Origin of the sequence: Brachybacterium sp. GCM10030268, from assembly GCF_042666305.1 — a bacterium.
Classification (GTDB): Bacteria; Actinomycetota; Actinomycetes; order Actinomycetales; family Dermabacteraceae; genus Brachybacterium.
In genome coordinates, this window is record NZ_JBHTCW010000003.1 from 139807 (window position 1) to 197477 (window position 57671).

Sequence of the window (57671 nt, forward strand, 5' to 3'; positions counted from 1 at the left end):
CTCGGTCAGCGCCGCCCTGCCGCTCTCTCTGACCACCACCCTCGTCGTCGTCATCTCCGGGCTGGCGCGTCAGCGGGTGCCGTTGCCATATAGCGATCGGCACCCGCTGAGCCGCCAGTAGTCGGCGACGACGGCGGGGTCGGAGCATCCCGGCGAGTGCGAGCCGTGGGACCCGGCGACGACGAGGCCGAGTGCGCGAGCCGTGGGACCCGGCGACGACGAGGTGACTGTGGGGCCGGGTGAGGCGTTGAGCGGACCGGGGCGTGAGGTGGGAGGTTCCGGCAACGGGTGCTGAGTGCGCCGGGCGGTGAGGCCCGTGACCAGCCACCTGGGCGTGCCGGGCCGAGGAGCGTGCCCGAGGGTCACGAATGCGCAACGACGCCCCTTCGGTAGCGACCGCCTCGGCGCTGCGCGTGATCATCGTCGTGACGGGCCTTGATGGGTGAGCGTGACCGCTCGAGGGATCAAATGAGCAAAAGTGCTCAAACTGTTACGCAATGTATGACGTTCACACGGTGGCTTCGTGGCTAGTGTTCGCTACGAGCACTGTCGCTTGCCCGAGGAGGAGCATGAGCACCGACGTATCGACATCGGTAGCCCCACCGCAGGATGCCGCGCCCCGACCGTCTCTCGGGCACCGCATCTACCACTCATTCATCCTGCGCCGCCTGCTGCGGTCGCTGTTCGTGATCTGGGTGGTGGCCTCCGGGGTGTTCCTGATGGTCCGCCTGCTGCCGGGCAACCCGGTGGACGTCTACATCAATCAGCAGATCGCGCTGTACGGGAAGTCGTACGACCAGGCTGCCTCCGAGGCCGCCACCTTCTTCCGGTTCGATCCGTCCACGCCGCTGTGGCGCCAGTACATCGACTACATGGCGGGCGTGCTCCGCGGCGACCTCGGCACGTCGATCGCGACCCCCGGCGTCACGGTCACCGAGAAGATCGCGACCTACCTCCCGTGGACCCTGTACAGCGTGGGAATGGCCCTGCTCATCTCGATCACCATCGGGCTCCTGCTCGGCATGATCATGGCCTACCGCCGCGGGGGCGTCATCGACCACGCCGTCTCCGTCATCGGCAGCGGCCTGCACGCCATCCCCAACTACCTGCTGGCGATCCTCATCGTGGTGGTTGGCGCCGTCCAGCTCGGCGTCATCGACTACACCCGGATGCGCGGGAACGTCTCGCCCGGCGTCGACCCCGAGTTCTCGCTGCGGTTCCTCTCGGACATCGGATACCACGCCACGCTCCCGATGATCACCTACATCCTCACCACGGTGGGCACCTGGGCGCTGATCATGAAGTCCTCGACCACCCAGGTCCTGGGCGAGGACTACGTGACCGTCGCCAAGGCGCGCGGTCTGCGGGAGTCCCGCATCCAAGGCAACTACGTCGGCCGCAACGCCCTGCTGCCGCTGATCGCCCAGATCGCCACCCAGGCCGGCTTCGTCGTCGGCGGCGCCATCTTCGTGGAGCAGACGTTCTCCTACGAGGGCGTCGGCCTGCTGCTGTTCGAGTCGATCAACACCCGCGACTACCCGACCATCCAAGGAGTTCTGCTGGTGGTGACCATCACCGTCGTGCTCGCGAACCTGGCGGCCGACCTGATCAACGCCGCCCTCGACCCGCGGATCCGACTGGGCGAAGGAGGTGCGGCATGAGCGCCGAGGCACCGCCGACGGCTCCCGGGCCCGCCGTCCCGGCCCCCACCGAGGGCACGACCGCGGCGAAGGGCACCAATCCGCTGCGCCGTCTGTTCAGCGAACTCACCCGCAGCACCTCCGGCTTCGTCGGACTGTGCCTGGTGCTGCTGATCCTCGCGATCTCCCTGATCGGTCCTCTCGTCATGGGCACCTCCGTGCCGGGCGACGCGGCCCGCGCCTGGGAAGGCCCCAGCGCCCAGCACTGGCTGGGCCTGGAGGGCAACGGCAAGGACACCGTCCACCTCGTGATCATCGGCGGACGCACCGTGCTGATGGTCGGCTTCCTGGCCGCCGCCATCACCACCGTGATCGCCGTGGCCATCGGCTCCCTGGCCGGCTACTTCGGTGGCCGCTTCGACGCCGCCATGCTGCAGCTGACCGACATCGTCATGACGATTCCCCAGATCGTGCTGCTCGCGGTGGTCGGAGCGTTCTACAAGCTCGACTCGCCCCTCCTGCTGGGAGTCATCATCGGCGTGCTGACCTGGCCGGTGCTGATGCGGTCGATCCGCGCCCAGGTGCTCTCCCTCAAGGAGCGCGAGTTCGTCGAGGCCGCGCAGCTGCTGGACGTGGGATGGCTGCGCATCGTGTTCGGCGAGATCGTGCCCAACATGGCCAGCTACATCCTCATCAACTTCATCATCGCCGTGACCAACGCGATCTACGCGATGGTCGGCCTGTACCTGCTGGGCCTGGCCCCGCAGCGCGGGACCAACTGGGGAATCATGATCAACGACGCGTGGACCAAGGGCGCGATGTTCAACCCCGATGCGATGCCGTACATCGTCGCGCCGGTGACGATGATCGTCCTCCTCCAGCTCGGGCTGATCCTGCTGACCCGCACCTTGGAAGAGATCCTGAACCCACGACTGAGGGACCGCTGATGACTGCCTCCACGACGTCCGAGACCAGCCGGCCCGCCTCCACCGAGGACGCTCCCGTGCTGTCCGCGCGCGATCTCCAGGTCGCCTACCGCACCGGCAAGGACACCGCCGTGCGCGCCCTGCGCGGGGTGAGCTTCGACCTCTACCCGGAATCCTCGCTGGCGCTGGTCGGCGAATCCGGCTGCGGCAAGACCACCCTGGGGCTGGCTCTGCTGCGCCTGCTGCCCACCCTCGGCGAGATCACCGGCGGCACCGTGACCTACACCGGGGATGACGGCGTCCGGCAGGACGTCACCGCCATGTCGACCTCCCAGCTGCGCCGCTGGCGGTGGTCGGAGGCGGCCATGGTGTTCCAGGGCGCGCAGAACGCCTTCAACCCTGTGCTGACCATCGGACAGCAGATGGCCGACACCCTCATCGACCATGCCCACGGTCGCATCTCGCGGCGCGAGATCATCGAACGCTCCAGCGAGGCACTGCGCTCGGTGCGGCTGGAGCCGAAACGGGTCCTCGGCAGCTATCCGCACGAGATGTCGGGCGGGATGAAGCAGCGTGCGCTGATCGCGACCGGTCTGCTGCTGCGCCCGCGGCTGCTGGTGCTGGACGAACCGACCACGGCACTGGACATCCTCACCCAGCGCACCGTGATCGACCTGCTCGCGGAGCTGCGCGAGGAGTTCAAGTTCGCGATGATCTTCATCTCCCACGATCTCGCACTCGCCGCGGAGCTCGCGGATCGGGTGATCACGATGTACGCCGGCAAGGTCATCGAGACCGGCTCCACCCGGGACATCTTCTCGGCGCCCAAGCACCCGTACACCTCGAAGCTCATCAACGCAGTCCCGCCCGTCGTCGGCGACCTGCCGGAGCTGGCCTCCATCCCCGGCGCTCCGCCGTCCCTGGCCACACTGCCACCCGGCTGCGCCTTCGCGCCCCGGTGCGAACTGGCCACCGACGAGTGCCTGCCGGTCGAGCCCGAGCTGATCACCCTGACCCAGCGCCCCCGCGACATGACCCACGCGGCGGCCTGCATCCACCACGACCAGGTCAACCACGAACGGAAGGTGATCGCCCGTGCTTGAGGCCGCCCACGACCCGGCGACGAGCCACGATGCGCCGTCGCCCTCCACACCGCTGATCGAGTTGGACCACGCCTCCCAGGTCTTCCACGTCAAAGGCAAGGATCTGCCCGCCGTCTCGGACGTCTCCCTCAGCGTCGGTTCCGGCGAGGTGCTGTGCCTGGTGGGCGAATCCGGCAGCGGCAAGACGACCACTGCCCGCCTGGCCGCGGGCCTCGCCTCTCCGACCTCCGGCTCGGTGCGCTTCGAGGGCAAGGACCTGGCCGAGATGACCCGCGCCGAACGCCGTGAGTACCGGCGTGCGGTCCAGTACATCCACCAGGATCCCTACGCCTCGCTGAACCCGATCCGTTCCATCCGCAGCACCCTTGCGGTCCCGCTGCGGCGCCACGGCCTGGCCCGCAGCGCCGCCGAGGTCGACCAGCAGGTGGACGAGCTGCTCACGCGGGTCGACCTCACCCCACCGGAGAGCTACCGCGCGAAGTTCCCCCACCAGATGTCCGGCGGGCAGCGCCAGCGCGTCTCCGTCGCTCGCGGACTCACCCTCTCGCCGCGACTGCTGATCGCCGACGAGTCCACCTCGATGCTCGACGTCTCCATCCGGGTGAGCCTGCTGAACATGCTCACCCGCCTGCGGAAGGAGGAGGGCGTCGGCTTCATCTACATCACCCACGACCTGGCCCTGGCGAAGTACTTCGCCTGGGAGGGGCGCACCGCGGTGATGTACCTCGGCAAGATCGTCGAGGCCGGCCCGACCCCGCAGGTGATCAACAATCCTCAGCATCCCTACACCCGGGCGCTGCTCGAGGCCGTCCCCGAGCCGGACCCGGAGCTGAGCAAGCAGAAGAAGGCCGGGGGAGGGCTGCTCAGCGCCGACCTCCCGAGCCTGTCCGACCTGCCCAGCGGGTGCACCTTCCACCCTCGCTGCCCGCTGGCCGAGGACCGCTGCCGGGAGATCCGCCCGGTGCTGCTGCCCTCGCCGCAGGCCCCTGCGCAGGACGTCGCCTGCACCGTGCTCACCGACCCGGCCGGGGCAGCTGATCCGGCTAGTCCGACGCCGGGGCCCCGCGCCCCGGCACCCACCGGCGGGGGAGGTGCCTCGCCATGATCGACACCGCGGCCCGAGCCCTGCTGTCCCTGGGCTGCTTCGTGGCCGTCGGCTCGGCCCTCATGATCCCCGGTACCAGCGCCGGGACCGCCGAACGGATCGTCAGCATCATCGCGCTCCTGCTCGGCATCGGCATCGTCATCGCCTCGGTGGCGGCGCAGCGCATCAGCACCCGACGACGACATCGCGAGGACGCGATGTCCGACCCCACCGACGACTCCGTCGTCACACACAAGGAGGAGACATGAGCACTACCTGGAGCAGGCGTGATGTCCTGAAGGCGGTCGGCCTGACCTCGGTCGCCGGAGCCGGGGTCGCCGCGTGCGCGCCGGCCGAGCCCGAGGGCGGTGGTGAGGGCGGCAGCGGCGGCGGGGCGTTCCACGGCGCGTGGCCGTACAAGCAGCCTCCCGAGGGGCACTTCAACTTCGCCGGCATCCCGTACGCGGCCGTGCCCACCTCCATCCTCGGGGACGGGCTCTACCGGGACCTGCTGGTCCCGCCGCCCGCACTGTGGCTGTGGGACGAAGAGAAGTGGGAATACCTGATCGCGGACTCCCACACCCTCGACACCGATGCCGGAACCCTGACCGTGACGCTCAAGGACGGACTGACCTGGAGCGACGGCGAGCCGTTGACCTCCCAGGACTACCTCACCACGTTCTACGTCCAGTTCATCCAGCGCTCCCCGGCCTGGGACTTCATCAAGGGCATGGAAGCGCCGGACGACACCACGTTCGTGGTCAACTTCGAGAACCCGCCGGCGGTGCTCGAGCGCTACATCCTCAAGAGCAACATCCTCTCGACCGCGCAGTACGGCGAGTGGGCCGATCGCGCCAAGGCGATCGTCGATGCCGGCGGCACGATGGACGAGGGCGACGGCGAGGCCCTGGGCACCGAGTTCCAGAGCTTCAAGCCCGAGAACGTGATCGTCTCGGGCCCGTACGACTTCGACTACGACACCATCACCAACACCCAGCTCACCCTGGTGCGCAACGACTCCGGGTACGGCGCGGACAAGGTCACCTTCGACAACATCGTGATCTACAACGGGGAGACCACCGAGATCACCTCGCTGGTCCAGTCCGGGGACATCGATTACGCCACCCACGGGTTCGCCCCTGCCTCGGAGGAGCCCTTCGAAGCCGCCGGGTACACGATCCTGCGGCCCCCGGTGTATTCCGGCCCGGCCCTGTACCTCAACCAGGATCAGTTCCCGGAGTTCGCCGACGTGCGCACCCGCCGCGCCTTCGCCTATCTCATCGACCGGGAGGTCAACGGTCAGGTCGCCCTGGCCGATTCCGGCAAGGCCGTGGTCAACATGGTCGGTTTCTCCGACAACTTCGTGGAGCAGTGGCTGACCGAGGACGTCAAGGGCAAGCTCGATACGTACGAGCAGGACCTGGACAAGGCCACCGCGCTGCTCGAGGAGGCCGGCTGGACCAAGGAGGGCGATGCATGGATGACGCCCGAGGGCAACCCTGCCCAGTACGAGATCCAGTTCCCCCAGACGTACGCGGACTGGTCCGCCTCGGGAACCAACATCGCCGAGCAGCTCACGGAGTTCGGCATCCAGGTGACCGCTCGCGGGTTGGACGACAAGCAGGCGCCCATCGACATCGACAAGGGCGACTTCCAGATGGCCATCCAGGCCTGGGGCTCCTCCACGCACCCCCATCCCTACTTCTCGTACGTGACGGACCTGTTCCTGCACAACATCCCGATCGCCAAGAACCAGGGCGGCAAGGGGTACGCGTTCCCGCTGCAGGACGTCGAGACGTCCGCGGGCACCGTCGACCTGGAGGCCCTGGTGACCACCTCGGGCGAGGGCCTGGACGTGGAGGAGCAGAAGCAGAACGTCTCCACCGTGGCGCTCGCGTTCAACGAGCTGCTGCCGATCATCCCGATCTTCGAGCGGTACGGGAACAACCCGGCCCTGGAGGGCGTGCGCGTCCAGGGCTTCCCGGCGACGGACGATCCGATCCTGGCCAACGCCCCGTATGCGGACAACTTCGTGGTGCTGGAGATGTTCCGCGGCACGATCGAGCCGGTCGCGGAGTGACCGGACGAGGGTGACCGCACGAGGTGATCGCGCGAGGGTGACTGAACGAGCGTGATCGCGCCGTGGATGGTCCGCTCCGGGCGCCCCTGAGCGGTAGGGCGCGCGCAAGATCCGTGACCTGGTTGAAATGTCTCGCTCATTTCCACCAGGTCGCGGATCTCGGCGCATGACGCGGGCGCCGGCGCAGGGCGCGCGGAGGTCGGCGCGCGAAGGTCGGTGCGTGACGGGCGGCGCCGACGCAGGGCGCCGAGGAAGGGCGCGTGACGGAGGTCAGTGCTGCGGCTGCATGTTCTCGAGCGTGCTGAGGATGTCGTCGGCGATCTCCGAGGTCGAGCGCTTGCCGAACAGGGATTCCTCGGCGAGATTGGCGTACTCGTCGCCGAAGCCCACACCGGTTGCGGGAGTCACCGCAGGAGGCTTGACCACCTCTTCCTGCATCTTCTGAGCGAAGTCGAGAGAGACCAGCTCGTTCTCGCTCAGCAGGGGCCGCACCGTCTCCTGCAGCTCCGGGAAGGCCGGGATCCCGCGCTCGATCTTCAGGACCTCGGCCGCCGCGTCATCGGCGAGCAGGAAGCTGGTCAGGTCGGCCGCCTGCGCGGTGTCCCCGGTGGACTTGCCGATGGACCAGTACATCGATGCCTTGTTGACCATGCGGGATTCTCCGCTGGTGCGGGCCGGCATGCGCAGCAGCTGCAGCGGGGAGCCGGAGGACTCCTGGAACGTGAGGATCTGCGAGCTCGGAACCTGCATGAAGGCGCAGCGGTTGGTCGCGAAGCGTCCCTGCTCGAGGCTTGCGGAGTCGTCCTCCATCTGCGCTGAGGCGCCTGGCGCGGCGCTGGTGGTAGCCAGACTGCGGCTGAACTCGAGCAGGTCGACGATCGTGTCCTTGGTGACCAGCTCCTCGTCCTCGCGCGGGAACAGCTGCTGGTTGTCGGACTGGCGGGCCCAGGCGGCGAGGTCGGCGGAGCCGAGCCCGAAGGAGCTGGTGCCGAACACGTCCTCGCCGGTGGACTTCCCCCACTCCGAGATCTGCTGGCACAGCTCGAGGAAGTCGTCCCAGGTCCACGTGGTGTCGTCCGGGGCGTCGATGCCGGCCTGCTCGAGCACGGTCGGGTTCATGCCGGTGGCGAAGAGGTTGAAGCCGTTCGGTGCGCCCACCAGAGTGCCATCGGCCAGGCGGCCCGTCTCCAGGATGGCGTCGTCCATCGCGGAGAGATCCAGGGAGTCCGAGACGGTCTCGAGATCGAGCAACGAACCCTCGGTGCCGTAGGAGTCGATGTAGGCCTCATCCATCTGCACCACGTCGGGCATCGTGCCGCCGGCGGTCTGGGTGGCCAGTTTGTCCCAGTAGCTCGACCACTCGCTGTACTCCGGCGAGACTTCCACCTCCGTGTTCTCGGCGGTGTACATGTCCAGCACCTCGCGGGTGAGGTCGTTGCGAAGGTCGCCACCCCACCAGTAGATCCGCATCCCGTTCGCGGAGGACCCGGCGTTGGGGCCGCAGGCGGCGAGGGCGGGCGCCGCGCCGGCAGCAGCCAGCAGGGCCAGGGTGTGGCGTCGGGTGAGCATGTCGTTCTCCTGCACATCGATGGGTCGGAGTGACCCGGCAGGAGACGACGTGAGCAGCTTCGCCCACGGGCCCCGCGGGGCCTGTCCTGCCGAGAACGCATGATGCTTCCTGATCGCCCCACGCGGATCAAACGCTTTCCGAGTGTTGCTGCGACGCGCGCGCGTCACGCCAGGGTGCGGGGCTCCCCGGTGCCGGTGATCTGCCGGGCGGTGCCGTCGGGCAGCTCGACCTGCGCGTCGATGCCGGCGGGCACGGTCGCCGTGCAGGTGAAGCCGCCCTCCGCCGTGGACCATTCGACCTCGATCCGGCCGACGGCGGAGTCGTAGGCGCCCTTCGCCCAGTCGATGCCGGGCCCCGGTGTGGGCTTCAGCAGGATCGTGCGGTATCCGGGCTCGGCCGGCCGGATACCGAGGACGACCTGATAGATCCAGTCGGCGACCGCGCCCAGGGCATAGTGGTTGAAGCTGGTCATCTCGCCGGGATTGATGGAGCCGTCCGGCAGCATCGAATCCCAGCGCTCCCAGATCGTGGTGGCGCCCATCGAGACCGGATACAGCCAGGAAGGGTTCTCCTCCTCGAGCAGCAGCCGGTACGCGTCCTCGACATGCCCGGTCTCGGAGAGTGCCCAGGTCACGAACGGGGTGCCGGCGAAGCCGGTGGAGACCTTGTAGCCGGCCTCGCGCACCAGCTCGGCGAGCCGCTGACCGGCTGCGGCTCGGGTGGGTTCGTCGAGCAGGTCGAAGACGATGGCCAGCGAATACACGGTCGCGCAGTCGGAGCGGATGCGACCGTCGGCCTCGACGTAGGCGTCGGTGAACGCGGAGAGCGTGCTCTCTGCGAGGTCCTGCCAGCGCCGGGCATCATCGTCCTCGCCGAGCAGCCGTGCGGTCTCCGCCGCGAAACGGGCCGAGCGCACGAGGCAGGCGGTGGCGACCACGCCCTTGTCGGCCTTCGCATCGGCCGGCGCGTCCGGCGGGGCATCGGGATCGAGCCAGTCACCGAACTGGAAGCCGGTGTCCCACAGGCCGCTGGGGGAGAGGGCGCGCTCGACGGACTCGAGATGCAGCACCATGCCGGGGTAGTGCTCGCGCAGCCGGTCGAGATCTCCGTAGGCGTTCCACAGCGCCTGCGGGACCCAGACGGCGGCATCGCCCCAGATGGCCGTGGGAACTTCCCGCGGCTCACCCTCGGCGAAGGGGTCCTTGCCACCCTTGCGGAGCTTGAGGATGTCAGGGACGACGAACGGGACGAAGTTCAGCGGAGGAAGGTCGGTCTCCGCACGCACGTCCAGCAACCAGTTGTGCAGGAAGTCGGAGACATCGAACTGGTAGGCAGCCGTCGCCGCGTAGGCGGCGATGTCACCGGTCCAGCCCAGGCGCTCATCGCGCTGTGGGCAGTCGGTGGGAACGGCCAGGAAGTTTCCGCGCTGGCTCCAGACGGAGTTGTGCACCAGCTGGTTCACGCCGGCGTGCGAGCACTCGAACCACCCGGTGCGGGGTATATCGGAGTGGACCACGACGGCTTCGACGTCCTCCGGGCGCAAGTCGCCGGGCCAGCCGGTGATCTCCGCGTAGCGGAATCCGTGGAATGTGAAGGTCGGCTCGAACGACTCCCCGTCCGGGTCACCGGAGAGGATGACGCGATCGGTCGCAGCGGCAGTGCGCAGCGGCCGCACCCCGAGTTCATCATTTTCCAGAACTTCGGCGTGACGCATGGTGATCTCGGTGCCGGAGGGCCCGGTCACGGTGAAGCGGAGCCATCCGACCAGGTTCTGGCCGAAGTCGAGGAGCGTCTTGCCCGAGGGGGACGTCCAGATCTTCTCCGGCGCTCGGGCCTCGTGCCGGACGATCAACGGCGATTGCTGTTCGATCAGGGTGGAACGGTCGAGTTCAGCGATTCGTACCGGGGTCGGTTCGCCTGCGTGAAAACGGCGGTCCTCGTACTGCCCGTCGTAGATCGTGGCGAATTCGATCGTGGAACCTGTCGCCGTCCACGTCTCGTCGGTTCTGATCTCCTGTGTGCTGCCGTCAGTGAAGGTGACGACCAGGGCACCGAGGAACGCGTTCTCGGTGCCATAGTTCGCTGCGGCGTCCCCGAATCCGAAGTCACCGTTCCACCAGCCGCGAGCGAGCAGCGTGGAGACGTGCACATCGGCGGAACCGCCACGGATCAGCTCCGTGACATCGAAGCGCTGCACCTGGAGTCGTGATTCGTAGACGGTCCATCCGGGGTTCAGCACGGAGTTTGTGACAGGGGTGCCGTTAATCGCGACCTCGTAGACACCCTGCGCCGTCGCAAGCAGCTCGGCCATGGCGACCGACGACGCTGCGTTCGTCAGCCGTGCCGTGGTGGCCAGTCGCGGGACGCGCCCGGTGGGCGCTGACGCGGCGATGGGCTGTGACCGGTCGAGGGTCGTCAGCGGTGCGGAGGACAGCGGTGTCATGGTTTCCCCTTCATACGGGTGCGGATACTTCGTCCGGGTGCGGACAGTGTGTACGGGGCACGAGTTCGGGATGCTTCTATCCCCGTGCTGCGGCCGGGCGAGCGGCGACTCTGCGCGTCGTAGCGGCCGAGTGGGGCTGCGGCGAGTCGTCCCATGATGAAACGACTCAATCAACCTAGCACTCCTCGGGTCGGCGTACAAGGCTCAGTTGCTCGCCACAGGTGGGCGCGCCTCGCGTCCCGCCGACAAATGGCGGGAGTGTCACCGCGTACGGGCGAGATGACCAGAGGCGCAGAGCTTTTCGCTGGTCAGCGCATCTCAGGAAAGCTCGACATCTCCACGAGAGACCCCGAGAAACGGGCAAGCGCTTGCTTCGGCGATCGGAACGGAGCCCCCATGGCGCGCGACGTCACGACGTGATCTCGGGCCATTGACACGCGGCGTGGGCCCCTCTATCGTGTCCGACACTTGGAGCGTTTCAATCGCTCACGGGTGCTCCACTGACCACGGTGGAGGTGAGTTACATACAACGAGGTAGGTGTAACCCCCATGGCAATTACACGACGTACTTTTCTCGCAGGGACCGGAGCGGCCACTTCCGTCATCGCGGTGACGGGGTGCGGAAGCGGTGGAGGAGACGGCGGAACAGTGACGTTCCTCGTCGACAACAACCCGAACAACATCGCTGCGGCGGAGTCGCTCGTCGCGGCCTTCAATGATTCGCAGACGGACTACGAGTTCACTGTGGAGACTCGTCCGGGCGGGACGGAGGGTGACAATCTGGTCAAGACCCGGTTGAGCACGCAGGACATGCCGGATGCGTTCTCGTACAACTCCGGCTCGTTGTTCCAGGCGATCCGGCCGACACAGAATCTCCTCGATCTCTCGGACCAGTCCTGGGTAGGGCGACTCGCGGAGAGCTATCCGGCTGCGGTGACCGCCGAGGACAAGGTGTACGGCGCTCCGCACGGCGGGTCGAACTCCGGTGGCATCTGGTACCACAAGCCCACCTACGAGGAGCTGGGCCTCGAGGTGCCGCTCACCTGGGATGACTTCATTGCGAACGCCGAGGCGGCCAAATCGGCGGGAAAGCACGGCGTGATCCAGAGCTATGGGGAGACGTACACGTCGCAGTTCCTGGTGCTGGCGGACTATCATAATGTTGCCGCGGTCAATCCGGACTTCGCTGATCAGTACACCGCCAACGAGGTAGGCTTCGCCGACGATCCGACGGCTTTCAAGGCCTTCGAGCATGTCGAGCAGGTGACCCAAGAGGGCTTGGTGAATGAAGATTATGTCTCCGCCACCCTCGAGCAGGCTCTGGCGTACCTGGCGACAGGCGAAGGAGTGCACTATCCATTCTTCGCGAGCGGCATCTCTGAGATCGAGGCCAATCATCCGGACCACATAGAGGACGTCGGCTTTTTCGCGCTTCCGGGCGATGACGCCGAGAAGAATGGTCTGACCGTGTGGTTGCCGAACGGTCTCTATGTCCCGGCCTTCGCGGAGAATCCGGATGCCGCAAAGGCGTTCATCGAGTTCGCGACCACCGCCGAGGGCCTCGCCGCCATGGCGGAGGGAGCCCAGCCGACGGGTCCGTACATGGTCGACGACGTGCCGTTGCCCGATGACGTGCCGTCGGCGATCGCCGATCTCCAGACGTATTTCGATACAGAGGGGGCGACCACCCCTGCCTTGGAGTTCGTCTCGCCGATCAAGGGCCCGAATCTGGAGAATATCCTTATCGAACTCGGCACCGGCTCCATCGATGCAAAGACCGCGGCCCAGCGATACGACGACGATGTGGAGAAGCAGGCCCAGCAGCTCGGACTCGAAGGGTGGTGAGCACGTGGCTGTCGCAGCACTTCGAAGCCCCACGGACGGTGTCTCGCAGGAGCGTGTCGGGAGGAGGAAAAGCAATTACCTCGCTGCCGCGTACCCCTTGTGGTATTACCTGCCGGCTGGCCTACTATTCTTGGTGTTCTTCGTCGTCCCCACCCTCGCGTCTTTCTTTTTCAGTCTGACGAGATGGACTCTCTTCGACTGGGAGTTCATTGGCTTCGAGAACTTTCGGCAGTTCCTGTCCGAACCCCAGCTCATCGGATCTCTGCGGAACACGGTGGTCTTCGCCTTTGTGACGAGTGGTGCCAAGGTGGTGCTCGGGATGGCTCTCGGGCTGCTTCTCACCTCGCAGATTCGCGCACGGGGGTTGCTGCGTTCCATGGTGTTCTTCCCGGTTCTGGTCTCGACCATCGGGGTCGGGGTCATGTTCACCACGATGATGCATCCCAGCGATGGGCTCATAAATTCCGCGCTGAGCCTGATCGGGGTCGAAGGCCCCAAGTGGCTGGCAAACCCCCAGCTTGCATTGATCTCCGTCGCGCTGGTGGATATCTGGAAAGGAGTCGGCCTCGCCACTGTCATCTATATGGCAGGTGTGGTGGCTGTTCCCACGGAATACTATGAGGCTGCTAAAGTCGATGGTTCGGGTTCGTGGACCGCCTTCCGTTACGTCACGCTGCCGTTGATTCGTCCGGCAACGTTCACCGTCATCACGCTGTCTCTAATCGGCGGGCTTCGCAGCTTCGATCTCATCTGGGCGATGACTGGCGGCGGGCCGGGGTTCGCCTCCGATGTGATCGCCTCGGTGATCTACAAGCAGTACCAGGCGGGTTTCTACGGTCTGTCGACTGCAGGCAACGTCATCCTGTTCCTCGTGGTCATGGTGATCGTGCTTCCACTCAACCACTTCATGCGGAAGGCGGAGATCGACCAATGAGAACCCGTGTCCGAATCAACGTGGTCAGTGCGCTCACACTCGTTCTATTCGTGCTTGTGTTCGTGGTCCCATTCGCCTTGGTGGTAAATAACGCCGTGAAGGACCGGCAAGAGTCCTCCCGACTGGATCTGTCCATGCCGACATCGTTCCACTTCGTGGAGAATCTGCGCGAAGTGTTCCAGGCACGTGACTACATGCTTGTGACGGCCATGGTGAACAGCACGATTCTGACGGTCACGAGCGTGGCAGGCATGGTGGTCGTGGCAGCAATGGTCGGGTTCGTGCTGCAGCGACGTCGGAGCCGGCTCAATGGCGTGGTGAACGCCGCTGTTCTGATGGGGCTCATCGTGCCGCCCGCGGTGGTTCCTACTATCTGGGTGCTGCAGTCGATCGGGTTGTTCAAGACGTTGCCGGGCCTTATCCTGGTCGAGATCACCTTTGGCATATCGTTCTGCGTGCTCCTGTTCCGCGCTTTCATGTCCACGGTCCCGAGGGAGCTCGACGAGGCCGCGATCATCGATGGCTGCGGCCCTCTCAGGCTCTTCTTCAGGGTCATTCTCCCTCTTCTCAAGCCGACCGTCGTCACGGTGATAGTCGTGCAGTCGGTCGCGGTATTCAATGATTTCGTGCATCCCCTTTATTTCCTCCCGGGCGAAGAGAATGCAACGGTGCAGCTAACCCTGTACAACTTCATGAGCCAATACTCTACGCAATGGAATCTGCTCTTCATGAATATTTTGCTCATCACGATTCCGCCGTTAATCGTGTTTCTGTTCTTCAATCGACAGATTGTTGCAGGGATGACGTCCGGGGCCGTGAAGGGGTGACGTCCGCACTGCTCGACGCTCCGAGCCTCCGCGGCTTGCCTCGAGGCAGGTCGTCTTGAGACCTGGGCCGAGCTTCCGTACCCCCCATGATCGAGGGAGAGCATCCATGCCCACCCGCCGTACTGCGCTTGACCCGACCTCGCTCGCCGGCCTCGCATCCTGCGGTGCGAACGCCGCGGACGCGGGAGCAGGCGGCTCCGACGAGGGTGGCCTGCGTTTCGCCTGGTGGGGCAACACCGAGCGCGACGAGTTCGCCAAGCAGGCGATCCAGGCGTACACCGAGGTCGCGCCCGAGGTGAGCGTCCCGCGTGCGCGGTCGGTGACTTGATCTCCCGTTACATGGAAGACGTGCTGTTCAGGCGCGAGCCCACCGCCGCGGTGCAGGCAGTGGCCTACGAAGCACCGGCACTGCTTGAGTGATCGCAGCGCGGTAAGGTCGCGGAGTCGCTGGTCTGTGAGGTGAGGAGTGTGGGGGAATGGTCGGTAGTCGTCCGGTCAGCATGAAGGACGTCGCCCGACACGCGAACGTCTCGGTGGGAACGGTGTCCAATGTCCTCAATCGCCCGGACATCGTCTCCCCGGACCGCCGGGAGCGCGTAGAACAGGCAATCAGTGAGCTCGGATACGTCCGCAACGACGCCGCCCGTCAGCTCAAGCTTGGCCGCTCCCATACCGTCGGCGCCATCGTCCTGGACTCCGGCAACCCGTTCTACGCTCAGCTGGTGGGCGGTATCGAAGCGGCTGGTGAGAGCTCCTCTCTTGCGGTGATCTCCGGCAGCACGAACAACCGTGAGCAGCGCGAGAGGCTGTATCTCTCGCTGTTCGAGGAGCAGCGCGTGCGAGGCATCCTGCTCGCCTCCACCGGCGGCACACGGGACGTCATCGAGGGGATCCGGGGTCGCGGCACGCCCGTCGTGCTCGTCGAGAGTGAACGCGAGGCCGGGGGAGGGTCCTCACTGAGCGTCGACGACATCGCCGGCGGCGAGATCGCTGCACGCCATCTCCTCTCGCGAGGCCGGCGTCGGATCGCGGTGGTCAGTGCTCGTCAGGACCTGCGCCAGGTCGCGGATCGCCTCCGAGGTGCCCGCCGCGCCGCCGCCGACGCCGGGCTCGAGATCGAAGTGCTTGACGCGGAGGATCTCACCGTCCTCGCCGGTCGCCACGTCGGGGAGCGAATCGTCGGCCGCCCTCGGCCCGAACGGCCCGACGCGATCTTCTGCGTGAACGACCTGCTCGCCGTCGGCGTGCTGCAGGCCTTCGCGTTCCGCCATCAGGTCGCGGTGCCGGAGGAGATCGCGCTGGTGGGCTACGACGACATCGCCTTCGCAAGCAGCACCGTCGTGCCGCTGACCTCCGTCTCCCAGCCCTCGGACCTCATGGGGCGCACCGCACTCGCGCTGCTGGAGGAGGAGATCGCCAACCCCGAGTCTCCGCCGCGGCATGTCAGCTTCACGCCGGAGTTGGTCGAACGGGAGTCCACGGCAGTCTGAGCAGATCATCGCGAGAGCGGCTGGGACCGCGAGGTCGGCTCCCCCTCGCGGACCCAGAAGTGCCAGGGTACGACCGCGATTCCGTCGGCCCTCCGGTACGCCGTACGGCCCGTCGTGAGGAACGCAGCGCACTTCCGTACAGATTCGCAGACTTCTGCCGTACAACTTCGCAACGCTCTACCGTACAGATTCGCAGGCACTCACCGTACAGTTTCGAGGCGGTTCACCGTACAGGTTCGCAAAACTGTCCGGTCAGCGTCGCACCCGGTACGGAACCGACACCGCTCAGGACGGTGCGAATCTGCTCAGCTCGGCCCCGGCGCGAATGCGCGCGCGCATCGCCTCCGCGCTGTCCTCGATCGCGCCGAGAGCCGCCGCTTGGACGGCAATGTTCCCCAGGGCGGTGGCCTCCACGGGGCCGGCCACCACCTCGACGCCCAGGGCGTCGGCCGTCAGCTGATTCAGCAGGGCGCCCTGACTGCCGCCACCGACGACGTGGACTCTCGCCGGCGTCCCCGTCCCGGCCAGCTCACAGGCCGTGGTCACGGCGTCGCGGTAGGCGATGGCCAGGGAGTCGAGAAGGCAGCGCACGATCTCGGCACTCGTCCGCGGGACGTCGTGCTCGCCGTGTGCTGCCGGTCCCGGGCGTGCGGCCCGGGCCACCCGGTCGGCCATCGCCCCGGGCGGCAGGAACTGGGAATCGGTGGCGTCGATGACGAATCGTCCGCCGGGCTCGGCGGCGGCCGCCTCCAGAAGCTCCTCGAGCTCGGTCTGGCGGCCCTCCTCGGACCACTGGCGCATGCACTCCGAGACCAGCCACAGGCCCATGACGTTCTGCAGGAAGCGGGTCGTGCCGCCGACGCCGCCCTCGTTGGTGAAGCCGGCCCGTCGGGCGGCCTCGGTGGGGATCGGTTCGCGCAGCTCCAGCCCCACCAGAGACCAGGTGCCCGAGGAGATGTAGGCGATGGGGCCGTCGGTCGTGGACTCGACGCTCGTTGCGGAGGGAACCGCAAGCACCGCCGAGGCGGTGTCGTGCGAGCCGACGGCGGTCACCGCCACCCCGTCCAGACCCAGTTCGGCGGCTATTTCCTCCCGCACCTCCCCGATGCGCTCACCCGGCTCGATCAGCGGGGCGAAGATCGCAAGATCCACCCCGACCGCTGCCAACAGTTCGGGGGAGAAGGTGCGCCCGCGCACGTCGAACAGCCCCGTGGTGGAGGCGTTGGTGACCTCCGTGCGCCGCTGCCCCGTCAGCAGGAAGGCGAAGTAGTCCGGCAGCATCAGGGCGTGGGAGCCCTCGGGCAGGTCCCGCAGGCGCTCGTCGGCGGCGAACTGGTAGATCGTGTTGAACGGCTGCTGGGCGATGCCGGTGATCTCGAACTGCCGCTCGCGGCTGACGCGTTCGGCGACCTCGTCGGCCACCCCGTCGGTGCGGGAGTCGCGATAGGAGATCGCGTTCCCGATCCGGGACCCGTCGGGCCCGACGAGCACGTAGTCCACCGCCCAGGAGTCGATGCCGATCGAGGCCAGCTCCAGCCCGCGCTCGCGCGCGAGAGCGGCCGCCTCGCGCAGACCGCCCTGGATCTGGGCCCACAGCTCGTCGATGTCCCAGGTGAGGTGACCGTCCTGGTCACGCAGCTCGTGGGCGAAGCGCCGTGCCTCGGTCAGCTCGATGCCCGCGGCGGAGACCACGCCGAGCATCACCCGGGCGGACGTCGCGCCGAGATCGACCGCGGCGATCGCCACGGGTGGCACCGCCGCGGCCTGCGCGGAGCCCTGCACCTCCTCGTGCACCATGCCGTCCCGTCCCCTCAGCGCAGGAACGCTGCGGCGACGCCGGCGTCGACCGGGACGTGCAGGCCCGTGGTGTGCGAGAGATCCCCGGCCGTCAACGCGTACACGGCGTTCGCGACGTTCTCCGGCAGCACCTCCCGCTTCAGCAGGGTGCGCTGGGCATAGAACTCGCCGAGCTTCTCCTCCTCGACGCCGTAGACCTTCGCCCGCGAGGCGCCCCAGCCGCCGGCGAAGATGCCCGAGCCGCGCACCACGCCGTCGGGGTTGATGCCGTTGACGCGGATCTGGTCCCCGCCCAGCTCCGCGGCGAGCAGTCGCACCTGGTGCGCCTGATCGGCCTTGGTGGCGGAGTAGGCGATGTTGTTGGGCCCGGCGAACACGGAGTTCTTCGAGGAGATGTAGATGATGTCCCCGCCCATGGCCTGGTCGATCATCACCCTCGCGGTCTCGCGGGAGACCAGGAAGGAGCCGCGGGCCATCACGTCGTGCTGGAGGTCCCAGTCCTTCGCGGTGGTCTCCAGCAGCGGCTTGGACAGCGAGAGTCCGGCGTTGTTGACGATCAGGTCGAGCCCGCCGAAGGGCAGCACGGCCTCGCGGACCATCTCGACCACGGCCTGCTCATCGGAGACGTCGGCCTTCAGAGCCACCGCCACATCCGGCCCGCCGAGCTCCTCGGCGACCGCTTCGGCGTTCTCGAGGTTCAGATCGGCGATCACGACGCACGCGCCCTCGGCGACCAGCCGGGTGGCGGTGGCCTTGCCGATGCCGGAGCCGCCGCCGGTGACCAGGGCGACGCGGGTGGCCAGGGGCTTGGGCGTCGGACGGCGCTGCAGCTTCGCCTCCTCGAGAGCCCAGTACTCGATGCGGAACTTCTCGGACTCGTCGATGGGGGAGTAGGTCGAGATCGCCTCCGCCCCACGCATCACATTGATCGCATTGACGTAGAACTCGCCGGCCACGCGGGCGGTCTGCTTGTCCTTGCCGAAGGAGAACATGCCCACCCCGGGGACCAGCACGATCGCCGGGTCCGCGCCGCGCATGGCGGGGGAGTCCGCGTCGGCGTGGCGCTGGTAGTAGTCGGTGTAGTCGGCGCGGTAGGCCTCGTGCAGTTCCCGCAGCCGGGCGACGGCGTCCTCGATCGGGGCATCGGCCGGGAGGTCCAGGACCAGGGGCTTGACCTTGGTGCGCAGGAAGTGGTCGGGGCAGGAGGTGCCCAGCTCCGCCAGCGGCGCCAGTTTCTCGCTTGCCAGGAACTCGTGGACGGAGTCGGTGTCCGTCCAGTGCCCGACCATGGGAGCGTCCGTCGAGGCCAGCCCGCGGACGACGGGGAACAGAGCCGAGGCCTTCGCCCGACGCTCGGCCTCGGGCAGAGCCGCCCGGGCGGGGTCGTGGGCGCCGAACGGCTCTGCGGCGCCGGTGGCCTCGATGAACTCGGTGGCCTCGCGGATGATCCGCAGCGAGTTCTGCTGAGCCTGCTCGGACGTCTCGCCCCAGGCGGTGATGCCGTGACCTCCCAGGATGCAGCCGATCGCCTGCGGGTTCTGCCTCTTGATCGCGGCGATGTCCAGGCCCAGCTGGAAACCGGGGCGGCGCCAGGGCACCCACACCACGGCCTCGCCGAAGCACTCGCGGGTCAGTCTCTCCCCGTCGGCCGCCGTCGCCAGGGCGATCCCGGCATCGGGGTGGAGATGATCGACATGGGGCGCGTCGACCAGGGCGTGCATCGCGGTGTCGATCGACGGGGCGGCACCGCCCTTGCCGTGCAGGCAGTAGTCGAAGGCCGCGACCATCTCGTCCTCGCGCTCCACGCCCGGGTACACGTCCTGCAGGGCCCGCACGCGGTCCAGTCGCAGCACCGCCAGGCCCTTCTCGGTCAGGGTGCCGAGATCGCCGCCGGAGCCCTTGACCCACAGCAGCTCGATCTCCTCGGCGGTGACGGGGTCGACGTCGGTGCCCTTGGCCGAGGTGTTGCCACCGGCGTAGTTGGTGTTGCGCGGATCCGCGCCCAGCTCGTTCGAGCGGGCGATCAGGGCGCCGACGGTCTCGGTGGCCGTGCCACCGGCGGTACGGCCCGTGCCGCCCGCGGCGCCGGCAGTGGTGCTGTGCTCGTTCATACTCAGGCTCCCCATCCCATCTGGTTCCCGCCGACGCGCTCGGCGGCGACCTTCTCCTCGTAGCCGCTGGAGCGGAACGCGGTGAACGGGTCCGTCGGCAGTCCCTGCTCCTCGCGCAGCGCCGCCAGCGCCGGGCGCACATCGGTCCAGAACGCGTCCATCAGGATCCCGTGCGCCTCGAGCACGTCGTGGCGCTGCTGCGCGTCATCGAGCGTCTCGCGATCCACCAGCAGCGCCTTGGCCAGGGTCTCCTGCACGTTCAGGACGGAGCGGATCTGGCCCTGGATCTTCGACTCCAGGTTGTGGCACTGGTCCAGCATGAAGTTCACGCCCGATGCGGGTCGGTGGGCATCCTGCTGGACGATCTCGAACAGGATCCGGAACAGCTGGAACGGGTCCGCGGAGCCGACGATGAGGTCGTCGTCGGCGTAGTTGCGCGAGTTGAAGTCGAAGGCGCCCAGCCGGTTCTGGCGCAGCAGCTGGGCGACGATGAACTCGATGTTGGTGCCGGGGGCGTGGTGGCCGGTATCGAGCACCACCATGGCCTGCTCGCCGAGGGCGAGGCAGTGCAGCAGGCTGGTGCCCCAGTCAGGAACGTCCGTGTGGTAGAAGGCCGGCTCGAAGAACTTGTACTCGAGCACCATGCGCTCGCCGTCGTGGAGAGCCGCGTAGATCTCCCTCAGGGACTCGGCGAGGTGGTCCTGGCGGCGGCGGATCGAGTCCTGACCGGCGTAGTTGGTGCCGTCGGCCAGCCAGATCTTCAGCTCGTGCGACCCGGTGGCGCGCATGACCTCGAGGCATTCGAGATGATGATCGATCGCGCGGCGTCGCACGGCGGCATCGGTGTGGGTGAGCGAGCCGAACTTGTACTCGTCGTCCTGGAAGGTGTTGGAGTTGATCATCCCGATCCGCACGCCCTGCTCCTCGGCGAAGGAACGCAGCGCTGCGAAGTCCTCCACCTTGTCCCAGGGGTAGTGCAGGGAGACCCGCGGTGCGGCACCGGTGTACGCATGGGTCTGGGCGGCGTCGGCGATCTTCTCGAACGGGTCCCGGGGAGTGCCCGGAGTGCCGAACACCTTGAAACGGGTTCCGGAGTTGCCGTAGCCCCAGCTGGGCACCTCGATGGTGAATTCGCGCAGGTCGCGCGCGACGTTCTCGGGTAAGGCGGGCAGGGGAGCGGGGGCCATGAGGAGCTCCTTCGTGGTCGGGCTTCGTGGGTCGTCGACGCTGACGGGCCGGATCCTGTGCGTCCGGAGACGTCGTGCCGAGCAGGGTGACTGCACGGTATCCGTCGCCCGGCGCGGGTTGAAACGACTCAACAACCGTAGCACGGGGGTCTCGGAATGCGCCAGAGCGCGGACGCTGCCGAGATCACGCGGCGTGGGCCGAGAACTGCAGCTCCAGTTCGCTCTCCTCGGGGCCGGGCTCCTCATCGCTCACGGGTTCGACCAGCACCTGCACCGTGATCCCCAGCTCCGTCGTGGTCCCTGGGGGAACCGGTCCGGAGATCACCGTCCACGTCCCCGGCGGTGACAGCGTCAGCGCGTTGGTCGCCTCCGCCGTGGGAAACATGGCGGCGGGCTCAGCGTCGTCCGCCGAGACCACGGGAGTCAGCTCCGCAGAGTTCTGCACGCTCGCTCTCTGCTGCTCCTCTGCCGGCGTCGTGAACTCGATGACCGCGGGGATCTCGAGGTCCAGTGTGCTGACCTGCCAGACCTGTCCCTCCGGCGCCCACCCGAGGCCACCCACCCAGGGCAGTTCGTCGGGGCCGGCGAGGGTGCACGACGTCGGATCGCCGTGGGAGGCCCACCCCGACGGCAGGACCTCCGCGTCGCACTCCCCGGACGGAGTGGATCCGGAGGTGGGGAGGGCGGCGAACGTGCCGGCGTCGGTGACACCGTCCGGTGTGATGACCTGATCCTCTCCATCGAAGCTGACGGTCATCACCGGTTCCACCGGCCCGCGGTCCACGGCCAGGAGGAATCCGACCCTGGTCAGCTGCATCCGTCCGTCGTCCCAGAACAGATCGGCGATCTCCGGCCCGAGATCATAGGCCTGGTCACCGACGGCCACGGTGACCTGCGGCGGGGGCATCTGCGAGTCCGGCAGGCGCATCGCACGGAGTCCGTCGGGCACGACGGTCTCCAGTTCGACCGGCAGGTAATGGCCGCCGCGCGGGGCCTTGGGGAAGGGGGCCTCGTCCATGGTCAGGACCGGCGTCTCGCGGGTCGGTTCGCCGAACCGCACCGTGAGCCCGCCGGTGGGGTAGACGACGTCGATGGGGTCGCCGAGTTCCTCGTCCAGCGAGAGGCCGCGGACGATGATCTCGCCCGGCTCGCTGCGCGGAGCGGTGTCCCAGGGGCGCGCCACCCCGGTCCACACGCCGGCGACCACGAGCAGCACGGCGAGGGTCAGGCCGCCGGCGAGGCGGACCGGCCGCGACGAGCGGGACGACGTGGCGGCATCGATCTCGGATGTCGCCGCAGCGGTGTCCTCGCGCGCATTCTGCTCGTCATCGCTCATCCAGTCATTCTGTGGTGCTGAGGAGTTCTCGGCCATGGGGAGAAGTCCCCTCACCCGTCAGGGCGGCGATCCGGTGGGAGGCGGAGGACCCTCGAAGGGTGGCGAATCCGCGTGTACTCTCGGCCTCACAGCGCACCGACGGCTCGTGAGCCCGACGCTCGCGATCGGTGCACGGGGAGAGGCGGCGGGGCCATGTCAGATCGCACTGCTGTGCCGGTGATCAGCGTGATCATCCCGGTGTTCAACGGGGAGGCGACGATAGATGCGCAGCTCGATGCGCTCGCCGCCCAGCCCTTCGACCTGCCCTGGGAATTGCTGATCGCCGACAACGGGTCCCGCGACCGGACGCGGGAAGTGGTGCTCGCGCGGCGCGCGAGGTTCCCGGCGCCGCTGCGGGTTCTCGACGCCGGGGCGCGGAAGGGGGTCGCCCACCCGCGCAACGCCGGCGTGCTCGCCGCCCGTGGCGCAGCGGTCGCGTTCTGCGATGCCGATGACGTGGTCGGGCCCAACTGGCTGGCCGGGGCCCACCGCGGGCTGCAGGAGCACGACGTGGTCGGCGGGCCGATCCGACGACTCACCGAACCCTTCGACCCGGACTCCGAACTGCTCGGATTCGACTCCGTCTCCGACGGGGAGATGGTGGGCAGCAACATCGCGATCCGGCGCGACATCTACCTGGCGGCCGGTGGGTTCGAGGAGGCCTGGCGCCGTTACGGACGCGAGGACTACGAGTTCGGAGTGCGGCTGCGCTCCCACGGTGCCCGGTTCGGCCGTGACCCCGACATGCTGAACTACTACCGCCTCGTCGAGGATCAGTGGAAGTTCACCCGCAAGATCTACGCCAGCGGCCGGTCGGACGTCGACGTGTGGCGTCGGCATCCGGAGGTCTTCCCTGGGCGGCTGGGGCGCGGAGCCGTGCTGCGCGAGTCCCTCTCCCTGCCGTGGAACCTGCTGCGGGCAGGACGCTCCGGTGGCCACCGCCGGATGGCCCGCACGGTCGTCGACCTCGCCGCTCACGCCCGGGAACTGCTGCCGCCCCAGAGGCCCATGCCGCCACCGGTGCTGATCGAGGAGACGACCCCGCCTCGCGAGATCGACGGCGATGCTCAGCCCTTCCGGGCATCGCGCCAGTGAAGCGCGCGCCGGTGTGCCGCCGGTGAGAGCTTCACCAGCGCCCAGGACCCGGCCTCGGCGCGGTGGCCGCCCCGCAGGAGTGCGAGAAGACCGCCGAGCGTGATGCGGCTGCGCGCCCAGTCCGTCACCTCGCGCCGCAGCGCGGAATCCTGTTGCTGCCGGGCCGCCTTGTGCAGGATGTGGGTGACGTTGTGGCGCTCGAGCTCCTGGTACAGCTCCTCGGCCTCCGCCGCGGGGAAGGTCTGCTGCAGCGTGGGGCGGACGATGGCCGGTACTCCGACCAGGTCCCACACCGACTCGCTCAGTCCCCCCGAGGTGGAGTCCGGGCTGATCGTGTACCGGTACAGCGGCTCGGACAGGTAGGCCACGGTGCGGGCGCGGGCGAACAGCCGGGCGACGAGCACGAAATCCGAGTAGGTCTCGCCGTCCGGGGCCCGGAGGGGTTCCGGGTCGCCGTGGCCCGGCCGGGTCCCGTTGCGCTCGGTCCGGCCGAGGGCGGTGCGCCACAGCATGTGCTGACTGCCCACGATCCGGTTGTGGATGAGGGCGGCCAGCGCCTCGGTCCCCGTCGAAAGTCCCGCCGGCGGGTCGAAGGGCAGCGGCCCCAGCTCCTTGCCGCCGCGCACCGCCATCAGCGGAAGCATCACCACGTCGGCCTCCGCGTCCTCGCCCTCGGCCAGGAGCGCCTCGAGGTAGCTCGGCTCCACGATGTCGTCGGCGTCGACGAACGTGATCCACTCGCCCCGGGCACGGTCGAGAGCGTGATTGGTGACCCGGGCGTAGCCTCCGTTGGCCGGCCGGCGATCCACGACGATCCGCGGGTCATCGGGAAGCTCGGAGGCGTCGGGCACCGGATCCCGACGCGACCCGTCGTCGATCAGGAGGATCTCGATCTCCTCCACGCTCTGGGCGAGGACGGACTCCAGCGTGGGCCGCAGCTGGGACCCCGCCTCGTAGCAGGCGATGACCACGGTGGCTCGGGGTGTGGTGCTCATGCGCGATCACCGCTCGCGAGATGGCGGGGGCCGGAGATTCCAGCGCCGGAGAGCATTCGGCATGGCCGCGGCGCGCTGAGGAGGTCCATGGGCGTCAGTGTCGCACCCCGGTGGTGGGTGCGCTGGGCGTTCGGGAAGCGGGAGCGGATCTCAGGGGGCCGGGATGAAACCCTCCGCACGCACCGCCCAATGCGGCGGAAACCCGGGATGCGGGCGCTGCGGGCCGTCGTCCCAGCCCCCGGCCATGAGGGCGACGGCAGCGAGCAGGCCACCGTTGCCGGGCAGGTACAGCGGCAGCGAGTCCGACTGCCGGTTGTGCCCGTTGACCAGCACCTGGTTCTTCGTGGTCCGGGTGAGGAGGAAGTCCACGGCATCGTCGGGCATTCCCAGGCGGGCCGCGGTCATGGCGAGCACGGGGTAGTCCCAGCCCCAGGTGCTGCCCAGATCCCATCGCGCCAGCACATCCTGGAGCGTCGCCCGCATGACGTGCGGATCCACTCGCGACGTCTCCGGCAGCACGCCGAGCGCGCAGAGCATCGAGGGGTGGTCCTCGTAGATCGTCCACGGGTCGCCCTCGATCGCCGGATACAGTCCGTCGCGGACCACCGGCGCGATGATGCCGTCTCGGACCTCGATCCAGGCCCGCGGCACCTCCACGCCGAGCCGGGCGTTCCAGGCGCAGGCGACGTCGAGCGCCCAGTGCCAGTAGACGAGCTCGAACGCCGGGTTGCGCACGGCGCGGCGCACATCGGCGTAGCTCTCCTGCGCGGGGATGAGCGGGGAGGGGAGCTCGTAGCCGCGCTCGGTGCGCTCCGGATAGGAGGCCATGAAGTCGGCCGTCTCCGTGACGATCTCGTGGAGCTCGGTGAGCACGTCCGGCACTCCGCCGGCCCGGCGCAGGAGCTCGGCCAGGTAGATCGGGTGGGGCTGCTGCCAGATCAGGAAGGGGCCGATCCCGCTGGGCGTCTCCTCCCCCTCCGGGCCGACCTGCTTCGGCCATCGTGCCCCGTCGTATCCCTGCAGGGCGGCCATCTCGCGGGCTCGAGGCAGGATCGAGCGGTACCACCCCATGCTCCGGTGCAGCAGCTCCGGCCTGCCCCACATCGGGAAGTGCGCGGCGTGCCACCAGTGCATCTCCAGGTGCGACTTCCCGCGCCACGAGTTGCACACCAGACCGGTCTCCTGCGGCGGCATCCGCCCGGAGCAGTTGACCGCGGTCAGGTACTGGGACAGCACCACTCGCCGTTCGAGCTCGTGGGCGCGAGGGTCATCGACATCTCCCAGGTCGAGCGCTGCTCCCGAATCCCAGAACGTGCGCCAGTGCGCGGTGCTGCGGCGGCGGACGGTCTCGACATCCGGCAGCGGCTGGGTCGGCGCGGAGGCGCCGGGGGTGAACTCCACGACGATCTCGGCGACCGGGCCCGGCGTCGTGAGGCGGAATTCGTGGTCATCGGCGGCGTCGAGACGGGCGCCGGACTCGGGACGGGCGTGCTCCCCTCCGGTGTTCTCGGGGCGCCCGTCCTGGCCGCGTTCGTCGTGAGGCTCGTCGGCCCGGAGCCTGGCCTGATACGTGGTCGCGTCGAGCTCACGAGCCAGCACCCAGTCATCCTGGCCCACCGGGGTGCAGGTGGTGCGGTGCCGCTCCGGGGCGGTCCAGTCCTGGGCGTTGTGCCAGTCCTGGCTCCCGTAGCTGAAGGCGAGGCCGACGGCGAGGCGGTTCCCGAGGCCCGCGGACCGGATCCGCAGCGCCAGCAGGTCGCGGTGAGGATCGCAGAGTGTCTCCACCTCCACGGGGATACCGGCGATCTCCACCAGACTGTGGATGCTCCCGGTCAGCAGGGATAGCTGCTGACGGACCGTGCGGACGTCAGCGTCGTGGAGAGGCTTGCCGTCCAGCAGGAACCCGATCCTGCCCAGATCGAGCCGATGCGGATTCCCGCGCAGCAACCGGTCCCGGTCGCTCTCCCCGTCGTGGTGCCCGCCCTGCAGGTCCACGTACGGAACGGATCCGTGCGGGGCGTCATAGGCGGTCAGAGCATCGCGCCACGAGTACCTCGCGGCCTCGGGCATGCTGTGCCACCCCCAGGTCGACTGCGTGCCCAGCAACGTCCCCGGTGGGCCCGACGATTCGCGCGGCGCCACGGGGTACGCCCCGGGGAGGGACTGCAGCCCGGTCACATCGACCGTGACGGCGAAGTCGCCGTTCCCGACGGTCAGCGGTGCGGCGGGGTCGAGCTCGGTGAGCACGACGTCGTGGCGGCCGACGACGGCGCGACGGTCGATCGGCCGGGCAGGGCCGGTGGACGACGGGTTGCTCGGCTGCATGCCTGGACCATACGTCAGAGGAAAGCGGTTGACACTCCGCATGGAACGATTCAGAATTCATGGGCCTGCGACGAAGGAGTCTTGATGCCCGCTGCTGCGGAACCGGTCCGACCCGACCTCGACACCCTGCTGACCACCACGGACGCCCGCAGCCCCTCCCGCTGCTGCTTCCTGCTCCACGTGCGCCCCGAGCGGCTGGCCGAGTACGTCGAGGTCCACCAGCGGGTGTGGGAGGAGATGCGCGAGGCTCTCACCGCGGCCGGGTGGCGCAACTACTCCCTGTTCCTGCGGCCGGAGGACGGCATGGTCGTCGGATACTTCGAGGCCGACGACGTCGACGCCGCCCAGGACGCCATCGCCCGCACCGACGTGGCCGCCCGCTGGGAGGAGACGATGAGGGAGTACTTCGCCCCCGGCGGCGGCGACAAGCAGGTCCTCCCGCAGTACTTCTACCTGCCCTGACGCCTGTCGCAGGCGCCGCGGCGACCACCCGCGACCCCCTGGGATCCCGGCCCGAAGACCCGGGCTCCCGCCCCGAGCACTCGAAGGAGAGACATGCCGGATGACGACCGAGCCGCGACGGACGTCGCCGGGCCCCGGCCCGGAACCGTCCACGGCTGGAAGGCGACGATCGCCGTGGCGATGTCGAACTACATCGAAGCCGGTTCCATCATCGCCCTGGCCACCAGCCTCACCCTGTGGCAGGAGTTCTTCGGCTTCTCCGACTGGACCGTCGGCCTGGTCGCCGCGCTGTCGGCCAACGCGTTCGGCGCCGCGATCGGTGCCGCGATCGGTGGTCCGCTCGGTGACCGCTACGGCCGGAAGTTCATCTACACCTATGACCTGGTGCTCTACATGGTCGGCACCCTGCTGGTCGTGTTCGCCACCCAGGCATGGATGCTCGTGGTGGGCGTGGTCCTGACCGGCATCGCCGTCGGCGCCGGGGTCCCCGTCGCCTGGACCTACATCGCCGAGCAGGCGCCCCGGCTGCGGCGCGCACGGCACGTGGGCACCGCCCAGCTCGCCTGGTCGCTGGGCCCTGCGGTGGTGTTCGCGATCGCCACCGCGCTGGTCCCCCTCGGTGTGCTCGGAACCCGGATCGTCTTCGCCCACCTCTTCGTGATCGCCCTGGTCACCTGGTGGGTGCGGCGCGGCCTGGCGGAATCGACGATCTGGACGGCGCAGAAGGACGATCGCGACGCGGCCACCTCGCGGGGCGAGACCGTGCGGCACCGGGGGCTGCGCGAGCTCCTCTCCCACCCCCGCAACGTCAAGGCGCTGCTGTTCCTCATCGGCGTCTACACCCTGTGGAACACCGTGGCCGGCCAGATGGGCATCTTCATGCCCCGGGTGTATCAGACGGCCGGCGTCGAGAACCCCGCGAACCAGAACCTGCTGCAGGTGCTGCTGTGGACCATGACGGTCGTGGCCACCTACTTCGGGTTCATGCTGCTGGGGGACAGGATCGACCGGCGCCTGCTGTACGGCATCGGCGCCGCGCTGGGGATCATCGCCTGGGTTCTGCTGGTCTTCACCCACGTCACGATGCCTTTGCTGATCATGTTCGCCGTGATCTGGGGCGTCTCCGCCGGCATCGGCGCCCAGGCGTTCTATGCCCTGTGGACGGCCGAGATGTTCGCGACGCCCTACCGCGCCAGCGCCCAGGGCGTGCTGTTCTTCATCGCCCGCATCGCCGTGGGACTGCTGAGCTACTTCTTCCCGACGCTGCTGGCGCTGCAGGGCGTGGCATTCGTCGGCACGATCATGATCGTGCTGCTGGTCGGCTCGCTGCTGATCGGGGTGATCGGGGCGCCGGACACGCGCGGCAAGAGCCTCGAGCAGATCGAGGAAGAACGCTACGGAGCGCGGGTCCAGCCATGAGAATGCCCAGTGAGGCGCGGGCCGCGCAGCGTCCCGCCGAGAGGAGACAGCGACTGTGAACACCACGTCGACGCAGGTCATCAACCGCAACGGAGCCTGGTGCTGGTTCCAGGACGAACGCGCCCTGGTCGATGCCGAGAAGGGGGTCCTGGTCGTCGGCTCGGTCGCCTCCGGCGGCGGCGAGCACGGCCACCGGCGCAAGGGAGACGTGGATCTGACAGTCGTGGACCTGGCCTCCGGGCGGGCCGACGTCGTCACTCTGCACCCCGGCCTGGAGGCCGATGACCACAACGCCCCCGCGCTGTTCCACCGGCCCGACGGTCGCTGGCTCGCCGTCTACACCCGGCACAAGAGCGACCCCTTCACCCGCTGGCGGGTGAGCGCCCCGGGCGACCCCACCACGTGGGGTGAGGAGCGGACCTTCGACTGGAGCGAGCACACCGCGGGCGGCGGCGTCACGTACTCCAACTTGCGCGAGGTCGACGGCCGCCTGTACTGCTTCGCCCGGGCCGTGAACGACGATCCCTGCGCCCTGGTCTCCACCGACCACGGAGAGAGCTGGCAGTACGCGGGCCGGCTCGTCGGCCGCCCCAAGATCGGCTACGTCAACGGCTACGCCCGCTACGCGGACGGCCAGCGCGGCCTGCACCTCCTGGTCACCGACCACCACCCGCGCGACCACGACAACTCGATCTACCACGGCTATCTCTCCGGCGGCCGGCTCCACGACAGCCGGGGCCGCGCGCTGGAGTCCCCGCTGCTGAGCGAGCCCGCACCGGATCAGGCGCTGCTGACCACGGTCCTGGAGGCCGGCACCGAGCTCGGCGGCGCACGCCTCGGCCACGCGTGGACCACAGACCTCCGCGAGGCCGACGGGACGCTCGCGGCCGTGATGACGGCCCGCGCCGACCACGTGGCAGCGCCCGACGGCTCGGATCTCGGCCGCAACGTCGAGGTCCCCGACCTGCGGTTCGTCTACGCCCGCCTCGGGGCCGACGGGACCTGGGGCACCTCGCCGCTGGCCAAGGCAGGCCCCGGACTGCTGCCTCACGAGCAGGACTACACCGGCCTGGCCGCGATCGATCCCTACGACGTCGATACCGTCGTCATCTCCACGCCCATCGACCCGCGCGATGACGCCCGCCTCGCCCGGCGCGAGCTGTTCGAGGGACGCACCGAGGACGAGGGCCGCAGCTGGCGATGGACCCCGCTCACCCAGGACTCCGAGGTCGACAACCTGCGCCCGATCATCGCCCCCGGCGACCCGGAGACCACGCGTCTGCTGTGGTTCCGCGGCGACATGCGCTCCTCACAGGACTACGACTGCGAGATCGCCCTGCGCAGCACGCCACGGCGCCGCGCGAGGTCCGAGGAATCGGCTCCCGCCGCGGAGACCGCCACCTCGGAGGCCGCCACCTCGGAGGCCGCCACCGCGGAGACCGCTACCGCGGAGACGGCCATGGTCGCGCGACTCAGCACGCTGCGCGGCCACGCCACCTGGGACGAGGCCGGGCAGGACGCCCAGCGCGCCTGGGAGGCCCCGTACGGGCCCGCCGAGCAGTGGCCGCTCACCGTGGAGGACCGCCTGCTGCCCGGGCCGCACGGTCGGGTGCCGGTGCGGCTGTACACCCCGCAGGCCCCGGCCACCGGCCCACGCCCCTGCCTGGTGTGGCTGCACGGCGGTGCCTTCGTCCACGGTGACCTCGACATGCCCGAGGGCGACCACGTGGCGCGCGGCGTCGCGGGCCGGGCCGACGCGGTCGTGGTCTCCGTCGACTACCGCCTGTGCGATCAGCCCGACGGCACGCCCGCGCGAGGGTTCCCCGACGGTCCCGGCCACGTCCATGCCCCGATCCCCCTGGACGATGCGTGCGCGGCCATGGCGTGGGTGCGGAAGAACGCGGAGAGCCTCGGCATCGACCCGGCCCGGATCGCGATCGGCGGTGCCAGCGCGGGCGGTGCCCTGGCCGCGGCCGGGTCGCTTCGGCTGGCCGAGGAGGGCGCACCACCGGCGGCGTCCCTGCTGATGTACCCGGTGGCGCATCCGCTGATGCCGGAGGCGACCCCCGAGGAGGCCGAGGCGCTCGCCGCCACGCCGGAGATGCTCAGGTTCCCGCCCGAGCGGATGCGGGAGATGTCCGAGAACTATCTCGGCGGGCCGCTGCCGGAGGCGAGCCCGTACGAGTTCCCAGGACTGGCGAGCCGCGAGCAGCTGGCCGTGCTGCCCCGCACTTACCTCGAGGCCGACGAGTTCGACGACCTGCGCCTCAGCGCCCGCCGCTATGCCGAGCAGCTGCGCGAGGCCGGGGTCGACGTCGAGTACGTCGTCTGTCGCGGCGTCTCCCACGGGCATCTGAACAAGGTGGGCCTGCCGCAGGCCTTCGCCTCGATGGACACGATGGCGAAGCTGCTTGGCGAACTCTGAGTGCGGCGGGGCCGCTCGCTCTCACTCCCGGATCACAGCCACCCAGCTGACCTGGATGTCCGGTGACCGTGTCGGATGCAGGGTCAGCGTGATCGCTCCGGAGGCGTCGGGCCGGATCCCGGTGTACGCCGCCGCCTCCGCGGTGCCGGTGAACAACCGCTGCGTCTCGGTGACCTCGCCGTTGACGCGCACCTCGGCGGCTCGGTTCGCCCACGGCCAGGGGTCGTAGTAGCCGACGTGGACCGCATAGCTCGCCTCGTCGAGGTTTCCGAACCGGTAGGTGAGGTCATCGTGATCGGTCCCGTAGCGCAGTGAGCGGTCCATCGAGTCCGTCGCGCTGCCCGAGGACTGCGAGCGACCCTCATAGCCCCACCGGGCGCCGGTGCCGGGATCCGTGCCGAAGGGCTGATCCGCCGCCGAGTTCCGCAGCGGTCGGCCCGACGCCTCCTGGCGCAGTGCGAGGTAGTCGCTGGTCTCCGCCCCGCCGGCGTTGACCAGGTAGGCGATGTGGTGGGGAGCAACCAGCACCAGCCGGCGCAGCGTCAGGCCCTCGGGCCCCGCCAGGGTGCCGGTGACTTCGACCTGCCCGGGGCGGTCGAGCTCGGCCTGCCAGCTCACGTGGCGCGTCTCCGCAGCGCTCCCGTCAATGTGCAGTCGTGCGGTGCGCGGCAGGCGCTCGGTCTGGCCGAAGCGGACGGAGGCCGGCATTCGCGCCTCGACGGTGTAGACGGGCTGGGCAGGCTGATCCTCCCAGCTCCAGCTCTCCTCCCAGAGGATCGAGGTCTCGGTGCCCTCGCCGAAGCGCATGGGCAGCCACACGTAGGGGGAGCCGGCGAGGTCGGAGGGCGTCCAGCGGTCGCCCATGTAGATATAGACGCCGCGCTCGGGGTCGACAGGGATGACGCAGGTGCTCTGCGAGCCGTACGTGTCCGACGCTCCCTCACCGCTGATGGGGCTGCCGTGATCGGTCCACTCGCCGAGGATCTCCGTGGCCGTGGCGTACTGGGCCGGGTTCGGGTCCCAGCCCGTCGCGCCCGACGTGATCAGGTAGTACGTGCCCGCGCGCTTGAACAGGGCGGGCGCCTCGCGGTGGGCGCCGATGTAGGGCCGGGTGAAGTCCACGCCCTTGACCGCGTCCTCCGGGCCGGTGGCCAGGTACGTGAACTCCTCGTCGAGCCGGGAGATGAACAGCGAGTAGTTCTCCTCGCTGGAGTAGATGATGTACGCCGTGCCGTCGTCGTCGAGGAACAGGTTCATGTCCCGCGCCATCCCCGGGTTGTCCGGCTGGTAGTTCTCCTCGCCCTCGGGAGCGACGTGCAGACGGTAGCTGTCGATCCACCGGAACGGCCCGGTGGGGGAGTCGGCCACGGCCACACCCGCCCGCGCCTTGGCGTACTGCGCGTTGGACGTCTCGGACGGCCCGTCGGCGTGAACCCACATCACCCACGTCCCCCGAACCTCGTTGCGCAGGACCTTGGGTCGCTCGAGGATCGCGGGGTTCGCCTCGGTGTCGGGATCGTTGACCGTGACCAGGTCGCGGATCACCGCGGCCTTCTCGTCGTCGGTGTAGTCCCCGTACAGCGCGGTGAAGTACGGGTCGCTCTCGAGCTGGTCGGCGTGGTCGAGGGCGCGCAGCGCCAGCCCTTCGTCCTCCCAGGAGTACAGGTCGCGAGAGGAGTACACGTGGATGCCGGGACTGTCGTGGTACCCGTTCGAGCGGTCCTCGCCGTACCAGTAGTACAAGGGTCCCTCGGCGTCCGCGGTGACCAGCACCTGGCCACCGTGAGCCTGGATGATCTCGCCATCGGTGTCCTGCCACGGCTCGCCCGGGGAGAAGGAGCCCGCCGGATCCGGGGAGGGATCCTCGGCCCAGGCGGCGGTGGTGGCCAGGCCGGCCAGCGGTGCGGCGAGCAGAGCGCCGGTCAGGACGCGGCGGCGGGGAAGAGGTGTGGAGCGGTGCGGCACGGAGGACTCCTCGTCGAGTCGTGTCATTCGCCGGAAAGCGTTTTACCGTGCTCCACGGTAGCGCAGCGGAGCGGTGCCGTGGGCTGGAACCACGAGATCGATAGCGGTGGAGCCGGGAGCGACGTCGGTCTTCCCTCAGGCCCCCAGCAGGCGCTCGACGTAAGCGTTCGTGAACTTCCGGCCCGGATCGAGCCGGTCGCGCAGGGCGAGGAAGTCCGGCAGGCGCGGGTACTGCGCCCGCACGGTCTCAGGATCCAGGGTGAACACCTTGCCCCAGTGCGGGCGCGGTGCGAACGGGGCCAGGCGCTCCTCGATCTCCGGGAGCAGCGCGTCCACCTCTGCCGGCAGCTGCTTCCACGTGAAGTGCACGCACGCGCTGTCGCGCTGGTAGGCGGGGGAGAGCCAGAGCTCGTCGGCCGCGACGGTGCGCACCTCCGAGGCGTGCAGCAGAGGACGGATCCGCTCACCCAGCTCCGTCACGGCGGCCAGTGCCTCGCCCACCTGCTCGCGCGGGATGAGGTACTCCGACTGGATTTCCTCCCCGTTGCTCGGGGTGAACTCGAGCCGGAAATGGGGCAGGCGTTCATGGGACGGGCCGGGTTCGCCGGTCTGGTCGGTGGTGAAGTCCGCCGGCATGCCCGGCAGCGGGTGGACGGCCTCCAGGGCGCGCCGGCCACCGAGCCACGCATCGGGCAGTGGATCCTCGACGGCGGCGGACTGCTTGACCCAGGCCTGGGCGATGCGGCCGTCCCAGTGGTGGAACAGGCTCACGCTGTACCCGCCGGCGAGCATGGCCAGCAGATCCGCCGAGCCCATCCGGTCCGCGGGGAAGTCCAGGTGGACGCTCTGGCGCACCTCGAACGCGGGCACCAGGTCGAGGGTCAGGTGCGTGGTGATGCCGAGCGAGCCGAGGGCGAGGATCACCCCGCCGAAGATCTCCGGGTCCCGCTCGCGGGTGAGCTCGAGCAGGTCGCCGTCGGCCGTGACCATCTCGATCGACCGCACCGAGGCCGCCAGCGCGCGGTTGCCGTCGCCGGAGCCGTGGGTGCCGGTCGCGCTGGCCCCCGCCACCGAGATGTGGGGGAGCGAGCCCATGTTCGCCAGCGCCCACCCGGCCTCGGCCGCTGCCAGGGCCAGCTCGCCGTAGCGGACGCCGGCGCCGACGCGCGCGGTGCCGGCCGCGGAGTCGATGTCGATGTCCGCGGGCAGCTGCGCCAGGGTCACCAGGTCCGCGTCGCTCGCCGCGATCGCGGAGAAGGAGTGCCGTGTGCCCAGCGCCCGGATCCGCGGGGACGAGGTCACGAGCTCCCGGAGCTCCTCGAGCGATCTCGGGGCGTGCAGCGGGCCGGGACCGTAGTCGATGGTCCCCGACCAGCTCGAGCCAGGGGCCGTGAAGACCGGCTCGTGCCGGGGCTCGGGAGAGGTCATGCGCGCCACCTCGTCGTGTCGCCGGGCTGGCTCAGAAGCCCTGGCCGAGGCGGTAGAAGACCTGGTTGGTGCGCAGCTCCTGGGCGAAGGAGCGCACGGTCGTCTCCTCGTCGATGACGGCGAGCTCGAGGTCGCCGATCTGGGCGAGGTCCTGCCAGGTCTCCAGGTCCACGGCGTTGCTCATCACGGTGTGGTGGGCGGCGCCGGCGGTCAGCCAGCACTCGGCGGAGGTCGCGAAGTCCGGCGCGGGCTCCCACACGGCGCAGGCGACCGGCAGGTTCGGCAGCGCCTCGTCGGGCTCGACGACGTCGACGACGTTGGCGATCAGGCGGAAGCGCTCGCGCATGTCGCTCATGGCCACCACGACGGCCGGGCCGGCGTCGGCCGTGAACTTCAGCCGCACCGGGTCCTCCCGGTCGCCGATGCCCAGCGGATGAATCTCCAGAGAGGGCTTCGAGGTGGTCAGCGAGGGGGAGACCTCGAGCATGTGCGCGCCGAGGATCTTCTCCTTGCCGGGGGTGAGCTCGTAGGTGTAGTCCTCCATGAGGGAGGCGCCGCCGGGCAGGCCGTAGCCCATCACAGCGGCCACGCGCACCAGGATCGCGGTCTTCCAGTCGCCCTCGGCGCCGAAGCCGTACCCGTCGGCCATGAGGCGCTGGACCGCCAGGCCCGGCAGCTGCCGCAGCCCGCCGAGGTCCTCGAAGTTCGTGGTGAACGCGCCGAAACCGCCGGATTCGAGGAACGAGCGCAGCCCCAGCTCCTGGCGGGCGCCGTAGCGCAGCGACTCGTGGCGCTCGCCGCCGGCCCGCAGCTCGGGGGCGAGGTCGTAGAGCTCCTCGTACTCGGACACCAGGGCGTCGATCGCGGAGTCCTCGATGCCGTCGACGACCTCGACCAGATCGTTGACGCCCCAGGTGTTCACGGAGACGCCCAGGCGCAGCTCGGCCTCGGTCTTGTCGCCCTCGGTGACGGCGACGCCGCGCATGTTGTCCCCGAAACGGGCGAGCTTCAGCGAGTGCATCTCGGCCCAGCCGGTGGCGGCGCGGGCCCAGCGGCCCACCTTCGCCTGCACCGACGGATCGCTCGCGTGGCCGACGACGGTCTTGCGGTTCACGCCCAGGCGGGTGGCGATGTAGCCGAACTCGCGGTCGCCGTGGGCGGCCTGGTTGAGGTTCATGAAGTCCATGTCGATGCTGGACCAGGGCAGTTCGACGTTGGCCTGGGTGTGCAGGTGCAGCAGCGGTGTGCGCAGCGCGTCCAGACCCTGGATCCACATCTTGGCCGGGGAGAACGTGTGCATCCAGGCGATGACGCCGACGCAGGCGGGATCGGCGTTGGCGGCCAGGGCGACCTCGCGGATCGCGTCGCGGTCGGTCAGCACCGGCTTCCAGACGATCTTGACGGGGATGTCGCCCGCGGCGTCGAGCGTCTCGGCGATGGTGCGGGACTGGTCGGCGACCTGGTCGAGCGTCTCCGGGCCGTACAGGCCCTGGCTGCCGGTGAGGAACCAGATCTCGCGGGTCTCGAAGGGGTTGTCCACAGTGACTCCTCCAGGGAGAGAAAGAAGGGGCGGGGCGGATGCGTCGCAGGATGGGCCGCACCGCCAGGTGATACTTCTAGGGTGAACGTTCACATCGCGGGAGTCAAGCGGTGCGGGGCAAGCCCTGCCGGTCTGGGACGCCGTACGCCGATCGAGTCGCGAGTTATATGCGTTAACCGGCCCTGAAGTGCCAATAACTCGCGACTCGACCCACCGGACCCGGACCTGACCGCAGCTCCGGCCCCGCCACCTGAACACAGAAGGAGGCCGGCCCGAGTGGGCCGGCCTCCTTCATGCGCGAGACGTGGGGGAGTCGGTGTGCACGCCCGACGGGCGGAACCGCGAGGGCGCCGCTGCGGGCCTCACACCGACGTCATGTCACTCCGTGTCGGCGTCCGCCTCGCGGGACGTCGGGGCGGAGCCGCCGCGACCGCCCTCGGGCCGGCCACCGCTGCGGCGGGCGAAGGCTCCGCGAGTGCGTTCCAGGCGGTAGTCGATGCGGTCGTCGACGATCGACTCCAGCTCGCCGCTCTCGGCCAGGGAGGAGTTCACCTCTCCGGTCAGATGCGTGGTCAGGACTTCCAGGCGACGGATGCGCGCGTGCTCGGTGAGCACGGCGTGGTCGATGCCCAGCGCCTTGATCAGGGCCACGCACATCAGGATCAGGATGATGCTGAACGGCAGCGCGGTGATCAGCGAACCGGCCTGCAGCGCTTCGAGACCGCCCGAGAGAAGCAGGGCGATGGCCAGGAAGCCCTCGAGCAGCGCCCACAGGACGCGGGACCACACCGGCGGGTTCGGGTGGCCGCCGGAGGCCAGCATGTCCACCACCAGCGACCCGGAGTCCGAGGAGGTGATGAAGAAGATCGCGACCAGGATGATGGCCAGGATCGAGAGCAGGCCGGTCAGCGGGAAGCCCTCGAAGATCCGGAACATGGATGCCTCAGCGGTGACGTCCCCGAGGTCACCGGCACCGAACCACTGGCGGAACAGGCCGTTGCCGCCCCAGATGGAGAACCAGATCATGCCGACGAGCGAGGGGACCAGCAGCACGCCGGCGACGAACTCGCGCACGGTGCGGCCCTTGGAGATGCGGGCGATGAAGACGCCGACGAAGGGTGCCCAGGCGATCCACCAGCCCCAGTAGAACAGTGTGTTGCCGGAGAACCAGGACTGCGCCTCCTCGGAGCGGTTGTACGCGCCGACGTCGAGGGTCATGTGGAAGATGTTGGCGAAGTAGAAGCCCAGCGACTCGACGAAGTTCTGCGCCAGGAAGACGGTGGGCCCGAACACGAGCGCCACGATCATCAGCAGACCGGCCAGCGACAGGTTGATGTTCGAGAGCCACTTGATGCCGACGCCGACGCCGCTGACCACGGACAGCGTGGCCAGGAAGCTGATGATGACGATCAGCACGATGAGGAAGCCGTCGCCGGCGCCCTGGACCAGGCCGATCGCGTCGAGGCCGGCGGCGATCTGCTGGACGCCGAGGCCGAGGGACGTGGCGATGCCGAAGACGGTGCCGAAGATGGCCAGGACGTCGATGACGTCGCCGACCCAGCCCTTGACCCGCTCGCCGAAGATGGGCTCGAGCGCCCAGCGGATGGAGACGGGACGGCCGCGGCGGTGGATCGCGTAGGCCAGGGCGAGACCGATGATGGCGTACACGGCCCAGGGGTGCAGGCCCCAGTGCATGAAGGTCTGGGCCATGGCCAGACCGGAGAGCTCGACGCCCTCACCCTCCCAGGTGGGCTTGACGTTGTTGGTGGTGTAGCCCAGCGGTTCGGCGACGCCGTAGAAGACGAGGCCGATGCCCATGCCGGCCGCGAACAGCATCGCGAACCAGGAGAAGAGGGGGAACTCGGGCTCGTCGTCGTCGCGGCCCAGACGGATCCCGCCGTAGGGGGTGATGGCCAGGATGATCGAGAAGACGACGAACAGGCCGATGATGAGCATGTAGTACCAGCCCAGATCGGCCACGATCCAGCCCTGGACGCCGGCCATCACCGTGTCGGTGGTGGCCGGGAACAGGACCGCCAGCAGCGCCACGGCCAGGATGATGATCAGCGCGGGCCAGAACACGGCGGGCGCGATGGTGCCCTTGCCGATGCGGGCACCCTGACGGCGCAGCTTCTCCGTGATGGCCTCATCGCTGTCGTCGTCGGCGATCTGGAGGCTGCGGGGCAGGTGCACGGTCTCCGGCAGGTCCTCCGGCCACGCGGTCGGGTCGGACGCCGGCGAAGGGTCGCCTCCGCCTGCTTGGTTCTCGGGGGCGCTCATGTCCATCCGTTCTCTCGAGGTCAGTTACCGGCCCAGCTTGGTCAGTTCCCAGTCGATCTTCAACCCTGAAACGGGCAGGCATGCTATAAGCGGTGCGCGACCGGTGCAGGTCACGCGGCAGATCAGGGCGAAGCGCGGGTCGCTCGCCCGTCGAGCATGTCACACGCCAGGCGGATTCAGCACGGGATGAGCGGACCTCGGACCCCCGCAGTCCGGGTGGTCGGGCCCGGATAGGCGTGTCTCGGGACACAGGCGCCCGGTGGCGACGCAACCACCCGGGACAGGGTGACGTCGACTCTCAGCGCTGGCCGTAGACGTTCTGGTAGCGGTCGTAGAGCGCGTCGATGATGGCCGGCTCGATGGGCAGCGGATCGCCGAGCTGCATCGAGACGTGCACCGTACGCGCGACCTCTTCGCACATCACGGCGGCCTTGACGGCATCGCGCGCGTCCTTGCCGATCGTGAAGGGGCCGTGGTTCTGCATCAGCACCGCGCGGGAGCGGGAGCCGCGGAGCGTCTCGACGATGCCGCGGCCGATGGAGTCGTCCCCGATCACGGCGAACGGGCCGACGGGGATCGGGCCGCCGAACTCGTCGCCCATCATCGTCAGCACGCAGGGGATCTCCTGGCCGCGGGCGGCCCAGGCGGTGGCATAGGTGGAATGGGTGTGGACCACGCCGCCCACCTCGTCCATGTGCTCGTACACGTAGGCGTGCGCCGCGGTGTCCGACGAGGGCACCAGGGTCTCCGGGGTGCCGTCGTCGATCTTCGCGCCGTCCAGCGTGCACACGACCATGTTCTCCGGGGCCAGCTCGTCGTAGGAGACCCCTGACGGCTTGATGACGAACAGCCCCGGCACCTCGGGGCCGGTGGCGGCGACGCGCTCGGAGACGTTGCCGGCGGTCCAGACCACCAGTTCGTTCCGGGGCAGCTCGGCGTGCAGGGCCGCGACGCGCTCGCGGGCGGCGGCCACCGCGTCCTGGGTGGGCTGCGGCAGTTCGGTGAGGGTCAGCGGCACGGGGACTCCTTGGTCAGAGGCGGTCGGATGGGAACGGGACGGGGCGCTCAGTCGAGGACCTCGCCGGCCAGTCGCTCGACCTGCAGGCCGGTGCGGTAGCCGGCCAGCCACTTGGCATGGCCGGCCATGCCGTCGGGGTCCGGGTCCAGGGTCGAGAGCTCCTGGGAGGCGAAGACATGCGTGGCCAGGAAGTCGTGGAGGGATTCCTGGTCCCGCCCCGCGGCGGTGTGCGCGGTGTGGGCGGCCAGCAGCGCCATTCCCCAGGCTCCGCCCTCGCCGGCGGACTCGCCGACGGCCACCGGGGTGGCGATCGCGTCGGCGAGGACCTGCTGGGCCACGCCCTGGGTGCGGAAGATGCCGCCGTGGGCGTACATCACGTCCAGCTGCACGCCCTCGTCCTTCAGCAGCGCCTCCATGCCCACCGCGAGCGCCCCGAAAGCGCCGTAGAGCTGGGAGCGCATGAAATTCTCCAGGGTGAAGCGGGCTTCCTGCTCCCGCACGAGCAGGGGCCGTCCCGAGGGGACGCCCGTCTGGTGCTCACCGGAGACGTAGTTGTAGGACAGCACGCCGCCGGCGTCGGGATCGCCCTGGCCGCCGGCGCCGAACAGTGCGCCGAAGAGCTCCTCCGGGCCGACGGGGTGGCCGGTCAGCTCGGCGAAGCGCGAGAACAGCCCCAGCCAGGCGTCGAGGTCGGTGGTGCAGTTGTTGGTGTGGATCATCGCCACCGGATTGCCCGACGGCGTGGTGACCAGGTCGATCTCCTCGCGCGGGCCGGACAGCGGCCCCTCCAGCACCACCATCGCGAAGGCGCTGGTGCCGGCGCTGACATTGCCGGTGCGGGGTGCGATCGCGTGCGTGGCGACCATGCCGGTGCCGGCGTCGCCCTCGGGAGGAGCGGCGACGGCCCCGGGCTGCAGCGAGCCGGAGGGGTCCAGCAGGGCGGCCCCCTCGACGGTCAGGGAGCCGGCGTCCTGCCCGGCCACGAGCACCTCGGGGAGGATGTCGGGCAGGGACCACGGCAGCTCCGTCACGCCGTCGAGGGCTGCGAACCGCTCCAGCTGCTCGGGGTCGAAGCGGTCCCCCGAGGCGGCGATCGGGAACATGCCGCTGGCATCGCCCACGCCGAGCGCCTTGCGGCCGGTGAGCTGCCAATGCACGTATCCGGCCAACGTCGTCAGGAAGTCGATCCGGGGCACGTGGTCCTCGCCGTGCATCACCGCGTGCATCAGGTGGGCGACGCTCCAGCGCAGCGGGATGTTCAGCTCGAAGGTGCGGCTGAGCAGCGCTGCGGCGTCGGCCGTGTAGGTGTTGCGCCAGGTGCGGAACGGGGCCAGCTGCTCGCCGTCGGCGTCGAAGGGGAGGTAGCCGTGCATCATCGCGGAGATGCCGATGCTCGCCAGTCGGGTGAGCTCGACGTCGTGGCGTTCGCGCACGTCCCGCGCGAGGTCGGCGTAGCAGGCGCGGATGCCGTCCCAGGTGGCATCGAGGGAGTACGTCCAGCTGCCGTCGACGAGCTCGTTCTCCCACGCGTGCGAGCCGGTGCCGATCACTGCGCCGGCATCGTCGACCAGGGCGGCCTTGATGCGGGTCGATCCCAGCTCGAGGCCGAGGTGGGCGCGACCGTCGGCGACGAGGGCGGCGGGGCTCGCGGCGGAGCTGGGGGTGTGGTGTGCTGAGGACACGGCATCGTGCGTCATGACACCAGCCAACCAGCCCCAGCACGCGGTGTCAACGTTCACATCCGGTGTGTCCCTCAGGCGTCTCCGGGCGCCGCGGGATGACTCGCGGCAGCGGTCGGGGCTCTCAGTGGGTGCGCTCGGCGCCGGTGGAGCGCCGCACCACCAGCCGCGGCGGCAGGGTGCAGGGGGTGCCGGCGGGCACGTCCTCGCCGTCGAGGAGATCCAGCAATCGGCCCAGGGCCACTCGTCCCAGTTCGGCGAAGGGCTGGGAGACCGTGGTCAGGGACGGGATCAGGAACTCGGCCCCGAGGGTGTTGTCGAACCCGACGACCGCGACGTCCTCGGGAACGCGCAGCCGGTGCTCGTGCAGGGCATGCAGGACGCCGATGGCCATCATGTCGTTGGCGGCGAAGATCGCGTCCGGCAGGCCGCGCGCGATCAGAGCGGTCGTCAGGTCGTAGCCCGAGCGCGGCGTCCAGTCCCCGGGGCCGACGATCTCGCCGTCGAGGTCATGCTGCTCGAGCGCCAGGTCGAAGCCGTCGCGGCGGGCACGGGCGTCGAACCAGTCCGCGGGGCCCGCGGCGTGGACCACCGAACGGGCACCGGTCCCGGCGAGGTGCTCGACGATCTGCATCGCGCCGAGCTGCTGATCGACCCCGACCACACGCACGTCCGGCACTCGGGGAGCCTGCGCCGAGACCGCCAGGACGGGGGTGTGGCGGGCCACCGCGGCCACGGCGGGGACCATCGCCTCATGGGCGGCCACCACCAGGATCCCGTCGGCCCCGGAGCCCACCAGCTCGGCGCCGACGGAGCGGTCCTCGGCATCGCCAGGGCCGACGGTCGTCAGCAGCACCGAGTAGCCGGCTTCGCGGGCGGCGGTCTCGATCGCCGTGGTGGTCTCGGCCGGGCCGAAGAGGGAGGACCCGTCGGTGAGAACCCCGATGAGGGAGGAGCGCGTGGTCTTCAGGGCTCGCGCGGCGCGATTGCGGGTGTACCCGAGCGCGGCGATCGCCTCTTCCACCCGGGACCTGGTCTCCGGTCGGACGATCTCCGGCTCGTTGAGCACTCGGGAGACGGTCTGGTACGAGACGCCGGCGCGTGCGGCGACGTCGGCCATCGAGGGGCGGCGGGCCGGGGTGGTCATCCTCGTTCCTTCCGTCCGGCGGGTTCTGTGTGCGGGCCCTGCCCGCGGGGCTCTGCGGGCTCCGGCCTGCGAGCTCTGGCTCACGGGGCCACGGCCGAGGGGGACGACGGCCGGCATGCGCCGGTCACCGGTCATCGCGGGCCCGGTCGGAGATTCGTCCACCATGACGTCCGCCGTGATGTGAACGTTAGCATCCGGCGCCCCGGTGGCGCACTCGAACCGCGACGCCGAGGGGTCGGCGTCGGCGCGGAGGGGAGGTCCGCATGCAGACGGCGGCTGTCGATCCGCCCCGACCCGGGCGCTGACCAGCGGAAAGGGCATTCCCTGCACCGTCGGCCGGGTCGTTGCCGAGTTGTGACCGCAGCGGTCACTGTCTTCCTTGACATCTGCTTGAATGTGAACGTTAGCATTCGAGACGTTCCGCACCGCACCGGGTCGGAACGCATCGAGCACGGGCCCGTCCGGGGCCCGCACAGTCCCCGCCGACGACAGGTCGGCGTCTCCGGTCGGCGAAGTCGCCTGCCGGGGTGGTCGCATGGCAGCGGCCCCGGGGCGAACCCACCTGCTGCAGGTTGCAGACGGCGATTTCGAGGAGGAAACACCATGTACAACCGGAGAAGCTTCATGCTGGGAGCTGCGGGCAGTGCGGCCGCGCTCACCCTGGCGGCCTGCGGCGGAGAGGGCGCCGGTTCCGGCGGTCCCGACCCCGAGGCGGACCCCAGTGACCTGACCGTCGGCGTCGCGATGCCGACCCAGACCTACGAGCGCTGGGTCAAGGACGGCGACAACATCAAGGCGGGCCTGGAGGACAAGGGCTACACCGTCGACATGCAGTACGCCGACGACGACATCCCCACCCAGCAGCAGCAGATCGACCAGATGATCACCTCGGGCGTCGCCGCTCTGCTCGTCGCCTCGATCGACGGCGCCTCCCTGTCGGCCCAGCTGGACGCCGCCGCGTCGGCCGGTATCCCGGTCATCGCCTACGACCGCCTGCTGACCGACAGCGAGAACGTCGACTTCTACGTCACCTTCGACAACTACGAGGTGGGGGTCAACCAGGCCAACGCCCTGCTGTACGGGCTCGGCTTCCTGGATCAGGAGTTCAACGAGGCCCCGGAGGCCCCGGAGGGACCGCTGAACGTCGAGCTGTTCGCCGGGTCGCTCGACGACAACAACGCCCACCTGTTCTGGCAGGGCGCCATCGACACGCTCCAGCCCTACTTCGACGACGGCCGGCTCGTCGTCCCGTCGGGCCAGATGGACATCGAGCAGGCCGCCACCCAGCGCTGGGAGCAGGAGACCGCCCAGACGCGCATGGAGAACCTGCTGACCACGCACTACAACGGCGGCGAGGAGCTGGACGGTGTGCTCGCCCCGGCCGACCCGCTCTCCCGCGGCATCATCAACGCGCTGCAGAACGCCGGCCTCGGCCCCACCATCGAGGAGGGTCTGCCCGTGGTGACCGGGCAGGACGCCGAGATCGCCTCGATCAAGCTGATCGCCGACGGCGTCCAGCACTCGACGATCTTCAAGGACACCCGCGATCTCGCCGAGCAGGCCATCGTCGCCGCCGAGGCGTTCCTGAAGGGCGAGGAGCCCGAGGCCAACGACACCGAGACCTACGACAACGGGGTGAAGGTCGTGCCGTCGTACCTGCTCGAGGTGCAGATGGTCCTCGCCGAGAACTACGAGGAGATCATGGTCGACTCCGGGTACTACACCGAGGAGCAGGTCGAATCCGGCCAGCTCTGAGCCGGCCACCACTGGAGCACTGAGGCGAGGGTCCGGCCATGCCCACCGGCAGGCCGGGCCCTCCCGCCCGAAGGAGGGCCCATTGAACGATCACATCCTCGAGATGCGGTCCATCACCAAGCGATTCCCCGGCGTCACCGCCCTCAAGGATGTGTCCCTGACGGTGCACGAGGGCGAGATCCACGCCATCTGCGGCGAGAACGGCGCCGGCAAGTCCACCCTGATGAAGGTGCTCTCCGGTGTCGAGCCGGCCGGCACCTACGACGGCGAGATCCACTTCCGGGGCCGCCCCGTCAGCTTCTCCTCGGTCAACGACTCCGAGGCCGAGGGCATCGTGATCATCCATCAGGAGCTCGCCCTGGTGCCCCACCTGTCCGTCGCCGAGAACATCTTCCTGGGCAACGAGCAGGCCAGGGGTGGGATCGTCAGCTGGCACGAGACCAACGCGCGCGCCGCCGAACTGCTGGCGCGCGTGGGCCTGGACGAGAACCCGGTGACGCCCGTCGGCAACCTCGGCGTGGGCAAGCAGCAGCTGGTCGAGATCGCCAAGGCGCTCTCGAAGAACGTCCGCCTGCTGATCCTCGACGAGCCGACGGCCGCACTGAACGACGACGACTCCGAGCATCTGCTGGGTCTCATCCGCGGCTTGCGGGACGAAGGCGTGACCAGCATCATCATCTCCCACAAGCTGGGGGAGATCGCGGCGATCGCCGACTCCACGACGGTCATCCGTGACGGCTCGACCATCGAGACGATCGACATGCGCGTCGCCGAGGACCAGCAGACCACGCTGATCCCGCGCCTGATCAAGGGGATGGTGGGCCGCGACATGGACCACCTCTTCCCCGAGCGCCACGCCGAGATCGGCGAGGAGATCTTCCGGATCGAGGACTGGCACGTCACCCATCCCACCCAGCCAGGACGCACCGTCGTCGACGGGGCGTCGCTGAACGTCCGCGCGGGCGAGGTGGTCGGCATCGCCGGCCTCATGGGAGCCGGCCGCACCGAGCTCGCGATGAGCGTGTTCGGCCACTCCTACGGTCGGGACATCTCGGGCACGGCCTACATGCACGGCAAGCCCGTGCGGATGCGCTCGGTCGCCGACGCGATCGATCAGGGCATCGCCTACGTCTCCGAGGACCGCAAGCAGTACGGACTGAACCTGATCCAGGACATCCGCACCAACGTCACCGCGGCGGGGCTGGGCAAGGTCAGCAGGGGCGGCTGGATCGACTCCAACCAGGAGATCGCGGTCGCCGAGAAGTACCGCTCCTCGCTGAACATCAAGACGCCGACGGTCCTGTCCCTGGTCGGCAAGCTCTCCGGCGGCAACCAGCAGAAGGTGGTGCTCAGCAAGTGGCTGTTCACCGAGCCCGAGCTGCTGATCCTCGACGAGCCCACCCGCGGCGTCGACGTCGGCGCGAAGTACGAGATCTACACGATCATCAATCAGCTCGCCGAGGCCGGCAAGGCCATCATCGTCATCTCGTCGGAGCTGCCCGAAGTCATGGGCCTCTCCGACCGCATCTACACATTGTCCGTGGGCCGGATCACCGGTGAGATCCCCGCCCAGGACGCCACGCAGGAGCGCCTCATGGAGCTCATGACCATGGAGAGGGAGTGAACACGCCTCATGGCGGGAACCTCTGACCTCAAGGAACTGCTGACGCGCAACATGCGTCAGAGCGGTATCTACATCGCGTTCGTGCTCATCGTCGTGCTGTTCACGATCCTCACCGGGGGAGCGCTGCTGAGCCCCGGCAACCTGACCAACCTGGTGCTGCAGTACTCCTACATCCTGATCCTCGCGATCGGGATGGTGCTGATCATCGTCGCCGGGCACATCGACCTCTCCGTGGGTTCGGTGGTCGCCCTGACCGGCGCGGTCTCGGCCGTCGTGGTGATCGGCAACGGGATGCCCTGGTGGATGGGCGTCCTGGCGGCGCTGGGCACCGGCGTGCTGGTCGGCCTGTGGCAGGGCTTCTGGGTGGCGTTCGTCGGCATCCCCGCCTTCATCGTCACCCTCGCGGGCATGCTCATCTTCCGCGGCATGACCATGCAGGTCCTCGGCAACGTCTCCCTCTCCCCGTTCCCGAACGAGTATCAGTACATCTCCGGCGGCTTCCTCAACGGCCTCATGGGCGGGTACGGGTACGACGCGTTCACGCTGTTCCTCGCGGCCGCGCTGGTCGTGGTCTTCGTGATCCAGCAGTACCGCGGGCGTCTGGCGAAGCTGAAGTACAGCCAGCCCGTCGAGGCCCTGTGGCTGTTCATTCTGAAGAACATCCTGGTCGCGGCCGTGGTCATGGCTTTCGCCTGGCAGCTCGCCAACGCGCGCGGCCTGCCGGTGGTGCTGATCCTGCTGGCCGCGCTGATCCTGATCTACGGATTCGTCAGCCAGCGCACCATCATCGGTCGCCACGTCTACGCCATGGGCGGCAACCTCCAGGCCGCGAAGCTCTCCGGCGTCAAGACCCGGCGCGTGAACATGCTGCTGTTCATCAACATGGGCCTGCTCTCCGCAGTGGCGGGCATCGTCTACTCGGCGCGCTCGAACAGCGCGCAGCCGGGTGCCGGCGAGATGTTCGAGCTCGACGCGATCGCCGCGGCGTTCATCGGTGGTGCGGCCGTGACCGGTGGCATCGGCAAGGTCCAGGGCGCGATCATCGGCGGCCTGATCATGGCCGTGATGTCCAACGGCATGCAGATCATGGGCATCCACCAGTCCACGCAGTCCGTCGTCCGCGGCGTGGTGCTCGTCCTCGCCGTCGCCTTCGACGTGTGGAACAAGAAGCGGGCATCTGCGGGAAGCTGAGCAGCTGAGTAGCTGAGTAGCTGAGCAGCGGGAAGCTGAGTAGCTGACCAGCTGACCAGCTGACCAGCTGAGTAGCTGGTTCAGCGACCAGTTGAGCCGTGGCAAGAAGGTGTAGCTGAGCGGACCGTGACCCCTCGCAGAGAGGGTCGCGGTCCGCTCAGCTACATGTTTGTGCCAGGCCGCCGGGACAGAGCCGGCATCGCCGGGAGGCGCGCTTCGTCTGTGCTGGTCACAGGGTCGCGCGAGAGCCGGCGACTCGTCGCTCGCCGATCCGTTGCGCACCGACCTACAACGATGTAAAGTCCGGGAACACGTAGTCACGTGACGCAGTGCACTCGCACTGATCGCGGGCGCTCGTGGTGCACGGGCATCGATCCACGTCGGTGGGCGGTCCGAGCGGTACGACGCACAGGCCACCGTCGGCCTGTCTCACATGGCTGCCGACCCGGCGGGTTCCGCACGGAGCCCGCGCATTCGTCTCACCGTGATGCCGCTCGGCACCACGGACACCTGATCCCGATGGAGCGATGAGATGAGGACACGTCCACCCCGCCCCGCCCTCGCGCACGGGCCCGGCTCACCGGCCATCAGCCGTCGAAGGCTCTTCGGTGCCGGAGCGCTCGCTGCATCCTCGCTGTCCCTGGCGGGCTGTTCCACACCTCTGGCCGCCGGCCTGCTCGGCTCGGAGCTCGATCCGGGCACCGTGGTGTTCTGGAACCTCTTCGGCGGCGGCGACGGGGTCCGCATGCAGGACATGCAGGCGGGCTACCGCGAGATCTATGGTGCCGGTTCGCTCGAGGCCACCACGCTGACCTGGGGCAATCCGTACTACTCCAAGCTGACACTGGCCACGGTGGGCAACAAGCCGCCCGATGTCGCGGTCTCCCACCTCACCCGCGCCAAGCCGCTGTGGGACGGCGGCATCCTCGACCCCATCACCGAGGAGGACCTGGCGAGCGTCGGTCTCTCCAGCGCCGACTTCGCCTCCCAGCCGTGGGAGGCTCAGATCACCGACGGCCAGAACATCGCCATCCCTCTGGACACGCATCCGTTCACGCTCTTCTACAACCGCGATGTCTGCGAACAGGCCGGACTGCTGGACGGTGACGGCCTGCTCGTCGACCTCACCGGGATGGATACCTTCGAGGCGGCTCTCGAAGAGATCAGCGCCGTCACGGGCGGGATCGCCCTGACCGTCGCCAACGTGGCCGAGATCGCGACGCCCTGGCGCTTCTTCTGGACGTTGTACAACCAGATCGAGGGTGTCACCCCCTTCCTCTCCGACGACGGCGCCACGATCAGCGTGGACGAGGACGCCTTCCTCGAGGTCACCTCCAGGACGCAGAGCTGGGTCGAGAAGGGCTGGCTGAACCAGGGCCTCGACTACGCGACCTCGCAGACACAGATGTTCACCGGCCAGGCGGGCTTCTACATGCAGGGCGAATGGGAGATCGCGACCGCGCAGTCGATCGAGGGTCTCGACTTCGGGATGGCCCCGATCCCTCAGCTCTACGACCAGCCTGCTGTCCAGGCCGACTCCCACACGTTCATCCTTCCCCGGAAGGACCGCACGCCCGAGCAGCGCCAGCAGGCGATGCAGTTCATCAAGACGATGCTCGAGCAGAGCATGACGTGGGCCGAGGGCGGGCACGTGCCCGCCTACGTGCCCACCTTCGAGAGCGAGGAGTTCCAGAGCCTGGAGCCGCAGAGGTACTACGCGCCGTCGGCGGACTACGCCGTCTACGACGATGCGGCCTGGTATGGCGGTTCCGGGTCGACCTTCGAGGACACCGTCGGCGCGCAGCTGGGATTGGTCCAACAGGGATCCCTGGATCCCGAGCGGGCCCTGCAGGTGATCAAGGAACAGCTCGAGATCTACACGTCCACCCCGAGTCCGCTCTGATCCGGAAGGCACACTCATGACGACGACGTCTCCTGCTGTTCCCCGGCCTGCCGGGGTGAGCGAACGGCCTGCCCGTCAGGTCGACGCGAAGCGCAATCGCCCGCAGGCCTGGCTCTTCATCGCCCCGTTCGGGCTGTTCTACCTGGCCTTCATGATCGGGCCCGCGGTCTGGATGTTCATCGCCAGCTTCTTCAACACCTCGACCGTCCACACCGGGCTCGGGTCGTTCGCGGGCCTGGCCAACTACGCCGAGATGTTCGCCCGCGACGACTTCTGGTCCTCGCTGTGGCACACCCTGCAGTTCACGCTGTACACGGTGCCGCCGCTGGTGATCCTCTCGTTCGTGCTCGCGGTGCTGACCAACCGGGCCTCCCGCGGCCAGTGGTTCTTCCGCCTGGCCTTCTTCCTGCCGTTCATCCTGCCCTCGGCGACGATCTCCCTGATCTGGGTCTTCATCTTCACGCCGTCCACCGGTCTGTGGTCACTGCCCGGTCAGCTCCTCGGCCTCGAGGCCGGGGCAGGGATGCTCGCCGATCCGGCCACCGCGATGATCGGAATCGCGATCGCCACGGTGTGGTGGACCATCGGGTTCAACTTCGTCCTCTACCTCGCCGGGCTGCAGGAGATCCCGCGAGAGCTGTACGAGGCCGCCGCCGTCGACGGGGCCTCGCCCTGGCAGCAGATCCGCAGCGTCACGATCCCGCTGCTGCGCCGGACCACCGCGCTGGTGATCCTTCTGCAGATCATCGCCAGCCTGAAGATCTTCGACCAGGTCTACCTGATGACGTCCGGCGGCCCCGGCATCTCGACCCAGGTCGCGCTGGGCCTCATCACCGAGACGGCCTTCACCGACAACCGGATCGGCGCCGCCTCGGCCGCGTCGGTGCTGCTGTTCCTCATCATCATCGTGATCGCCATCATCCAGCAGGTCGTCGAACGTGCTGGTGCCGAGCGCAAGGGGGCTTCCTGACATGACCGCCACCGACACCCGCCGCAGCGGCAGCTCGGGCGTCTCCGCCGCAGCGCCAGCCCCTCGCCGGGACCGCCCCGGCGGCAGCGGACGCTCGTTCACCGTGGTCACCACCGTGATCCTCGTCGTCTTCGCGATCCTCTGGCTCATCCCCAGCCTGTTCGCCCTGAAGACGTCGTTGTCACCCAATGGCGTCGCGGCGCTCGGCGCCCAGGAGATCCTCACCAACTGGACGCCGACGCTCGAGTCCTACGTGACGCTGATGCAGCAGGGCGACATCTGGAACTGGTACCTCGCCAGCGGTGTCACCTCGGTCGTCACGGCCGTGCTGACGCTGCTGTTCGCCTCGATGGCCGCATTCGCCCTCTCACGGCTCCGGTTCCGAGGGCGCGCGCTGGTCTACCTGCTGATCATCGTCGGCCTCATGATCCCCAGCCAGGTGCTGATCGTGCCGATCTTCGAGCAGCTGAGGATCGTGCAGCTGCTGAACACCTACTGGGCGGTGATCCTGCCGCAGGTTCCCTCCGTCATCGCCGTGTTCATCTTCAAGCAGTTCTTCGACGGCATCCCCAAGGAGCTCGAGGAGGCCGCCCGCGTCGACGGCGCCGGACTGTGGCGGATCTACTGGGGCGTGATCATGCCGCTGTCGCGCCCGGTCACCGCGGCCGTCGCGATCCTCACCTTCGTGTGGACCTGGAACAACCTGCTGCTGCCGCTGTTCGTGATGTCCAACCCGGCGCTGATGACCATCCCGGTCGGACTGGCGACGGTCCAGGGCAGCTTCGGCCTGCGCTACGCCGACATCCAGGCGGGCGCGATCCTGGCCGCGCTCCCGCTGGTGGTGCTGTACATGTTCTTCCAGCGCCAGATCGTCGAAGGCGTGACGGGGTCCGGCCTGAAGGGCTGAGCGCACGCCGGAGCGGCGGGCTGATTCCCGTCGCTCCCGGGTCACCAGGGTCTGCGCCCTGTCGAGGACACGCTTACCGGCTTCACCGATACCGCTCGGCGCGGATCGGGGGAGCCGGTTTCTCGTGCGCCTGAGTGCAGGTGGCCCGCGTGATGTTGACGGCCGCTTTACAGCGCTGTAAGTTCAGCATGGCGCACGCGGGTCTCCCAGGGCCGGGAGGCTCACGGACTACCGGGCGGCCCCGCTGGGAACCGTCCGACCCGCACTCGACCACGAAGAGGTGGACAGGATCATGCTCGGAACGTCTCGCGGAGGAACGCCCGTACGTCGACGCACTCTTCTGCAGGGTGCCGGGGCACTGGGCGCGCTCGGCAGCCTCGGAGCACTGTCCGGGTGCGCCGGGGCGAACGCTCGTGCCTCGGACGACATCGCCTTCTGGCATCTCATGACGGGGTCCGACGGCGAGACCATGGGCGAACTCGTGGATGAGTACATGGCCTCCGACGGTGCCGCCACGGTGAGCCAGACAGTGCTTGCGTGGGGAGCTCCGTACTACACGAAGCTGGCCATGGCCTCAGCCGGAGGCCGCGCGCCCGATGTCGCCGTCATGCATGCCTCCCGTGTTCCCGGGTACGCGCCAGGGGGTCTGCTGGACGAGTGGGACATCGACCTGCTCGCCGAGTTCGGCGTCCGGAAGCAGGACTTCCCCGAGTTGATCTGGGAGAAGATGTTCTTCGAGGACAAGCTCACGGCGATCGCTCTGGACTCTCACCCCTTCGTCCTCTACTACAACACCGAGATCGCCGAGTCCGCCGGTGTGCTCGACAGCGACGGTCTGCTGATGCCTACAGATACTCCGGAGGACTTCCGGGCGATGGCTCTGGAGCTCGGGGCCAAGGCGCCCAGCGGGTACGGCCTGTCCTGGGGGTATCTCGCAGACGCCTCGAACCAGTGGCGGATGTTCTCGACGTACTACGCGCAGATGGGCGGCACCATAGACCTGCCGGTCGGCGGCAAGATGCAGTATCAGGAGGAGATCGTCGTCGAGGCGATCGAATGGATCCTCTCGCTGATCGACGGCGAGGTGGGCAACCCCAGTCATGACGGCGGCACGGCTGTCTCCGAATTCGCGACGGGCAGTTCAGGCGGTCTCTTCGGCGGCGTCTGGGAGATCGGCGGGCTTGAGGGGCTTCCGTTCGACATGACCGTGATTCCTGGCGTATTCGGCGATCCTGCCGCCTTCGCGGATTCCCATACGTTCGTGCTGCCCCACCAGTCGACCCCCGACGAGGAGCGGCGCCGCAATGTCCATCGAATGGTCGCCTATGTCCTGCAGAACTCGTTGAACTGGGCGGGCGCGGGGCACATCCCGGCCTATACGCCGGTGGTCGAGTCGCCGGAGTACGCGGAACTGACACCGCAGGCCCACTACGCCGACGCCATCGATCACCTCGTCTACGACCCGCCCGCGTGGTTCACCGGCGCCGGCAGCGACTTCCACAACTACTTCGGCAACGACATGCAGAACGTCTGGGCACGGCGCACGGACCCCCTTGACGGCTGGAACGCCTTCGTCGCCCGCATCAACGCACTGCTGCAGAAGCCTGCCCCGGTGTGAGAGCCCGGCACCGCGTCCTTCCTGTACCGCTCAGTTCGCCCGTCGAAGGAGACGATCGATGATGACGACCGACGGCCTGGCCGCCCCTCCGGGCGGAAGCGCGCCACCTGTCGCCCCCGGTGCTGCCGAGCACCTGTCAGCCGGCCGGAAACGCCGGCGCCGCTCCGAGAACCTACGCGGGTGGCTGTACTGCAGTCCCTTCCTTGCGGCCTTCGTGCTGTTCCTCATCTGGCCGACGGTCTACGGGCTGTGGATGAGCTTCACCAGTGCGAGCCTGGCCGGGACCAACACCGAATTCGTGGGGCTGGACAACTGGGTGGAGGCCCTCGGCGACCCGATCGTGTGGCGCTCGCTGGGCAACACGGTCTGGTTCACTGTGCTCTCGACGATCCCGCTGGTCGTCGTAGCGATGCTGATGGCCGTCCTGGTGAACCTGGGGCTCCCGGGGCAGTGGTTCTGGCGCCTGTCCTTCTTCCTGCCGTTCCTGCTGGCCTCGACCGTGGTCTCCCAATTCTGGGCATGGATGTACAACCCGCAACTGGGCCTGATCAATACGTTCCTGGGCTGGTTCGGGGTGACGGGACCGGCCTGGTTGCAGGATCCGGGCACCGCGATGATCGCGGTGGTCGTGACCACCGTATGGTGGACGATCGGTTTCAACTTCCTGCTCTACCTCGCTGCGCTGCAGAACATCCCTGACCACCTCTACGAGGCGGCATCGCTGGATGGGGCCGGAGGGCTTCGCAAGTTCCTTTCGATCACCCTGCCGCAACTCGCCCCCACGACGGTGCTGGTGCTGGTACTGCAGCTGCTGGCATCGCTGAAGGTCTTCGATCAGATCTATCAGATGACCGGCGGCGGCCCGGGCGGCGCGACCCGCCCGATTCTCGTCTACATCTACGAGGCCGGCTTCACCGGCTACCGCCTCGGGTATGCCTCGGCCATCTCATACATCTTCTTCTTCATGATCATCATCGTCTCGGTCGCCTACATGGTGATCTCGTCCCGCCGGAGCGTGAAGGCATGAGCGCCGCTGCCCCCACCAGCCCTGCCCGGATCCCGACCACCATGGCTCGGAATGCCGGTGCCGTCGCGGCCGTGCCGAAGCGGCGTCGCGCGCCCACGCCCACCCGCATCATCGCGTTCGTCATCCTGGCTGTGCTTGCGCTGTCCTGGCTCGTGCCGGTGCTGTGGGCGGCACTGACATCGTTCAAGACGGAGGCCGAGGCCGCCGCGATGCCAGTCACGATCATTCCGGAGCAGGGCTTCACGCTGGCGGCGTACGTGAATGTGCTGACCGAGGGCCTCGTACCCCGGTGGGCCTGGAACAGCCTGCTGACCTCGACCCTCGTCACGCTGATCACCGTGACGATCTCGGCACTGGCCGGCTATGCGCTCTCGCGGCTGAAATTCGCGGGACGCCAGATGATCATCGCGCTGATCGTCGCCTCGATCATGATCCCGGCACAGATCCTCATCGTGCCGCTGTTCCAGCTGATGCTGACGCTGGATCTGGTCGATACCTACTGGGGGATCATCCTGCCGCAGGTCGTCGCGGCCCCAATGGTGTTCATCCTCAAGAAGTTCTTCGACCAGATACCGTTCGAGCTCGAGGAGGCGGCGCTGATGGATGGCGCGAGCCGGCTGCGGATCTTCTGGAGCATCGTGCTGCCGTTGTCGCGCCCGATCCTCGGTGCAGTCGCGATATTCGTGTTCATCGGCGCCTGGAACAACTTCCTGTGGCCGTTCATCGTCATCAACGACTCGAACCTGATGACTCTCCCGACGGGCCTGCAGACCGTCGTCAGCGCCTATGGAGTCCAGTACGCCCAGAGCATGGCCCAGGCGATGCTCGCGGCCCTGCCGCTGATCGTGGTGTTCATGTTCTTCCAGCGTCAGATCATCCGCGGGATCGCGACCACCGGCATCGCCGGAACCTGAAGGAGAGCGTCTCGCACGGTCGGCACGCCCACCGGTTCCACCGATACGTCTCGCTCCTGAGACATATCGGTGGAACCGGTTCGTCGTGTTGCGCATGTCGTGCCGAGGAGGAGCCGCATATGTCGTCTTGACGTCGAGGAGAGCCCGGCAGTCGCGGGTCGCTGCGCCCGAGTGATCGTGTCCTAGATGTGACATGGCGCACCGATTCTCACGTTAGACTCCTGCCAGCCCGCGACGACGCGGGGCATCTGGCGCATCGAAGGAGATGGCAATGACCGGCAGATATGGATTCTCACGACGTCACGCTCTGGGCCTCGGCGGGGTGGCCCTGGCCGGAGCCGGCCTGACCGCGTGCGGCGGCAACACCGGCGGGCTGACGGGTGGCGGGGGAGGTGGTGGAGAGACCCTCTCGCAGTGGTACCACCAGTACGGGGAGGACGGCACGCAGGACGCCGCGACCAAGTACGCCGAGGCGTACGAGGCGGGCACCGTGGAGGTCAACTGGGTCTCCGGTGACTACGCCTCCCGGCTGTCGACAGCGCTGCTCTCCGGCGGCGGGGTGGATGTGTTCGAGAACAACGCGATCGCCGTCGACCAGGCCGAGCAGGGCCGCTACGTCGAGCTCACCGACATCGTCGACCCGGTCAAGGACCAGTTCAACGAGGCCTCCCTGGGCCCGGTCACCATCGGTGACCAGATCTGGGGCGTCCCGATGCTGCTGGACCCCCAGCACTTCTACTACCGCAAGAGCATGTTCGAGGCCGCCGGCATCGCTCCGCCGGAGACTTTCGACGACCTCGTCGCAGCCGCCACCGAACTGACCACGCCCGACCAGAAGGGGCTGTTCCTCGGCAATAACTTCGACGCGTGCACCTACCCGATGATCTGGGCCGCCGGTGGGAGCCCCATGAACGAGGCCCGCGACGCCGTCGCGTACAACACGCCCGAGTACGCCGAGGGGCTCGCCGCGATCCAGCAGATGATCGCCGACGACGTCCTGCTGACCGGTGCGCCCTCGGACTGGGCCGATCCATCGGCCTTCGCCTCGGGCCTGGCCGCGATCGCGTGGGGCGGCTGCTGGGCGCTGCCGGCCCTCGAGGAGTCGCTGGACGACGTCGGCGTCTTCCCCCACCCGGCCGTCGGCGCCGGTGGGCGCCAGGTCGCGTTCATCGGCACCTGGAACGAGCAGGTCGCCGGCAACAGCGAGAAGGCCGAGGAGGCCAAGGAGTTCGTGAAGTGGCTGTGGATCGAGCAGGCGGAGTTCCAGACCGACTGGGCGCTCAGCTATGGCTTCCACATCCCCTCGATCACGTCGGTGGCCGATGCCGCAGACGCCCTCAAGGACGGCAACGGCCTCGAGATCGCGACCATGGCCAAGGACATGGGTGTGACCGGCACCCCCGAGTGGACAGGTGAGGTCAGCACCCCGCAGGCCGACGCGATCAGCAACATCCTCAAGAACGGCGCCGATCCCGCCGAGGAGCTCGCCGCAGCGGAGGAGGCCAGCAACCGGGTCCTGGACTCGTGAGCACGCAGGCCACCACTCCGTCGGGAGCCTCGTCCGCGCACTCCGCCGGCTCCTCGGCCGGAGAGCCACGGACCCGTCCGTCGGCCGCTGTCGACCGCGGCGGTCGGAGCCGCCACGGGCCCGACGGCGCCGGCCCTGTTCGCACCGGGCCGACGAGGATCAAGGGCAACAACCTCGCCTTCTGGCTGTTCTTCACGCCGTTCCTGGCCGGGCTGGCGGTCTTCACGATCCTCCCCCTGATCTGGGGCGGCACGCTGAGCCTGTTCGAGGCGCGCGGGACGGTGCTGCCCACCCGCTTCGTCGGGCTCGAGAACTTCACGGGCTTCCTCGTCGACACCGCGTTCCTGCAGTCGCTGCGCACGTTCATCGTGTTCGCCCTGTTTATCGTGCCGGTGACCATGGCCGCCTCCCTCGGCCTCGCCGTGCTGATCAACGGGCTGCCCCGGTTCCAGACGTTCTTCCGCTCGGTGTTCTTCCTGCCCACCGCGTGCAGCTACGTCGTCGCGTGCGTGGTCTGGAGGCTCTCGCTGTTCAACGGGCTGGAATCGGGCATCGTGAACCAGCTGCTGGGCGTCGTGGGCCTGGATGCGGTCTCGAGCTGGCTCTCGGCCTCGCCGTACTGGTGGATCGTGCTGGTCTCGGTGCGGCTGTGGCTGCAGGTCGGCTTCTACATGCTGCTGTTCCTCGCCGGACTGCAGGCGATCCCGACCCAGCTGTACGAGGCGGCCGCGGTCGACGGGCTCAGCCCGGGCGGGTTCCGAATGTTCCGCCTGATCACGCTGCCGCAGCTGCGGACCACCTCCGCCGCGGTGCTGCTGCTCCTGCTGATCGCCGCCTTCCAGGCGTTCGACGAGTTCTACAACCTCACCGGCAACAATCCCGAGACCAGGCCTCCGCTGGTCTATCTCTACAACATCGCTCTCGGCCCGCAGCAGGACTTCGGCACCGGCTCGGCCGGCGCCCTGGTGCTGACGGCGATCATGGTGATGGCCGGGCTGCTGCAGACCTGGCTGGTGGGCTTCGGATCCAACGACGACGGGGCCCGCACGGGCCGCTTCCGGTTCCTGCGGGGCCTCCGCCGCCGGGGCGCAGCGCCGGCCGTCGGGAAGGAGGGGCGATGACCGCCCAGCTCAACATCGTCGGCCAACGACGAGGCAGCATCGGCCTGACGCTTCGGTACGTGGTGGCGTCCGCGCTGGCGGCGGTGTTCCTCGTGCCGTTCTACGCGATGATCAAGACGGCGCTGTCCACGAACGACGAGATCTACTCGCGCGAGTTCGTGTTCTGGCCCAGCGACCCGCAGTGGCAGCGCATCCCGGAACTGTTCGCGGATCCGCGATATCTCGATGCCCTGATGAACTCGGCGATCATGGCGGTGCTCTCGACCTCGCTGTCGATCCTCATCGCCTCGCTCGCCGGCTACGCGCTGGTGCGAATCCCCAACCGCGCGGCCAAGCCGATGTTCATCCTGGTCATCACGGTGCTCCTGGTGCCGGCCCCGACGGCGTTCGTGCCGAACTTCATCATCGTCGCCTCCCTGGGCTGGATCGGCACCCTGCAGGGGCTGATCGTTCCCGGCCTGTTCAGCGCGTTCAACGTGTTCCTGTTCCGGCAGTTCTACGTGAACTTCCCCCGGGAGATCGAGGAAGCCGCGTACATCGACGGGGCAGGGTTCTTCCGCACGTTCTTCCGGATCGTCTTCCCCAACACGCTGCCGTTCGCCTCGGCCCTGACGGTGCTGGGGTTGATCGGCTCGTGGAACGCGTTCCTGTGGCCGCTGGTGGTCGCGGGCGACGGGCAGAACGCGATGACGGTGCAGATCTACCTATCCTCGTTCCTGACCGCGCAGACCTTCGACTACGGAGGCCTGTTCATGGCGGCCACCGTCAGCCTGCTCCCGGTGCTGCTGGTGTTCTTCGTGCTCCAGCGCTACCTGGTCGCGGGCATCGCCGCGACCGGATTGAAGGGATGAGTGATGACCGCTGAACCGGCGTGGGAGGTGCCGCTGGCCGACCCTGCCGTCGTCCGCACGCCCGACGGGTGG

The 57671-nt window shown here is 68.6% G+C and carries 43 protein-coding genes (1 of these 43 running past the window's edge); 28 read left to right on the top strand and 15 right to left on the bottom strand.

What is annotated here, in order from left to right:
* Positions 1-569: 569 nt before the first annotated feature.
* From ACFQRD_RS06520 to ACFQRD_RS06545, 6 genes are read left to right on the top strand one after another with little or no spacing between them, the layout of a single operon-like run.
* Positions 570-1661 (top strand): ABC transporter permease, encoded by a 1092-nt coding sequence (locus tag ACFQRD_RS06520; protein ID WP_377018437.1) that lies wholly within the window; start codon positions 570-572, stop codon positions 1659-1661.
* On the top strand, positions 1658-2587 hold the full coding sequence (locus tag ACFQRD_RS06525; RefSeq protein ID WP_377018438.1) for an ABC transporter permease: 930 nt from the start codon (positions 1658-1660) through the stop codon (positions 2585-2587). Before ACFQRD_RS06520 ends, ACFQRD_RS06525 begins: the two co-directional genes overlap by 4 nt.
* A complete protein-coding gene (locus tag ACFQRD_RS06530; RefSeq protein ID WP_377018439.1) occupies positions 2587-3669 on the top strand; it encodes an ABC transporter ATP-binding protein in 1083 nt (360 codons plus the stop codon). Before ACFQRD_RS06525 ends, ACFQRD_RS06530 begins: the two co-directional genes overlap by 1 nt.
* Positions 3662-4774, top strand: a complete 1113-nt coding sequence (locus ACFQRD_RS06535) for an ABC transporter ATP-binding protein (protein WP_377018440.1) — start codon at positions 3662-3664, stop codon at positions 4772-4774. The genes ACFQRD_RS06530 and ACFQRD_RS06535 overlap by 8 nt, the downstream gene beginning before the upstream one ends.
* The gene (locus ACFQRD_RS06540) at positions 4771-5022 is read left to right on the top strand and encodes a hypothetical protein (RefSeq protein WP_377018441.1); all 252 of its coding nucleotides are present in this window, start codon (positions 4771-4773) and stop codon (positions 5020-5022) included. Before ACFQRD_RS06535 ends, ACFQRD_RS06540 begins: the two co-directional genes overlap by 4 nt.
* The gene (locus ACFQRD_RS06545) at positions 5019-6833 is read left to right on the top strand and encodes an ABC transporter substrate-binding protein (protein WP_377018442.1); all 1815 of its coding nucleotides are present in this window, start codon (positions 5019-5021) and stop codon (positions 6831-6833) included. Before ACFQRD_RS06540 ends, ACFQRD_RS06545 begins: the two co-directional genes overlap by 4 nt.
* A gap of 270 nt (positions 6834-7103) precedes the next feature.
* Here ACFQRD_RS06545 and ACFQRD_RS06550 read toward each other — a convergent pair whose 3' ends face one another.
* Both ACFQRD_RS06550 and ACFQRD_RS06555 read right to left on the bottom strand, forming a co-directional pair.
* Complete coding sequence (locus ACFQRD_RS06550) at positions 7104-8402, bottom strand: ABC transporter substrate-binding protein (protein WP_377018443.1); 1299 nt, start codon at positions 8400-8402, stop codon at positions 7104-7106.
* A gap of 164 nt (positions 8403-8566) precedes the next feature.
* Positions 8567-10846, bottom strand: coding sequence for a family 78 glycoside hydrolase catalytic domain (locus ACFQRD_RS06555; RefSeq protein WP_377018444.1), 2280 nt, complete (start codon positions 10844-10846; stop codon positions 8567-8569).
* A 648-nt stretch (positions 10847-11494) separates the two neighbouring features.
* Between ACFQRD_RS06555 and ACFQRD_RS06560 the strand changes: the two genes are divergently transcribed.
* From ACFQRD_RS06560 to ACFQRD_RS06580, 5 genes are all read left to right on the top strand, one after another.
* Positions 11495-12691, top strand: a complete 1197-nt coding sequence (locus tag ACFQRD_RS06560; protein ID WP_377803601.1) for an ABC transporter substrate-binding protein — start codon at positions 11495-11497, stop codon at positions 12689-12691.
* Between the two features lie 133 nt (positions 12692-12824).
* Positions 12825-13625 (top strand): carbohydrate ABC transporter permease, encoded by an 801-nt coding sequence (locus ACFQRD_RS06565; protein WP_377018446.1) that lies wholly within the window; start codon positions 12825-12827, stop codon positions 13623-13625.
* Positions 13622-14452 (top strand): carbohydrate ABC transporter permease, encoded by an 831-nt coding sequence (locus ACFQRD_RS06570; RefSeq protein ID WP_377018447.1) that lies wholly within the window; start codon positions 13622-13624, stop codon positions 14450-14452. Before ACFQRD_RS06565 ends, ACFQRD_RS06570 begins: the two co-directional genes overlap by 4 nt.
* Before the next feature lie 106 nt (positions 14453-14558).
* Positions 14559-14780, top strand: a complete 222-nt coding sequence (locus ACFQRD_RS06575; RefSeq protein ID WP_377018448.1) for a hypothetical protein — start codon at positions 14559-14561, stop codon at positions 14778-14780.
* A gap of 148 nt (positions 14781-14928) precedes the next feature.
* Positions 14929-15942, top strand: a complete 1014-nt coding sequence (locus tag ACFQRD_RS06580; RefSeq protein ID WP_377018449.1) for a LacI family DNA-binding transcriptional regulator — start codon at positions 14929-14931, stop codon at positions 15940-15942.
* Between the two features lie 285 nt (positions 15943-16227).
* Here ACFQRD_RS06580 and ACFQRD_RS06585 read toward each other — a convergent pair whose 3' ends face one another.
* From ACFQRD_RS06585 to ACFQRD_RS06600, 4 genes are all read right to left on the bottom strand, one after another.
* Positions 16228-17739, bottom strand: a complete 1512-nt coding sequence (locus ACFQRD_RS06585; RefSeq protein ID WP_377018450.1) for a rhamnulokinase family protein — start codon at positions 17737-17739, stop codon at positions 16228-16230.
* 14 nt (positions 17740-17753) lie between these two features.
* Complete coding sequence (locus ACFQRD_RS06590; RefSeq protein WP_377018451.1) at positions 17754-19850, bottom strand: bifunctional aldolase/short-chain dehydrogenase; 2097 nt, start codon at positions 19848-19850, stop codon at positions 17754-17756.
* Between the two features lie 2 nt (positions 19851-19852).
* A complete protein-coding gene (gene rhaI / locus ACFQRD_RS06595; protein WP_377018452.1) occupies positions 19853-21037 on the bottom strand; it encodes an L-rhamnose isomerase in 1185 nt (394 codons plus the stop codon).
* Positions 21038-21221: 184 nt separating this feature from the next.
* The gene (locus tag ACFQRD_RS06600) at positions 21222-22373 is read right to left on the bottom strand and encodes a hypothetical protein (protein WP_377018453.1); all 1152 of its coding nucleotides are present in this window, start codon (positions 22371-22373) and stop codon (positions 21222-21224) included.
* Positions 22374-22565: 192 nt separating this feature from the next.
* Here ACFQRD_RS06600 and ACFQRD_RS06605 point away from each other — a divergent pair, with 192 nt between their 5' ends.
* Positions 22566-23507: a glycosyltransferase gene (locus ACFQRD_RS06605; RefSeq protein WP_377018454.1), complete on the top strand. Its 942-nt coding sequence runs from the start codon at positions 22566-22568 to the stop codon at positions 23505-23507.
* Here ACFQRD_RS06605 and ACFQRD_RS06610 read toward each other — a convergent pair.
* Both ACFQRD_RS06610 and ACFQRD_RS06615 read right to left on the bottom strand, forming a co-directional pair.
* A complete protein-coding gene (locus ACFQRD_RS06610; protein WP_377018455.1) occupies positions 23480-24502 on the bottom strand; it encodes a glycosyltransferase family 2 protein in 1023 nt (340 codons plus the stop codon). The two genes, ACFQRD_RS06605 and ACFQRD_RS06610, sit on opposite strands and share 28 nt — an antisense overlap.
* A 150-nt stretch (positions 24503-24652) precedes the next feature.
* Positions 24653-26827, bottom strand: a complete 2175-nt coding sequence (locus ACFQRD_RS06615; RefSeq protein ID WP_377018456.1) for a hypothetical protein — start codon at positions 26825-26827, stop codon at positions 24653-24655.
* Positions 26828-26911: 84 nt separating this feature from the next.
* On the opposite strand from ACFQRD_RS06615, the gene ACFQRD_RS06620 reads away from it, so the two are divergent.
* The 3 genes from ACFQRD_RS06620 (at position 26912) to ACFQRD_RS06630 (ending at position 31133) form a co-directional block, all read left to right on the top strand.
* Positions 26912-27289 (top strand): L-rhamnose mutarotase, encoded by a 378-nt coding sequence (locus ACFQRD_RS06620; protein ID WP_377018457.1) that lies wholly within the window; start codon positions 26912-26914, stop codon positions 27287-27289.
* A gap of 93 nt (positions 27290-27382) precedes the next feature.
* A complete protein-coding gene (locus ACFQRD_RS06625; protein ID WP_377018458.1) occupies positions 27383-28708 on the top strand; it encodes an MFS transporter in 1326 nt (441 codons plus the stop codon).
* A gap of 55 nt (positions 28709-28763) precedes the next feature.
* On the top strand, positions 28764-31133 hold the full coding sequence (locus ACFQRD_RS06630; RefSeq protein WP_377018459.1) for an alpha/beta hydrolase fold domain-containing protein: 2370 nt from the start codon (positions 28764-28766) through the stop codon (positions 31131-31133).
* A 21-nt stretch (positions 31134-31154) separates the two neighbouring features.
* Here ACFQRD_RS06630 and ACFQRD_RS06635 read toward each other — a convergent pair whose 3' ends face one another.
* The 7 genes from ACFQRD_RS06635 to ACFQRD_RS06665 form a co-directional block, all read right to left on the bottom strand.
* The gene (locus tag ACFQRD_RS06635; protein ID WP_377018460.1) at positions 31155-33125 is read right to left on the bottom strand and encodes a glycoside hydrolase family 43 protein; all 1971 of its coding nucleotides are present in this window, start codon (positions 33123-33125) and stop codon (positions 31155-31157) included.
* A gap of 108 nt (positions 33126-33233) precedes the next feature.
* Complete coding sequence (locus ACFQRD_RS06640) at positions 33234-34526, bottom strand: D-arabinono-1,4-lactone oxidase (protein ID WP_377018461.1); 1293 nt, start codon at positions 34524-34526, stop codon at positions 33234-33236.
* Positions 34527-34557: 31 nt separating this feature from the next.
* Positions 34558-36066 carry an L-arabinose isomerase gene (gene araA, locus ACFQRD_RS06645; RefSeq protein ID WP_377018463.1) on the bottom strand — a complete coding sequence of 503 codons (1509 nt, stop codon included), beginning with the start codon at positions 36064-36066 and terminating at the stop codon, positions 34558-34560.
* Between the two features lie 378 nt (positions 36067-36444).
* Complete coding sequence (locus ACFQRD_RS06650) at positions 36445-38346, bottom strand: BCCT family transporter (RefSeq protein ID WP_377018464.1); 1902 nt, start codon at positions 38344-38346, stop codon at positions 36445-36447.
* 298 nt (positions 38347-38644) lie between these two features.
* Positions 38645-39364, bottom strand: coding sequence for an L-ribulose-5-phosphate 4-epimerase (locus ACFQRD_RS06655; protein ID WP_377803602.1), 720 nt, complete (start codon positions 39362-39364; stop codon positions 38645-38647).
* 47 nt (positions 39365-39411) lie between these two features.
* Entirely contained in the window at positions 39412-41061 is a 1650-nt protein-coding gene (locus ACFQRD_RS06660) for a xylulokinase (RefSeq protein WP_377018466.1), read from the bottom strand.
* A 106-nt stretch (positions 41062-41167) separates the two neighbouring features.
* The gene (locus ACFQRD_RS06665) at positions 41168-42190 is read right to left on the bottom strand and encodes a LacI family DNA-binding transcriptional regulator (protein ID WP_377803603.1); all 1023 of its coding nucleotides are present in this window, start codon (positions 42188-42190) and stop codon (positions 41168-41170) included.
* A gap of 603 nt (positions 42191-42793) precedes the next feature.
* Between ACFQRD_RS06665 and chvE the strand changes: the two genes are divergently transcribed.
* The 13 genes from chvE to ACFQRD_RS06730 all read left to right on the top strand — a co-directional run.
* Entirely contained in the window at positions 42794-43945 is a 1152-nt protein-coding gene (gene chvE / locus ACFQRD_RS06670) for a multiple monosaccharide ABC transporter substrate-binding protein (RefSeq protein WP_377018468.1), read from the top strand.
* 82 nt (positions 43946-44027) lie between these two features.
* A complete protein-coding gene (gene mmsA / locus ACFQRD_RS06675) occupies positions 44028-45569 on the top strand; it encodes a multiple monosaccharide ABC transporter ATP-binding protein (RefSeq protein WP_377793650.1) in 1542 nt (513 codons plus the stop codon).
* A 9-nt stretch (positions 45570-45578) separates the two neighbouring features.
* Complete coding sequence (gene mmsB / locus ACFQRD_RS06680; protein WP_377018470.1) at positions 45579-46760, top strand: multiple monosaccharide ABC transporter permease; 1182 nt, start codon at positions 45579-45581, stop codon at positions 46758-46760.
* Positions 46761-47292: 532 nt separating this feature from the next.
* Positions 47293-48663 carry an extracellular solute-binding protein gene (locus ACFQRD_RS06685; RefSeq protein WP_377803604.1) on the top strand — a complete coding sequence of 457 codons (1371 nt, stop codon included), beginning with the start codon at positions 47293-47295 and terminating at the stop codon, positions 48661-48663.
* Between the two features lie 16 nt (positions 48664-48679).
* Positions 48680-49633: a carbohydrate ABC transporter permease gene (locus tag ACFQRD_RS06690; protein ID WP_377018472.1), complete on the top strand. Its 954-nt coding sequence runs from the start codon at positions 48680-48682 to the stop codon at positions 49631-49633.
* A 1-nt stretch (position 49634) separates the two neighbouring features.
* Positions 49635-50540, top strand: coding sequence for a carbohydrate ABC transporter permease (locus ACFQRD_RS06695; RefSeq protein WP_377018473.1), 906 nt, complete (start codon positions 49635-49637; stop codon positions 50538-50540).
* A 292-nt stretch (positions 50541-50832) separates the two neighbouring features.
* Positions 50833-52158, top strand: coding sequence for an extracellular solute-binding protein (locus tag ACFQRD_RS06700; RefSeq protein ID WP_377793655.1), 1326 nt, complete (start codon positions 50833-50835; stop codon positions 52156-52158).
* Positions 52159-52216: 58 nt separating this feature from the next.
* Positions 52217-53185 (top strand): carbohydrate ABC transporter permease, encoded by a 969-nt coding sequence (locus tag ACFQRD_RS06705; RefSeq protein WP_377793657.1) that lies wholly within the window; start codon positions 52217-52219, stop codon positions 53183-53185.
* Positions 53182-54099, top strand: a complete 918-nt coding sequence (locus ACFQRD_RS06710) for a carbohydrate ABC transporter permease (protein ID WP_377793658.1) — start codon at positions 53182-53184, stop codon at positions 54097-54099. The genes ACFQRD_RS06705 and ACFQRD_RS06710 overlap by 4 nt, the downstream gene beginning before the upstream one ends.
* A 271-nt stretch (positions 54100-54370) precedes the next feature.
* Positions 54371-55627 (top strand): ABC transporter substrate-binding protein, encoded by a 1257-nt coding sequence (locus ACFQRD_RS06715; protein WP_377793660.1) that lies wholly within the window; start codon positions 54371-54373, stop codon positions 55625-55627.
* On the top strand, positions 55624-56748 hold the full coding sequence (locus tag ACFQRD_RS06720) for a carbohydrate ABC transporter permease (RefSeq protein WP_377793661.1): 1125 nt from the start codon (positions 55624-55626) through the stop codon (positions 56746-56748). The genes ACFQRD_RS06715 and ACFQRD_RS06720 overlap by 4 nt, the downstream gene beginning before the upstream one ends.
* Positions 56745-57599 (top strand): carbohydrate ABC transporter permease, encoded by an 855-nt coding sequence (locus ACFQRD_RS06725; RefSeq protein WP_377793662.1) that lies wholly within the window; start codon positions 56745-56747, stop codon positions 57597-57599. Before ACFQRD_RS06720 ends, ACFQRD_RS06725 begins: the two co-directional genes overlap by 4 nt.
* Positions 57600-57602: 3 nt before the next feature.
* Positions 57603-57671, top strand: the start of a protein-coding gene (locus tag ACFQRD_RS06730; protein ID WP_377803605.1) for a glycoside hydrolase family 43 protein. It continues 834 nt past the right edge of the window; 69 of the gene's 903 nt are visible here — the first part of the coding sequence; the start codon lies at positions 57603-57605; the stop codon falls past the right edge of the window.

Coding starts and splice junctions, on each gene's coding strand:
- ACFQRD_RS06520 (WP_377018437.1), top strand. CDS start 570: ATGAGCACCGACGTATCGACATCGGTAGCCCCACCGCAGGATGCCGCG.
- ACFQRD_RS06525 (WP_377018438.1), top strand. CDS start 1,658: ATGAGCGCCGAGGCACCGCCGACGGCTCCCGGGCCCGCCGTCCCGGCC.
- ACFQRD_RS06530 (WP_377018439.1), top strand. CDS start 2,587: ATGACTGCCTCCACGACGTCCGAGACCAGCCGGCCCGCCTCCACCGAG.
- ACFQRD_RS06540 (WP_377018441.1), top strand. CDS start 4,771: ATGATCGACACCGCGGCCCGAGCCCTGCTGTCCCTGGGCTGCTTCGTG.
- ACFQRD_RS06545 (WP_377018442.1), top strand. CDS start 5,019: ATGAGCACTACCTGGAGCAGGCGTGATGTCCTGAAGGCGGTCGGCCTG.
- ACFQRD_RS06550 (WP_377018443.1), bottom strand. CDS start 8,402: ATGCTCACCCGACGCCACACCCTGGCCCTGCTGGCTGCTGCCGGCGCG.
- ACFQRD_RS06555 (WP_377018444.1), bottom strand. CDS start 10,846: ATGACACCGCTGTCCTCCGCACCGCTGACGACCCTCGACCGGTCACAG.
- ACFQRD_RS06570 (WP_377018447.1), top strand. CDS start 13,622: ATGAGAACCCGTGTCCGAATCAACGTGGTCAGTGCGCTCACACTCGTT.
- ACFQRD_RS06575 (WP_377018448.1), top strand. CDS start 14,559: ATGCCCACCCGCCGTACTGCGCTTGACCCGACCTCGCTCGCCGGCCTC.
- ACFQRD_RS06580 (WP_377018449.1), top strand. CDS start 14,929: ATGGTCGGTAGTCGTCCGGTCAGCATGAAGGACGTCGCCCGACACGCG.
- ACFQRD_RS06585 (WP_377018450.1), bottom strand. CDS start 17,739: ATGGTGCACGAGGAGGTGCAGGGCTCCGCGCAGGCCGCGGCGGTGCCA.
- ACFQRD_RS06590 (WP_377018451.1), bottom strand. CDS start 19,850: ATGAACGAGCACAGCACCACTGCCGGCGCCGCGGGCGGCACGGGCCGT.
- rhaI (WP_377018452.1), bottom strand. CDS start 21,037: ATGGCCCCCGCTCCCCTGCCCGCCTTACCCGAGAACGTCGCGCGCGAC.
- ACFQRD_RS06600 (WP_377018453.1), bottom strand. CDS start 22,373: ATGAGCGATGACGAGCAGAATGCGCGCGAGGACACCGCTGCGGCGACA.
- ACFQRD_RS06605 (WP_377018454.1), top strand. CDS start 22,566: ATGTCAGATCGCACTGCTGTGCCGGTGATCAGCGTGATCATCCCGGTG.
- ACFQRD_RS06610 (WP_377018455.1), bottom strand. CDS start 24,502: ATGAGCACCACACCCCGAGCCACCGTGGTCATCGCCTGCTACGAGGCG.
- ACFQRD_RS06615 (WP_377018456.1), bottom strand. CDS start 26,827: ATGCAGCCGAGCAACCCGTCGTCCACCGGCCCTGCCCGGCCGATCGAC.
- ACFQRD_RS06620 (WP_377018457.1), top strand. CDS start 26,912: ATGCCCGCTGCTGCGGAACCGGTCCGACCCGACCTCGACACCCTGCTG.
- ACFQRD_RS06625 (WP_377018458.1), top strand. CDS start 27,383: ATGCCGGATGACGACCGAGCCGCGACGGACGTCGCCGGGCCCCGGCCC.
- ACFQRD_RS06635 (WP_377018460.1), bottom strand. CDS start 33,125: ATGACACGACTCGACGAGGAGTCCTCCGTGCCGCACCGCTCCACACCT.
- ACFQRD_RS06640 (WP_377018461.1), bottom strand. CDS start 34,526: ATGACCTCTCCCGAGCCCCGGCACGAGCCGGTCTTCACGGCCCCTGGC.
- ACFQRD_RS06650 (WP_377018464.1), bottom strand. CDS start 38,346: ATGAGCGCCCCCGAGAACCAAGCAGGCGGAGGCGACCCTTCGCCGGCG.
- ACFQRD_RS06660 (WP_377018466.1), bottom strand. CDS start 41,061: ATGACGCACGATGCCGTGTCCTCAGCACACCACACCCCCAGCTCCGCC.
- ACFQRD_RS06665 (WP_377803603.1), bottom strand. CDS start 42,190: ATGACCACCCCGGCCCGCCGCCCCTCGATGGCCGACGTCGCCGCACGC.
- chvE (WP_377018468.1), top strand. CDS start 42,794: ATGTACAACCGGAGAAGCTTCATGCTGGGAGCTGCGGGCAGTGCGGCC.
- mmsB (WP_377018470.1), top strand. CDS start 45,579: ATGGCGGGAACCTCTGACCTCAAGGAACTGCTGACGCGCAACATGCGT.
- ACFQRD_RS06685 (WP_377803604.1), top strand. CDS start 47,293: ATGAGGACACGTCCACCCCGCCCCGCCCTCGCGCACGGGCCCGGCTCA.
- ACFQRD_RS06690 (WP_377018472.1), top strand. CDS start 48,680: ATGACGACGACGTCTCCTGCTGTTCCCCGGCCTGCCGGGGTGAGCGAA.
- ACFQRD_RS06695 (WP_377018473.1), top strand. CDS start 49,635: ATGACCGCCACCGACACCCGCCGCAGCGGCAGCTCGGGCGTCTCCGCC.
- ACFQRD_RS06700 (WP_377793655.1), top strand. CDS start 50,833: ATGCTCGGAACGTCTCGCGGAGGAACGCCCGTACGTCGACGCACTCTT.
- ACFQRD_RS06705 (WP_377793657.1), top strand. CDS start 52,217: ATGATGACGACCGACGGCCTGGCCGCCCCTCCGGGCGGAAGCGCGCCA.
- ACFQRD_RS06710 (WP_377793658.1), top strand. CDS start 53,182: ATGAGCGCCGCTGCCCCCACCAGCCCTGCCCGGATCCCGACCACCATG.
- ACFQRD_RS06715 (WP_377793660.1), top strand. CDS start 54,371: ATGACCGGCAGATATGGATTCTCACGACGTCACGCTCTGGGCCTCGGC.
- ACFQRD_RS06725 (WP_377793662.1), top strand. CDS start 56,745: ATGACCGCCCAGCTCAACATCGTCGGCCAACGACGAGGCAGCATCGGC.